This is a genomic window from Pseudomonas sp. 910_23 (assembly GCF_052850795.1).
On record NZ_VXCZ01000021.1, the window covers coordinates 57,672 to 113,563 of the forward strand.

At 60.7% G+C, this 55,892-nt stretch carries 57 protein-coding genes (2 of these 57 cut by a window edge); 22 read left to right on the top strand and 35 right to left on the bottom strand.

The window, feature by feature from the left end:
* The 15 genes from nuoG to FW800_RS22690 form a co-directional block, all read right to left on the bottom strand.
* Positions 1 to 1,319 carry the 5' portion of an NADH-quinone oxidoreductase subunit NuoG gene (nuoG, locus tag FW800_RS22620; RefSeq protein WP_032880616.1) on the bottom strand. Its footprint begins 1,396 nt before the window's first position, so 1,319 of the gene's 2,715 nt are visible here — the first part of the coding sequence; the start codon lies at positions 1,317 to 1,319; its stop codon lies beyond the left edge, outside the window.
* Positions 1,320 to 1,454: 135 nt separating this feature from the next.
* Positions 1,455 to 2,810: an NADH-quinone oxidoreductase subunit NuoF gene (gene nuoF, locus FW800_RS22625; protein WP_005789119.1), complete on the bottom strand. Its 1,356-nt coding sequence runs from the start codon at positions 2,808 to 2,810 to the stop codon at positions 1,455 to 1,457.
* Complete coding sequence (nuoE, locus tag FW800_RS22630; RefSeq protein ID WP_003232080.1) at positions 2,807 to 3,304, bottom strand: NADH-quinone oxidoreductase subunit NuoE; 498 nt, start codon at positions 3,302 to 3,304, stop codon at positions 2,807 to 2,809. The genes nuoF and nuoE overlap by 4 nt, the downstream gene beginning before the upstream one ends.
* A 2-nt stretch (positions 3,305 to 3,306) precedes the next feature.
* The gene (gene nuoC, locus FW800_RS22635) at positions 3,307 to 5,091 is read right to left on the bottom strand and encodes an NADH-quinone oxidoreductase subunit C/D (protein ID WP_005789116.1); all 1,785 of its coding nucleotides are present in this window, start codon (positions 5,089 to 5,091) and stop codon (positions 3,307 to 3,309) included.
* 72 nt (positions 5,092 to 5,163) lie between these two features.
* Entirely contained in the window at positions 5,164 to 5,838 is a 675-nt protein-coding gene (locus FW800_RS22640; RefSeq protein WP_003174719.1) for a NuoB/complex I 20 kDa subunit family protein, read from the bottom strand.
* A gap of 10 nt (positions 5,839 to 5,848) precedes the next feature.
* The gene (locus FW800_RS22645; protein ID WP_003192109.1) at positions 5,849 to 6,262 is read right to left on the bottom strand and encodes an NADH-quinone oxidoreductase subunit A; all 414 of its coding nucleotides are present in this window, start codon (positions 6,260 to 6,262) and stop codon (positions 5,849 to 5,851) included.
* Positions 6,263 to 6,900: 638 nt separating this feature from the next.
* Positions 6,901 to 8,226, bottom strand: a complete 1,326-nt coding sequence (gene aceA, locus FW800_RS22650; protein WP_003174717.1) for an isocitrate lyase — start codon at positions 8,224 to 8,226, stop codon at positions 6,901 to 6,903.
* A 494-nt stretch (positions 8,227 to 8,720) separates the two neighbouring features.
* Positions 8,721 to 9,458, bottom strand: coding sequence for a secretin N-terminal domain-containing protein (locus tag FW800_RS22655; RefSeq protein WP_223018498.1), 738 nt, complete (start codon positions 9,456 to 9,458; stop codon positions 8,721 to 8,723).
* Positions 9,459 to 9,625: 167 nt separating this feature from the next.
* Entirely contained in the window at positions 9,626 to 10,048 is a 423-nt protein-coding gene (locus FW800_RS22660; protein WP_032880619.1) for a GNAT family N-acetyltransferase, read from the bottom strand.
* Positions 10,041 to 11,207 carry a ribosomal protein uL16 3-hydroxylase gene (locus FW800_RS22665; RefSeq protein ID WP_005789108.1) on the bottom strand — a complete coding sequence of 389 codons (1,167 nt, stop codon included), beginning with the start codon at positions 11,205 to 11,207 and terminating at the stop codon, positions 10,041 to 10,043. Before FW800_RS22665 ends, FW800_RS22660 begins: the two co-directional genes overlap by 8 nt.
* 83 nt (positions 11,208 to 11,290) lie before the next feature.
* Entirely contained in the window at positions 11,291 to 12,661 is a 1,371-nt protein-coding gene (purB, locus tag FW800_RS22670; RefSeq protein ID WP_005789106.1) for an adenylosuccinate lyase, read from the bottom strand.
* A gap of 125 nt (positions 12,662 to 12,786) precedes the next feature.
* Positions 12,787 to 13,410: a high frequency lysogenization protein HflD gene (gene hflD, locus FW800_RS22675; RefSeq protein WP_005789104.1), complete on the bottom strand. Its 624-nt coding sequence runs from the start codon at positions 13,408 to 13,410 to the stop codon at positions 12,787 to 12,789.
* Positions 13,407 to 14,531 (bottom strand): tRNA 2-thiouridine(34) synthase MnmA, encoded by a 1,125-nt coding sequence (gene mnmA, locus FW800_RS22680; RefSeq protein WP_103734500.1) that lies wholly within the window; start codon positions 14,529 to 14,531, stop codon positions 13,407 to 13,409. The genes hflD and mnmA overlap by 4 nt, the downstream gene beginning before the upstream one ends.
* 59 nt (positions 14,532 to 14,590) lie before the next feature.
* Positions 14,591 to 15,037, bottom strand: coding sequence for an NUDIX hydrolase (locus tag FW800_RS22685; protein ID WP_446438507.1), 447 nt, complete (start codon positions 15,035 to 15,037; stop codon positions 14,591 to 14,593).
* 204 nt (positions 15,038 to 15,241) lie between these two features.
* Positions 15,242 to 17,467: an NADP-dependent isocitrate dehydrogenase gene (locus FW800_RS22690; protein WP_103734501.1), complete on the bottom strand. Its 2,226-nt coding sequence runs from the start codon at positions 17,465 to 17,467 to the stop codon at positions 15,242 to 15,244.
* A gap of 493 nt (positions 17,468 to 17,960) precedes the next feature.
* Here FW800_RS22690 and icd point away from each other — a divergent pair, with 493 nt between their 5' ends.
* Positions 17,961 to 19,217 (top strand): NADP-dependent isocitrate dehydrogenase, encoded by a 1,257-nt coding sequence (icd, locus tag FW800_RS22695; protein ID WP_005789095.1) that lies wholly within the window; start codon positions 17,961 to 17,963, stop codon positions 19,215 to 19,217.
* Between the two features lie 74 nt (positions 19,218 to 19,291).
* On the opposite strand, the gene cspD is transcribed toward icd, so the two are convergent.
* Entirely contained in the window at positions 19,292 to 19,558 is a 267-nt protein-coding gene (gene cspD, locus FW800_RS22700) for a cold shock domain-containing protein CspD (protein WP_446438529.1), read from the bottom strand.
* A gap of 224 nt (positions 19,559 to 19,782) precedes the next feature.
* On the opposite strand from cspD, the gene clpS reads away from it, so the two are divergent.
* Entirely contained in the window at positions 19,783 to 20,151 is a 369-nt protein-coding gene (gene clpS, locus FW800_RS22705) for an ATP-dependent Clp protease adapter ClpS (protein WP_005789091.1), read from the top strand.
* Positions 20,152 to 20,180: 29 nt separating this feature from the next.
* A complete protein-coding gene (clpA, locus tag FW800_RS22710) occupies positions 20,181 to 22,451 on the top strand; it encodes an ATP-dependent Clp protease ATP-binding subunit ClpA (RefSeq protein ID WP_032880624.1) in 2,271 nt (756 codons plus the stop codon).
* 186 nt (positions 22,452 to 22,637) lie between these two features.
* On the opposite strand, the gene infA is transcribed toward clpA, so the two are convergent.
* The 3 genes from infA to aat form a co-directional block, all read right to left on the bottom strand.
* Positions 22,638 to 22,856 (bottom strand): translation initiation factor IF-1, encoded by a 219-nt coding sequence (infA, locus tag FW800_RS22715; protein ID WP_002553999.1) that lies wholly within the window; start codon positions 22,854 to 22,856, stop codon positions 22,638 to 22,640.
* A gap of 100 nt (positions 22,857 to 22,956) precedes the next feature.
* Positions 22,957 to 23,664, bottom strand: coding sequence for an arginyltransferase (locus tag FW800_RS22720; protein WP_005789087.1), 708 nt, complete (start codon positions 23,662 to 23,664; stop codon positions 22,957 to 22,959).
* A 56-nt stretch (positions 23,665 to 23,720) separates the two neighbouring features.
* Positions 23,721 to 24,401: a leucyl/phenylalanyl-tRNA--protein transferase gene (aat, locus tag FW800_RS22725; RefSeq protein ID WP_005789086.1), complete on the bottom strand. Its 681-nt coding sequence runs from the start codon at positions 24,399 to 24,401 to the stop codon at positions 23,721 to 23,723.
* 499 nt (positions 24,402 to 24,900) lie between these two features.
* Between aat and FW800_RS22730 the strand changes: the two genes are divergently transcribed.
* The 6 genes from FW800_RS22730 to cysG are packed head-to-tail and all read left to right on the top strand — an operon-like array spanning position 24,901 to position 32,404.
* Positions 24,901 to 27,309, top strand: a complete 2,409-nt coding sequence (locus FW800_RS22730) for a DNA translocase FtsK (RefSeq protein ID WP_005789085.1) — start codon at positions 24,901 to 24,903, stop codon at positions 27,307 to 27,309.
* Between the two features lie 56 nt (positions 27,310 to 27,365).
* Positions 27,366 to 27,989: an outer membrane lipoprotein chaperone LolA gene (lolA, locus tag FW800_RS22735; protein WP_003174700.1), complete on the top strand. Its 624-nt coding sequence runs from the start codon at positions 27,366 to 27,368 to the stop codon at positions 27,987 to 27,989.
* Between the two features lie 27 nt (positions 27,990 to 28,016).
* A complete protein-coding gene (locus FW800_RS22740) occupies positions 28,017 to 29,342 on the top strand; it encodes a replication-associated recombination protein A (protein ID WP_217882352.1) in 1,326 nt (441 codons plus the stop codon).
* On the top strand, positions 29,339 to 29,713 hold the full coding sequence (gene crcB / locus FW800_RS22745) for a fluoride efflux transporter CrcB (protein ID WP_003192080.1): 375 nt from the start codon (positions 29,339 to 29,341) through the stop codon (positions 29,711 to 29,713). The genes FW800_RS22740 and crcB overlap by 4 nt, the downstream gene beginning before the upstream one ends.
* 15 nt (positions 29,714 to 29,728) lie before the next feature.
* Positions 29,729 to 31,009 (top strand): serine--tRNA ligase, encoded by a 1,281-nt coding sequence (gene serS / locus FW800_RS22750; protein WP_005789081.1) that lies wholly within the window; start codon positions 29,729 to 29,731, stop codon positions 31,007 to 31,009.
* A complete protein-coding gene (gene cysG / locus FW800_RS22755) occupies positions 31,010 to 32,404 on the top strand; it encodes a siroheme synthase CysG (protein ID WP_446438508.1) in 1,395 nt (464 codons plus the stop codon).
* 114 nt (positions 32,405 to 32,518) lie between these two features.
* On the opposite strand, the gene FW800_RS22760 is transcribed toward cysG, so the two are convergent.
* The 6 genes from FW800_RS22760 to tusD form a co-directional block, all read right to left on the bottom strand.
* The gene (locus FW800_RS22760; RefSeq protein WP_446438509.1) at positions 32,519 to 33,514 is read right to left on the bottom strand and encodes a glutathione S-transferase family protein; all 996 of its coding nucleotides are present in this window, start codon (positions 33,512 to 33,514) and stop codon (positions 32,519 to 32,521) included.
* 88 nt (positions 33,515 to 33,602) lie between these two features.
* Positions 33,603 to 34,604, bottom strand: coding sequence for a glycosyl transferase family protein (locus FW800_RS22765; RefSeq protein ID WP_446438510.1), 1,002 nt, complete (start codon positions 34,602 to 34,604; stop codon positions 33,603 to 33,605).
* On the bottom strand, positions 34,601 to 34,936 hold the full coding sequence (locus tag FW800_RS22770; protein ID WP_005789076.1) for a TusE/DsrC/DsvC family sulfur relay protein: 336 nt from the start codon (positions 34,934 to 34,936) through the stop codon (positions 34,601 to 34,603). Before FW800_RS22770 ends, FW800_RS22765 begins: the two co-directional genes overlap by 4 nt.
* Entirely contained in the window at positions 34,933 to 35,211 is a 279-nt protein-coding gene (gene tusB, locus FW800_RS22775; protein ID WP_005789074.1) for a sulfurtransferase complex subunit TusB, read from the bottom strand. Before tusB ends, FW800_RS22770 begins: the two co-directional genes overlap by 4 nt.
* On the bottom strand, positions 35,211 to 35,561 hold the full coding sequence (tusC, locus tag FW800_RS22780; RefSeq protein ID WP_005789073.1) for a sulfurtransferase complex subunit TusC: 351 nt from the start codon (positions 35,559 to 35,561) through the stop codon (positions 35,211 to 35,213). Before tusC ends, tusB begins: the two co-directional genes overlap by 1 nt.
* Position 35,562: 1 nt before the next feature.
* Entirely contained in the window at positions 35,563 to 35,955 is a 393-nt protein-coding gene (gene tusD, locus FW800_RS22785) for a sulfurtransferase complex subunit TusD (RefSeq protein ID WP_005789072.1), read from the bottom strand.
* A gap of 157 nt (positions 35,956 to 36,112) precedes the next feature.
* Between tusD and FW800_RS22790 the strand changes: the two genes are divergently transcribed.
* Positions 36,113 to 37,288 carry a CaiB/BaiF CoA transferase family protein gene (locus FW800_RS22790; RefSeq protein WP_446438511.1) on the top strand — a complete coding sequence of 392 codons (1,176 nt, stop codon included), beginning with the start codon at positions 36,113 to 36,115 and terminating at the stop codon, positions 37,286 to 37,288.
* Between the two features lie 93 nt (positions 37,289 to 37,381).
* On the opposite strand, the gene FW800_RS22795 is transcribed toward FW800_RS22790, so the two are convergent.
* Positions 37,382 to 37,876 carry a SprT family zinc-dependent metalloprotease gene (locus FW800_RS22795; RefSeq protein ID WP_003192067.1) on the bottom strand — a complete coding sequence of 165 codons (495 nt, stop codon included), beginning with the start codon at positions 37,874 to 37,876 and terminating at the stop codon, positions 37,382 to 37,384.
* Positions 37,877 to 38,004: 128 nt separating this feature from the next.
* On the bottom strand, positions 38,005 to 38,607 hold the full coding sequence (locus FW800_RS22800; RefSeq protein ID WP_005789070.1) for a Yip1 family protein: 603 nt from the start codon (positions 38,605 to 38,607) through the stop codon (positions 38,005 to 38,007).
* Positions 38,608 to 38,956: 349 nt separating this feature from the next.
* Here FW800_RS22800 and ttcA point away from each other — a divergent pair, with 349 nt between their 5' ends.
* On the top strand, positions 38,957 to 39,781 hold the full coding sequence (gene ttcA, locus FW800_RS22805; protein ID WP_005789069.1) for a tRNA 2-thiocytidine(32) synthetase TtcA: 825 nt from the start codon (positions 38,957 to 38,959) through the stop codon (positions 39,779 to 39,781).
* A 67-nt stretch (positions 39,782 to 39,848) separates the two neighbouring features.
* Positions 39,849 to 40,520 carry a DNA-3-methyladenine glycosylase I gene (locus FW800_RS22810; RefSeq protein WP_010209632.1) on the top strand — a complete coding sequence of 224 codons (672 nt, stop codon included), beginning with the start codon at positions 39,849 to 39,851 and terminating at the stop codon, positions 40,518 to 40,520.
* 89 nt (positions 40,521 to 40,609) lie between these two features.
* On the opposite strand, the gene FW800_RS22815 is transcribed toward FW800_RS22810, so the two are convergent.
* From FW800_RS22815 to arsC, 3 genes are read right to left on the bottom strand one after another with little or no spacing between them, the layout of a single operon-like run.
* Positions 40,610 to 41,029 carry a DUF2069 domain-containing protein gene (locus FW800_RS22815; protein ID WP_005789067.1) on the bottom strand — a complete coding sequence of 140 codons (420 nt, stop codon included), beginning with the start codon at positions 41,027 to 41,029 and terminating at the stop codon, positions 40,610 to 40,612.
* Complete coding sequence (gene wrbA, locus FW800_RS22820; RefSeq protein ID WP_032880636.1) at positions 41,013 to 41,627, bottom strand: NAD(P)H:quinone oxidoreductase; 615 nt, start codon at positions 41,625 to 41,627, stop codon at positions 41,013 to 41,015. Before wrbA ends, FW800_RS22815 begins: the two co-directional genes overlap by 17 nt.
* Positions 41,624 to 41,977 carry an arsenate reductase (glutaredoxin) gene (gene arsC, locus FW800_RS22825; RefSeq protein WP_078821654.1) on the bottom strand — a complete coding sequence of 118 codons (354 nt, stop codon included), beginning with the start codon at positions 41,975 to 41,977 and terminating at the stop codon, positions 41,624 to 41,626. Before arsC ends, wrbA begins: the two co-directional genes overlap by 4 nt.
* A 115-nt stretch (positions 41,978 to 42,092) precedes the next feature.
* Between arsC and FW800_RS22830 the strand changes: the two genes are divergently transcribed.
* Positions 42,093 to 42,554 carry a redoxin domain-containing protein gene (locus tag FW800_RS22830; protein WP_446438512.1) on the top strand — a complete coding sequence of 154 codons (462 nt, stop codon included), beginning with the start codon at positions 42,093 to 42,095 and terminating at the stop codon, positions 42,552 to 42,554.
* Positions 42,555 to 42,633: 79 nt separating this feature from the next.
* Here FW800_RS22830 and FW800_RS22835 read toward each other — a convergent pair whose 3' ends face one another.
* The 4 genes from FW800_RS22835 to FW800_RS22850 form a co-directional block, all read right to left on the bottom strand.
* Positions 42,634 to 43,038 carry an META domain-containing protein gene (locus FW800_RS22835; RefSeq protein WP_032880638.1) on the bottom strand — a complete coding sequence of 135 codons (405 nt, stop codon included), beginning with the start codon at positions 43,036 to 43,038 and terminating at the stop codon, positions 42,634 to 42,636.
* Positions 43,035 to 43,475: a hypothetical protein gene (locus tag FW800_RS22840; RefSeq protein ID WP_446438513.1), complete on the bottom strand. Its 441-nt coding sequence runs from the start codon at positions 43,473 to 43,475 to the stop codon at positions 43,035 to 43,037. Before FW800_RS22840 ends, FW800_RS22835 begins: the two co-directional genes overlap by 4 nt.
* Positions 43,476 to 43,546: 71 nt before the next feature.
* Positions 43,547 to 44,536, bottom strand: coding sequence for a 2-hydroxyacid dehydrogenase (locus tag FW800_RS22845; RefSeq protein WP_446438514.1), 990 nt, complete (start codon positions 44,534 to 44,536; stop codon positions 43,547 to 43,549).
* Between the two features lie 97 nt (positions 44,537 to 44,633).
* On the bottom strand, positions 44,634 to 47,387 hold the full coding sequence (locus tag FW800_RS22850; RefSeq protein ID WP_446438515.1) for a response regulator: 2,754 nt from the start codon (positions 47,385 to 47,387) through the stop codon (positions 44,634 to 44,636).
* 205 nt (positions 47,388 to 47,592) lie between these two features.
* Between FW800_RS22850 and FW800_RS22855 the strand changes: the two genes are divergently transcribed.
* Both FW800_RS22855 and FW800_RS22860 read left to right on the top strand, forming a co-directional pair.
* A complete protein-coding gene (locus FW800_RS22855) occupies positions 47,593 to 48,321 on the top strand; it encodes a response regulator transcription factor (protein WP_446438516.1) in 729 nt (242 codons plus the stop codon).
* Positions 48,308 to 49,666, top strand: a complete 1,359-nt coding sequence (locus tag FW800_RS22860; protein ID WP_248132728.1) for a sensor histidine kinase — start codon at positions 48,308 to 48,310, stop codon at positions 49,664 to 49,666. Before FW800_RS22855 ends, FW800_RS22860 begins: the two co-directional genes overlap by 14 nt.
* Positions 49,667 to 49,669: 3 nt before the next feature.
* Here the strand turns inward: FW800_RS22860 and FW800_RS22865 are convergent, their stop codons facing one another.
* Complete coding sequence (locus tag FW800_RS22865) at positions 49,670 to 50,185, bottom strand: DUF2062 domain-containing protein (protein WP_005789057.1); 516 nt, start codon at positions 50,183 to 50,185, stop codon at positions 49,670 to 49,672.
* A 135-nt stretch (positions 50,186 to 50,320) separates the two neighbouring features.
* On the opposite strand from FW800_RS22865, the gene FW800_RS22870 reads away from it, so the two are divergent.
* The 7 genes from FW800_RS22870 to FW800_RS22900 all read left to right on the top strand — a co-directional run.
* Positions 50,321 to 52,552, top strand: a complete 2,232-nt coding sequence (locus FW800_RS22870) for a DNA internalization-related competence protein ComEC/Rec2 (RefSeq protein WP_446438517.1) — start codon at positions 50,321 to 50,323, stop codon at positions 52,550 to 52,552.
* A 109-nt stretch (positions 52,553 to 52,661) separates the two neighbouring features.
* A complete protein-coding gene (locus FW800_RS22875; protein WP_005789055.1) occupies positions 52,662 to 53,297 on the top strand; it encodes a MotA/TolQ/ExbB proton channel family protein in 636 nt (211 codons plus the stop codon).
* Positions 53,294 to 53,722, top strand: coding sequence for an ExbD/TolR family protein (locus tag FW800_RS22880; protein ID WP_032880645.1), 429 nt, complete (start codon positions 53,294 to 53,296; stop codon positions 53,720 to 53,722). The genes FW800_RS22875 and FW800_RS22880 overlap by 4 nt, the downstream gene beginning before the upstream one ends.
* Complete coding sequence (lpxK, locus tag FW800_RS22885; protein WP_446438518.1) at positions 53,722 to 54,732, top strand: tetraacyldisaccharide 4'-kinase; 1,011 nt, start codon at positions 53,722 to 53,724, stop codon at positions 54,730 to 54,732. The genes FW800_RS22880 and lpxK overlap by 1 nt, the downstream gene beginning before the upstream one ends.
* Before the next feature lie 22 nt (positions 54,733 to 54,754).
* Positions 54,755 to 54,940, top strand: a complete 186-nt coding sequence (locus FW800_RS22890; RefSeq protein WP_003174668.1) for a Trm112 family protein — start codon at positions 54,755 to 54,757, stop codon at positions 54,938 to 54,940.
* Positions 54,937 to 55,701, top strand: coding sequence for a 3-deoxy-manno-octulosonate cytidylyltransferase (kdsB, locus tag FW800_RS22895; protein ID WP_446438519.1), 765 nt, complete (start codon positions 54,937 to 54,939; stop codon positions 55,699 to 55,701). Before FW800_RS22890 ends, kdsB begins: the two co-directional genes overlap by 4 nt.
* Positions 55,701 to 55,892, top strand: partial view of a low molecular weight protein-tyrosine-phosphatase gene (locus FW800_RS22900; protein ID WP_078821648.1) — the beginning only. 273 nt of this gene lie beyond the right edge of the window; the window shows 192 of its 465 coding nt (coding positions 1-192); the start codon lies at positions 55,701 to 55,703; its stop codon lies beyond the right edge, outside the window. Before kdsB ends, FW800_RS22900 begins: the two co-directional genes overlap by 1 nt.

A 55,892-nucleotide genomic window follows, 5' to 3' on the forward strand; every position in this document is an offset into this window, starting at 1 on the left:
TCGGCGATGTCGTCGAGCTTGGTTTCAGCCAGCGAGGCGATAAACAGCGGGTTCAGCGCGTGCTGACCGATGTTTTTCACCGCGGCGTCGAGCCACGGCTGTACGCGCATGGCGTCGGCCATTTCTTCGGCCTTGCCTTTGACCGACTGGCGCAGCGACAGGGCAATGCGCGCAGCGGTCTGGGTCAGGTCTTCACCGAGCACGAAGATCGCATCGTGGTCTTCGATGTCGCGCATGTTCGGAACCGGCAGCGGGCTGTCGTTCAGCACTTGCAGGACCAGGCGGATGCGCTCCAGCTCGCCGGCTTCGATACCGCAGTAGAAGTGCTCGGCACCGACCAGCTCGCGCAACGCGAAGTTGCTTTCGAGGCTGGCACGCGGCGAACCGATACCGACGATATTGCGCCCGCGCAGCAGGTCGGCGGCTTTATCCAGCGCCGCGTCCAGGCTCAGCTTGGCGCCATCGGCCAGCAGTGGCTGGCGTGGGCGGTCTTCGCGGTTGACGTAGCCATAGCCGAAACGGCCACGGTCGCACAGGAAGTACTGGTTGACCGACCCGTTGAAGCGGTTTTCGATACGACGCAGCTCGCCGTAGCGCTCGCCCGGGGAGATGTTGCAACCGCTGGAGCAGCCATGGCAGATGCTCGGTGCGAACTGCATGTCCCACTTACGGTTGTAGCGCTCGGAGTGGGTCTTGTCGGTGAACACGCCGGTCGGGCAGACCTCGGTGAGGTTGCCGGAAAACTCGCTCTCAAGCACGCCGTCTTCAACGCGACCGAAGTACACGTTGTCGTGGGCGCCGAAGACGCCCAGGTCGGTGCCGCCGGCGTAGTCTTTATAGAAGCGCACGCAGCGGTAGCAGGCGATGCAGCGGTTCATTTCGTGGGAAATGAACGGGCCGAGGTCCTGGTTCTGGTGGGTACGCTTGGTGAAGCGATAACGGCGCTCGTTGTGGCCGGTCATCACCGTCATGTCTTGCAGGTGGCAGTGACCGCCTTCCTCACAGACCGGGCAGTCGTGGGGGTGGTTGGTCATCAGCCATTCGACAACGCTGGCGCGGAACGCCTTGGATTCTTCATCGTCGATGGAGATCCAGGTGTTGTCGGTGGCTGGGGTCATGCAGGACATGACGATACGACCACGGGTGTCGTTCTCGTCGGTGTATTGCTTGACTGCACACTGGCGACAGGCACCGACGCTACCGAGCGCGGGGTGCCAGCAGAAATACGGGATATCGAGGCCGAGTGACAGACATGCCTGTAACAGGTTGTCTGCCCCATCGACTTCGAGCGCTTTGCCGTCTACGTGGATAGTGGCCATGGTTCAAAGTTCTTCGTTGGCCCGTTGTCAGCGGGCGTGGCTAATGGAATCTTGTTATTCATGTGCATCTACACAGCCTTTACGGCGTCAGCACATGAGCAGGCGAAGGGCACGGACCCTTCGCCTGTTTAAGCGTTACGCGCCGACTACGATCGGCTTCGCCAGAGGCGGGACGGCGGCGCTGGTGGGCGCGATGCCGGCTTCGAACTCCGAGCGGAAGTATTTGATTGCGCTGCCCAAAGGCTCTACGGCGCCCGGTGCGTGAGCACAGAAGGTCTTGCCTGGGCCGAGGAAGCCGACCAGGCCCAGCAGGGTTTCGATATCACCCTCGCGGCCTTCGCCGTTTTCCAGGGCCATCAGCAGCTTGACGCTCCACGGCAGGCCGTCGCGGCATGGGGTGCAGAATCCGCAGGATTCACGGGCAAAGAACTGCTCCATGTTGCGCAGCAGCGAGACCATGTTCACGGTGTTGTCGACCGCCATTGCCAGGCCGGTACCCATCCGGGTGCCCACCTTGCCGATGCCGCCGGCATACATTTGTGCGTCCAGGTGCTCAGGAAGCAGGAAACCGGTGCCGGCGCCGCCTGGCTGCCAGGCTTTCAAGGTGTAGCCGTCGCGCATACCGCCGGCGTAGTCCTCGAACAGCTCGCGTGCGGTCACGCCGAACGGCAGCTCCCACAGACCCGGGTTCTTGACCTTGCCGGAGAAGCCCATGAGCTTGGTGCCCATGTCTTCGCTGCCCTCGCGAGCCAACGATTTGTACCAGTCCACGCCGTCGGCGATGATCGCCGGCACGTTGCACAGGGTCTCGACGTTGTTCACGCAGGTCGGCTTGCCCCACACGCCGACGGCGGCAGGGAAGGGCGGCTTGGAGCGCGGGTTGGCGCGGCGACCTTCGAGGGAGTTGATCAGTGCGGTTTCTTCACCACAGATATAACGCCCGGCGCCGGTGTGCACGAACAGTTCGAAGTCGAAGCCGGAACCGAGGATGTTCTTGCCCAGCAGGCCCGCAGCCTTGGCTTCTGCCACTGCACGGTTGAGGTGCTTGGCGGCGGTGGTGTACTCGCCACGCAGGAAGATGTAGCCACGGTAGGTCTTGAGCGCACGGGCGCTGATCAACATGCCTTCGATCAGCAGATGGGGCAGTTGCTCCATCAGCATGCGGTCTTTCCAGGTGTTGGGCTCCATCTCATCCGCGTTGCACAGCAGGTAGCGGATGTTGATGGATTCGTCTTTGGGCATCAGGCCCCACTTCACACCCGTGGGGAAGCCTGCGCCGCCGCGGCCCTTGAGGCCGGCGTCCTTCACGGTCTGGACGATATCGTCCTGGGCCATATCGGCGAAGGCTTTGCGCGCTGCGGCGTAACCGTTCTTGGCCTGGTATTCGTCAAGCCATACCGGCTCGCCGTCGTCACGCAGGCGCCAGGTCAGCGGGTGGGTCTCGGCCGAACGCTTGATCAGGTTGGCCGGGCCGAAGGAAGTCAGGGTCATGGGTAGCCCTCGAGCAATTGGGTCACGCCAGCAGGCTGTACGTCACCGAATGTGTCGTCGTCGATCATCAACGCCGGCGCCTTGTCGCAGTTGCCCAGGCAGCACACCGGCAGCAGCGTGAAGCGGCCGTCGGCGGTGGTCTGGCCGAGGCCGATGCCGAGCTTGGCCTGGATTTCGCTGACCACGGACTCATGGCCGCCGATGTAGCAGACCATGCTGTCGCACACGCGAATGATGTGACGGCCGACTGGCTGACGGAAGATCTGGCTGTAGAACGTGGCCACCCCTTCAACGTCGCTGGCAGGGATGCCGAGGATCTCGCCGATGGCGTAGAGGGCGCCGTCGGGCACCCAGCCACGTTCCTTCTGAACGATCTTCAGGGCTTCGATCGACGCCGCGCGCGGATCTTCGTAGTGATGCAGCTCGTGCTCGATGGCCGAGCGCTCGGTTTCACTCAAGGTGAAACGGTCTGTCTGGATAAGCGTGCTGTTCATGCTTAGCGGTCCACGTCGGCCATAACGAAATCGATACTACCCAGGTACGCAATCAAGTCCGCGACCATCTCGCCTTTGATCACCGAAGGGATCTGCTGCAAGTGGGCAAAACTTGGGGTACGAATCCGGGTGCGGTAGCTCATGGTGCCGCCATCGCTCGTCAGGTAATAACTGTTGATACCCTTGGTCGCTTCGATCATCTGGAAGGATTCGTTGGCCGGCATGACCGGGCCCCACGAAACTTGCAGGAAGTGCGTGATCAGGGTTTCGATGTGCTGCAGCGTGCGCTCTTTGGGCGGCGGCGTGGTCAGCGGGTGATCCGCCTTGTACGGGCCGGCCGGCATGTTGCGCATGCACTGCTCGATGATCTTCAGGCTCTGGCGCATTTCTTCGACGCGCACGATGCAACGGTCGTAGGCATCGCCATTGGCCGCCAGCGGTACTTCGAACTCGAAGTTCTCGTAGCCGGAGTACGGGCGCGCCTTGCGCAGGTCGAAGTCGCAACCGGTGGAACGCAGGCCGGCACCGGTGACGCCCCATTCCAGGGCCTCTTTGGTGTTGTACTGGGCGACGCCGATGGTACGACCCTTGAGGATGCTGTTGTCCAGCGCGGCTTTCTGGTACTCGTCCAGACGCTTGGGCATCCAGTCGATGAACTCCTTGACCAGGCGCTCCCAGCCGTTCGGCAGGTCGTGGGCCACGCCGCCGATGCGGTACCAGGCCGGGTGCAGGCGGAAACCGGTGATGGCTTCGATGACCTTGTAGGCGCGCTGACGGTCGGTGAAAGTGAAGAACACCGGAGTCATGGCGCCGACGTCCTGGATATAGGTACCCAGGAACAGCAGGTGGCTGGTGATGCGGAAGAACTCGGCCATCATGATGCGGATGGTGTCGACGCGGTCCGGCACTTTAATGCCGGCCAGCTTCTCGACCGAGAGCACGTACGGCAGGTTGTTCATCACGCCGCCGAGGTAGTCGATACGGTCGGTGTACGGGATGAAGCTGTGCCAGGACTGACGCTCGGCCATCTTCTCGGCGCCACGGTGGTGGTAGCCGATGTCCGGGACGCAGTCGACGATTTCTTCGCCGTCCAGTTGCAGGATGATACGGAAGGCACCGTGAGCCGAAGGGTGGTTCGGGCCCAGGTTGAGGAACATGTAGTCCTCGTTGGTGCCGGAGCGTTTCATGCCCCAGTCTTCCGGACGGAAGCGCGCCGCTTCTTCTTCAAGCTGCTGCTTGGCGAGGTTGAGGCTGTACGGGTCGAATTCGGTGGCGCGGGCAGGGAAGTCCTTGCGCAGTGGGTGACCTTCCCAGGTCGGCGGCATCATGATGCGCGTCAGGTGTGGGTGGCCAGGGAAGTCGATGCCGAACATGTCCCAGACTTCACGCTCGTACCAGCTGGCGTTCGGCCAGATACCGGTGACGGTCGGGATGCTCAGGTCGCTCTCGCTCAGGGCGACCTTGATCATCACGTCACTGTTACGTTCCAGCGACATCAAATGGTAGAAGACGGTGAAATCGGCGCCGCTCGGCAGCCCCTGGCGCTTGGTGCGCAGTCGCTCGTCCACGCCATGCAGGTCATAGAGCATGACGTACGGCTTGGGCAGGTTGCGCAGGAAGGTCAGGACTTCGACGAGCCTGGCGCGCGCCACCCACAGCACCGGCATACCGGTGCGTGTGGCCTGGGCGGTGAAGGCGTCAGGGCCAAAACGGTTATTGAGTTCGACAACCACATCCTGGTCGTCTGCCTTATAAGGCGGGATGTACAGAGCACTGCCTGTAGTCATGGTTTTTTATCGCTTTCGGTCAACGTAAAGAATGAAGCCAGGTTTTCGTTCTATAAAAGAAGCGGTGCTGGATCAGACTTCGTCGGGGCTGCGCAGGTTGGTGACTGCGATTCGCTGTTCGCGGCGCTGTTCCTTTTGGGACGGCATCTCGGCGCGGTACACGCCTTGATCACCGACGACCCAGGACAGCGGGCGACGCTCCTTGCCAATCGATTCCTGCAACAGCATCAAGCCTTGCAGGAAAGCTTCGGGGCGGGGCGGGCAGCCAGGCACGTAGACGTCCACGGGCAGGAACTTGTCCACCCCTTGAACGACCGAGTAGATGTCGTACATGCCACCGGAGTTGGCGCACGAACCCATGGAAATAACCCACTTCGGTTCGAGCATTTGCTCATAGAGACGCTGGATGATCGGCGCCATCTTGATGAAGCAGGTACCGGCGATAACCATGAAGTCCGCCTGGCGCGGTGATGCCCGGATAACTTCGGCGCCAAAGCGCGCGATGTCATGGGGCGCCGTGAAGGCGGTGGTCATTTCCACGTAGCAGCACGAAAGGCCGAAGTTGTACGGCCACAGGGAGTTTTTACGCCCCCAGTTGACCGCGCCACTCAGCACGTCTTCCAGCTTGCCCATGTAGATGTTTTTGTGGACTTGGTCTTCTAACGGGTCGGAAACGGTTTCCCGTTCGCCGATGGGGTACTGCTCGTTAGGAGCATCCGGGTCGATCCTGGTGAGATTGTATTGCATTGCCAAAGCCTCATTGTTTCAGCTTCGCCTGCCGCTTGCGACGAGCTTCCGGAGCCCAGTCAAGGGCGCCCACTCGGAACAGGTAGACAAGACCTGCCAACAGAATTGCTATGAAAACGAGAGCTTCGACGAATCCGGTCCAGCCGCTTTCGCGGACGGACACAGACCATGCAAAGAGAAAGAGGGCTTCGATATCGAAGATCACGAAGAGCATCGCGACCAGATAGAATTTGGCTGAGAGCCGCAAGCGGGCGCCACCTGTAGGTAGCATGCCGGACTCGAACGGTTCGTTTTTGCTGCGGCCCCAGGCTTTTGACCCGAGTAGGCTGGAGACGCCAAGCATGAAGGCGCAAAGGCCCACAACACCGAGGAGGAAAATGGCAAAGCCCCAGTTGTGGGCCATGAGTCCTGTCGCGTCGGTCATGCTGGAAATCCTTAACAGAGAGCAAAGGTCTCTGAGCTCGAAAAAGTAACGATGCAGTGACGATATGTCGCACTGCAATCAATCGCGGTGATTTTATGGCTAAACACCGGGCAAGTAAAATTCCCAGGGCGAAATTATTCGGTGGAATAAGCACATAGTGCACCTTCTTGGGGCTGTAGCCCTTGTGCCGTGGGCATTAGCGGGCTTTTCATCAATTATGTTTTGTTTAAGCTGTAACGAAGTTTTCAGGCGCCAAATGATAATGAATATTGTTTGCGTGGGGTTTAAGCGATTGTTTCTCATGTGGCGGGGGAAGTTGCCGTTACTTGCTTGAGTGTCGCTTAGTTGTCGCAACGGTTCTTTTAACCGATTGGATGTGTGCGAATACCGCTCTGGATCAATGTTTTGCGCAAAATTCCTTGTGGGAGGGGGCTTGCTCCCGATAGCTGAGTGTCGGTCAGCATTTCTGTCACTGATCCACCGCTATCGGGAGCAAGCCCCCTCCCACATTCAACTCCTTTGTGTCAGAGAGACTTTTGTGCAGGCAAAAAAACGCCCCGAACCAGTCGGGGCGTGATTGTTGTGCGGCACTGCGGTTAGGTCTTCCTTGGGGCCGCAGTGGCCGTGTACTCAGTGGATCAGTGGAACTGCTCTTCTTCGGTCGAACCGGTCAGCGCGGTCACGGACGAGGTGCCGCCCTGGATCACGGTGGTCATGTCGTCGAAGTAGCCGGTGCCCACTTCCTGCTGGTGCGCCACGAAGGTGTAGCCTTTGGCGGCGTCAGCGAATTCCTGCTCTTGCAGCTTCACGTAGGCAGTCATGTCGTTGCGGGCGTAGTCGTGCGCCAGGTTGAACATGCTGTGCCACATGTTGTGAATGCCGGCCAGGGTGATGAACTGGTGCTTGTAGCCCATGGCCGACAGCTCGCGCTGGAACTTGGCGATGGTCGCGTCGTCCAGGTTCTTCTTCCAGTTGAAGGAAGGCGAGCAGTTGTAGGACAGCAGTTGGTCCGGGTATTCCTTCTTGATCGCTTCGGCGAAGCGACGAGCTTCGTCCAGGTCCGGCTTGGCGGTCTCGCACCAGATCAGGTCGGCGTACGGCGCGTAGGCCAGGCCGCGGGCAATGGCCTGGTCGAGGCCGGCGCGGACTTTATAGAAACCTTCCTGAGTACGCTCGCCAGTCACGAACGGCTGGTCGTACGGGTCGCAGTCCGAAGTCAGCAAGTCAGCGGCGTTGGCATCGGTACGGGCCAGGATGATGGTCGGTGTACCGGCAACGTCAGCGGCCAAACGCGCAGCGGTCAGCTTCTGTACGGCTTCCTGGGTCGGTACCAGTACCTTGCCGCCCATGTGGCCGCATTTCTTCACTGACGCAAGCTGGTCTTCGAAGTGCACGCCGGCAGCGCCAGCCTCGATCATGCTCTTCATCAGTTCGTAGGCGTTGAGTACGCCGCCGAAACCGGCTTCGGCGTCAGCCACGATGGGGGCGAAGTAGTCGATGTAGCCTTCGTCACCCGGGTTCTTGCCGGCTTTCCACTGGATCTGGTCGGCACGACGGAACGAGTTGTTGATGCGCTTGACCACGGTTGGAACCGAGTCCACCGGGTACAGCGACTGGTCGGGGTACATGGATTCAGCGGAGTTGTTGTCCGCTGCCACTTGCCAGCCGGACAGGTAGATCGCCTGGATGCCGGCTTTTACCTGTTGGACTGCCTGGCCGCCAGTGAGGGCGCCCATGCAGTTGACGAAATCTTTGTCGGGACGGAAGGACGGCTTGGCACCTTGGGTGACCAGGTTCCACAGCTTCTCGGCGCCGAGTTTTGCAAAGGTGTGCTCAGGTTGGACCGAGCCACGCAGGCGGACGACGTCAGCAGCGGAATAAGCGCGGGTCACGCCTTTCCAGCGTGGGTTTTCAGCCCAATCTTTTTCAAGGGCTGCAATTTGCTGTTCGCGTGTCAGTGCCATGGGGAAAAACCTCGTCGCATAGGTCTAGGTGGAAAATTCCATTTGCCAGCCACGTAGAAAGTGCGTGGTGATGGCTGCTCGCTGACCAGAAGCTTGGGTGTTCAAGTCAAGTTCGGCGGGGTAGGCGACGGGATGAACGATTGGTTCAAGGCGGAGTTGAGCAGGTAAGGGCAAACTGCAAACGGTCTTCGGGCGTCGTGGGCCTTTGTACGATTCATCAGTGCGTAGCCGGGTTACCTGGTTAGCTTCCGTCCCTCGGGACAACTTCGTTCCAGTCGCAACCTCGTCCAACGTGCCTTGTGGGCGGTACAGACACGAATCGGCTCAGGTGGGTAACTTGGAGCGGCGATCCGAAGGCCCTTGCCAGGGCCCCTGATTAGCGGGAGCGAGGCCATCATGCCCATGCTTTTTTGGATCGTCAAATGTTTTGTAGTGCTTTTTTCAAGGCACTACATCTTTGGTCTAATACGACTCGCCAGTCAGTTTTTGGTGCTTCAGTTCAGGGTATCGACCTTGACCCGCACCGTCAGGTCATCGCGGCCCTGAGTAGAGTAGCTGCGGGTTGTAGAAGATTTGTCGGCCTGGGTTTCGCCATTGATGCCTGCCAGGGTAATCCATTCGCCCAAGCGTCCGCTGACGGTTGTGTCGGTGCTCTGCACGTTCACTACATCAGGACGTTCCTGGCTCATACGGTCACGGTTGGTACTGATAGCCAGGTGTACGGTCTCGCCGGTGACGCTGGCGGTGACGTAAAAGCCCTGGGTGACGTTGCGATACTGGGTCTGGTTCTGCAGGCGGCCATAGCCATCCTGGTGCGTGGTGGTCAGCGGTACGCTCTGGCCGATCTGAATAAGCGCCGGCACGCCTTCGCTGGCCTGGATCTGCTGGATGCCGCCATCGCGGCTGACGGTGCCATAGCTGATGATGCGGGTCTGGCTGTCGCCGCTGTTCTGCTGGTTGGTTTCGTTGGTGTCGACGGTGATCAGCAGGCGTTTGGCCGGCGTGTCCAGTTGGGAGAGCAGGGTACGCAAGCCCTCGATCTTCGCAGGGTCGGCGTTAACGATAAGCTGGTTGCCGTAGGCGCTGACGGTGCCGTCCTTGCCGATGAAGTTCTGCGCCACGGGCAGCAGGTCGGCGCTGGTGCGGTTGCTCAGGTTGACGACCTCGGTGGCAGCCAGGGCCGAAACACTGGCGGTCAGGAGCAGGGCGGTGAGCAGGGTGCGTAGGGACATGTCCGTTATCTCTGCGAGTCATTTGGCTTGATAGTGCCAGTTTGTCGGCCTGGCGGGGCGCAAGTTGAATCGTAGACGGCAAAATGCCCTGGCAGGCAGGGCATTTTGAGGTGTTGCTGATATGGCTATCGGGGGCTTGCTCCCGATATAGGCGACTCGGTCTTGAGTCAGCCCCCGCGCACCATATCCACATGCGGAATCCCGACTTCAAGAAACTCATCGCTGACGATCTTGAAACCCAACCGCTCATAAAACGGCGCCGCATACACCTGCGCACTGAGGAACTGCCGGGTCTGGCCGCGCTTTTCAGCCACTCCAATCACCGCTTCCATCAGCTTGTCGCCCACCTTCAGCCCGCGCCAGTCCTTGAGCACCGACACGCGACCAATCTCGCCGCTGGGCAGCAGGCGTGCGGTACCAATCGGAAAGTCGCCTTCGAATGCGAGGAAATGCATGGCGCCAGCGTCGTCCGCATCCCACTCGAGCTCGGCTGGAACCGATTGCTCGGCGATAAATACCGCTTCACGAATGCGCCGAATCTCGTCGATATCCTTTCGCCAGTCCGCGACACTTACGTGAATCTTATTCATCCGCGAACCCCAGGCTGCCTTGCTTGACCAGTTCGCACAGCAGGTCGCGGCCGTCTTCGTCGGCCAGCCATACGCTGAGGTTTTCGCTGTGCAGTGCGTCGGCCGAGCACACCAGCTTCAGCAGTTCACGCAGCTTGCCGGGCAGGTAACGGCTCTGGCCACTGGCGAACAGCAATACATCGTCGTCGACTTCAGACCAGGCCAGGCGCGCGCTTGGGTTGCGTACCAGAATCGCGCCATCTTGCAGGCTGTTGATGAAGTCTTCTTCGCCCAGCTCTTCACCAGCGACCAGTTCCGGGTAGCGCGGCTCGGTCATGAACTGGCCGAACCAGGTCAGCAACATGCGCTCGTCGCTCATGTGCTCAGCCAGCAGACCCTTGAGGCGATCCAGAGCGTCGACCTGAATCTGGTGTGGGTCGCTGACCGGCTGGGCGTCGGCGTCGGTGTAGCGCTCTTCGTCAGTCAGGTACTGGCTGAGGAAGTCGGTGAAGTGGGTCAGCACTTCGGCGGCGCTCGGGGCGCGGAAACCCACCGAGTAGGTCATGCAATCGTCTTCGGCAATGCCGAAGTGCGCCAGGCGCGGTGGCAGGTAGAGCATGTCGCCTGGCTCCAGCACCCATTCGGCGCTTTCTTCGAATTCGGCGAGGATGCGCAGGTCAGCGTGTTGCAGCAGCGGGCTTTCGGAGCTGCACATCTGGCCGATCTTCCAGTTGCGCTTGCCCTGGGCTTGCAGCAGGAACACATCGTAGTTATCGAAGTGCGGACCGACGCTGCCGCCGGGCGCGGCGAAGCTGATCATCACATCGTCGATACGCCAGCTTGGCAGGAAACGGAAGTGCTCCAGCAGTTCGGCGACTTCCGGCACGAACTGGTCGACCGCCTGCACCAGCAGGGTCCACTCACGCTCTGGCAGGGCGCTGAAGGCATCTTCGGCGAATGGGCCGCGACGCAGTTCCCACGGGCGCTCGCCGTGTTCGATCACCAGGCGCGATTCGACTTCTTCTTCCAGGGCCAGGCCTGCCAGTTCGTCGGCGTCGATCGGGCTTTCGAAGTCAGGGATGGCCTGACGGATCAGCAGGGGTTTCTTCTGCCAGTAGTCGCGCAGGAATTCCCGTGCCGTGATGCCGCCCAGAAGTTGAAGAGGGATATCAGGATTCATGTGTAACCTATTGAAAAAAAGCACTTTTAAGACTGGAATAAAAACGCCCGGCGCGGCCGGGCGTCTCAAGGGTCTTGCGGTAATCAGATGCGCTTGGCTTGCTCTACAGCGTTACCGATGTAGTTGGCCGGGGTCAGCAGTTTCAGCTCGGCCTTGGCGGCAGCTGGCATGTCCAGGCCGTCGATGAAAGTCTGCAGCGCTTCAGAGGTGATCCCCTTGCCGCGTGTCAGTTCTTTGAGTTTTTCGTACGGGTTTTCGATGTTGTAGCGACGCATCACGGTCTGGATCGGCTCGGCCAGGACTTCCCAGCATGCATCCAGGTCAGCGGCGATTTTCTGCTCGTTGAGCTCAAGCTTGCTGATGCCTTTGAGGCTGGCTTCGTACGCGATCACGCTGTGGGCAAAGCCTACACCGAGGTTGCGCAGTACGGTGGAGTCGGTCAGGTCGCGCTGCCAGCGAGAGATCGGCAACTTGCTGGCCAGGTGCTGGAACAGCGCGTTGGCGATGCCGAGGTTGCCTTCGGAGTTCTCGAAGTCGATCGGGTTGACCTTGTGCGGCATGGTCGACGAGCCGATTTCACCGGCAATGGTGCGCTGCTTGAAGTAGCCCAGGGAGATGTAGCCCCAGATATCGCGATCGAAGTCGATCAGGATGGTGTTGAAGCGCGCAATCGCGTCGAACAGCTCGGCAATGTAGTCGTGGGGTTCGATCTGCGTGGTGTAAGGGTTGAAACCCAGGCCCAGTTCGTCTTCGATGAAGGCGCGGGCGTTGGCTTCCCAGTCGATCTCGGGGTAGGCCGACAGGTGGGCGTTGTAGTTGCCCACGGCGCCGTTGATCTTGCCCAGCAATGGCACGGCGGCCACTTGAGCGATCTGGCGCTCCAGGCGGTACACCACGTTGGCCAGCTCTTTGCCCAGGGTGGTCGGCGAAGCCGGCTGGCCGTGGGTGCGCGAGAGCATCGGCACATCAGCGAAACGGATCGCCAGTTCACGGATAGCGTTGGCGGTCTGGCGCATCAACGGCAGCATCACGTCATCACGGCCTTCGCGCAGCATCAGGGCGTGGGACAGGTTGTTGATGTCCTCGCTGGTGCAGGCAAAGTGGATGAATTCGCTGACCTGGGCCAGTTCCGGCAGCTTGGCCGCTTGCTCTTTGAGCAGGTACTCGATGGCTTTGACGTCGTGGTTGGTGGTGCGCTCGATCTCTTTCACACGCTCGGCGTGCTCCAGGGAGAAGTTTTCCGCCAGGGTGTTCAATACAGCGTTGGCCTCGGCGGAAAACGCCGGCACTTCGCCGATGGCAGGGTGAGCGGCCAGGCGCTGGAGCCAGCGCACTTCAACCAGTACACGCGCACGGATCAAACCGTATTCGCTGAAAATAGGGCGCAGGGCCTGGGTTTTGCCGGCGTAGCGGCCGTCAACAGGGGAAACCGCAGTGAGCGAAGAGAGCTGCATGGGGTGTTCTCGGACAGTCGGGCAACGAAATGGGGCGCGTATCATACATGAAAAAATCCGCCGGTCCGTTGCCAACTGACCGGCGTATTACGCGTAACGGCTTGAAAATGGCCTGCTGATGCGACTTATTCGTTGCGCATCAACGGGTAAAGCTCTTTAAGCAATTTGCGTCGGCTGATCACCAGTTGCCAGCGATGTCCGCCCAACTGCCGCCACAACCGCGCCGAACGAATGCCGGCCAGGAGCAGCGCGCGGATCTTCGAGGCGTTATTGGGTTGCTGCAGGTTGCGCATGTCGCCGTGCACCTGGATGCGCTGGCGCAAGGTGCTCAAGGTGTCCTGGTAAAGCGCCCCGCAGGCCGCGATTACGTTCTCGTGGGCCGGGCCGAAGTGCTCAACCTGGGACTGGATTTGCGGCAGGCGCTTGCCGATGGTTTCCAGCAGGTCGTCGCGCTTGGCTAGCTGCCGTTCCAGGCCGAGCATCGACAGGGCGTAGCGCAACGGCTCGCGCTGCAGGGTGCTTGGGTCGCGTTCGAGGGCGCCGATCAGGGCGCGATAACCTTCGCGCAGGCTCAGGTCGTCGCCGCCGTACACGTCCAGGGTATCCTTCGGATCAACCACCAGCAGGCTGCCGAGCATGCACGTCAGGCCGGCCTCGGTCACCTGGCCGGTCTTGGCGATCTTGTCCACCAGGACTGCCGCGAGGAAGACCCCGCCCAGTGCCGTCAATTGCTCCTGGGTCGGGCTCATGCCGGATGGCTCCAGGCTTGCGCAACTTCAATCACGCCGCCGCCCAGGCAGATTTCGCCGTCGTAGAACACCACGGATTGGCCTGGGGTGACCGCACGTTGCGGGTCGTCGAAGGTCGCGCGGTAACCTGTGGCGGTTTTTTCCAGGGTGCACGGCTGGTCGCTCTGGCGATAGCGCACTTTGGCGGTCAGGCGGCGTGGCGTGCTCAGGTCGATCGGGTTGACCCAGTAGATCTCGGAAGCGAGCAGGGCGCCGGAGAACAGCAGCGGATGTTCGTTGCCCTGGCCGACCACAAGCACGTTGTTTTCCAGATCCTTGACCAGCACGTACCAAGGCTCTTCACCTGCGTCTTTCAGGCCGCCGATGCCCAGGCCCTGGCGCTGGCCAATGGTGTGGTACATCAGGCCATGGTGACGGCCGATCACTTCGCCGTCAGTGGTCTTGATCTCGCCCGGCTGCGCCGGCAGGTACTGCTTGAGGAAATCGCTGAAGCGGCGCTCGCCGATAAAGCAGATCCCGGTGGAGTCTTTCTTCTTGGCGGTGGCCAGGCCGTGTTTCTCGGCGATCTTGCGCACTTCGGGCTTTTCCAGTTCGCCGACCGGGAACAGGGTCTTGGCAATCTGTTCACCGCCGACGGCGTGCAGGAAGTAGCTCTGGTCCTTGTTCGGGTCCAGGCCCTTGAGCAATTCGGTGCGGCCATCGATATCGCGACGGCGCACGTAGTGGCCCGTGGCAATCAGGTCGGCGCCAAGCATCATGGCGTAATCGAGGAACGCCTTGAACTTGATTTCGCGGTTGCACAGGATGTCCGGGTTCGGCGTGCGGCCGGCCTTGTATTCGGCCAGGAAGTGCTCGAACACGTTGTCCCAGTACTCGGCGGCGAAGTTGGCAGTGTGCAGCTTGATGCCGATCCTGTCGCACACGGCCTGGGCGTCCGCCAGGTCGTCCATGGCGGTGCAGTATTCGGTTCCATCGTCTTCTTCCCAGTTCTTCATGAACAGGCCTTCCACCTCATAACCCTGCTCCATGAGCAGAACGGCGGAAACGGAAGAATCCACGCCGCCGGACATACCGACGATGACGCGCTTCTTTTGTGTGTCAGAAGGGGCTGGATCACGCATAGGGTTTCAACGGGTGTCTTGAAAAAGGACGCGATTCTATCAGGCCCGAGCCGCTAAGGCTAAAGAGAAGGGCGGATCAATTCGAGACTGTGCCGGTGGCCGGCCAGATAATCATCGATACAGCGGATGATCAGCTCGCTGCGCCAGTCATCGCGCACGGTCATCAACTCGTCACGGGTCAGCCAACGGGCGCGCAGGATGCCTTCGTCGAGTTGATAGTTCGGGTGGTGTTTCAGGGCCTTGGCGATGAAGCAAACCCGTTGATAGGTCACGCCGTTGCTGGGGGCAGTGTAGAGGTAGATGCCGACGATGCCGGTGGCTTCGACATCCCAGCCGGTTTCTTCGAGGGTTTCGCGCACCGCGGCCTCGGTGAGGGTTTCGTTCGGGTCCAGATGGCCGGCGGGCTGGTTGAGCACGGCGCGGCCGCCCTTGAGTTCTTCGACCATCAGGAAGCGGCCGTTGTCTTCAACGATGGTGGCGACGGTGATGTGGGGGAGCCAGGTCATTGCAAACCTCGGTATCGGGAAGGTGACTCGGTCAATGTGGGAGCTGGCTTGCCTGCGATGGCGGTGGGTCAGCTGCACCTGTATGAACTGACAGACTGTAATCGCAGGCAAGCCAGCTCCCACATTTGATTGGGTTTCTTCAATGAAGTCCCTACAAACAGAAACCCCGGCACTGGGCCGGGGCTTCTTTGCATCCTTACAACCTTACTTCAACTTGGCAATCGCCGCATTGAGGGTGTTGCTTGGGCGCATGGCCTTGCTGGTCAGCTCGGGGTTCGGCGCGTAGTAGCCGCCGATGTTCACGGGCTTGCCCTGCACCGCGTTGAGCTCGGCAACGATGGTTGCTTCGTTCTCGGCCAGGGTTTTTGCCAGTTCGCCGAACTGCGCTTGCAGTGCAGCGTCTTCGGTCTGGGCGGCCAGGGCTTGGGCCCAGTACAGCGCCAGGTAGAAGTGGCTGCCGCGGTTGTCGATGTTGCCGACTTTGCGCGATGGCGACTTGTTGTTGTCCAGGAACTGACCGGTAGCCTGGTCCAGGGTCTTGGACAGTACCAAGGCTTTGGGGTTGTTGTAGGTCACACCCAGGTGCTCAAGGGAAGCGGCCAGGGCCAGGAACTCGCCCAGGGAGTCCCAACGCAGGAAGTTTTCTTCCAGCAGCTGCTGAACGTGCTTGGGAGCCGAACCGCCAGCGCCGGTTTCGAACAGGCCGCCGCCGTTCATCAGCGGCACGATCGACAGCATCTTGGCGCTGGTGCCCAGTTCCATGATCGGGAACAGGTCGGTCAGGTAGTCGCGCAGCACGTTGCCGGTCACCGAAATGGTGTCCAGGCCCTTGCGGGTGCGCTCCAGGGTGAACTTCATCGCATCGACCGGGGCCATGATGCGGATGTCCAGGCCTTCGGTGTTGTGGTCTTTCAGGTACGCCTGAACTTTCTCGACCACTACGCCATCGTGAGCGCGCTTGGGGTCCAGCCAGAAAATGGCCGGGGTGTTGCTGGCGCGGGCACGGTTGACGGCGAGCTTGACCCAGTCCTGGATCGGCGCGTCTTTGGTCTGGCACATGCGGAAGATGTCGCCGGCCTCGACTTTCTGTTCCATCAGCAGGTTGCCCTGGCTGTCGGTGACGCGAACAACGCCGTCAGCCTTGATCTGGAAGGTCTTGTCGTGGGAGCCGTACTCTTCGGCTTTCTTGGCCATCAGGCCAACGTTTGGCACGCTGCCCATGGTGGTCGGGTCGAAGGCGCCATTGGCCTTGCAGTCTTCGATGACCGCCTGGTAGATGGTGGCGTAGCAGCGATCCGGGATCACAGCCTTGGTGTCGTGCAACTGGCCGTCGGTGCCCCACATCTTGCCGGAGTCACGGATCATGGCTGGCATCGAGGCGTCGACGATCACGTCGCTCGGCACGTGCAGGTTGGTGATGCCTTTGTCGGAGTTGACCATCGCCAGGGCAGGACGAGCGGCGTAGACGGCCTGGATGTCGGCTTCGATCTGCGCTTGCTGGTCGGCCGGCAGGGCCTTGATGCGGGCATACAGGTCGCCGATGCCGTTGTTCAGGTTGAAGCCGATCTGCTCAAGCACGGTAGCGTGCTTGGCCAAGGCATCTTTATAGAACTCGGCAACGATCTGGCCGAACATGATCGGGTCGGAGACCTTCATCATGGTGGCTTTGAGGTGAACCGACAGCAGCACGCCTTGCTTCTTGGCGTCCTCGATTTCAGCGGCGATGAAGCTGCGCAGGGCTTTCTTGCTCAGTACGGCGGTATCGATGATTTCGCCGGCCTGGACGCTGGTCTTTTCTTTCAGGACGGTGGTGGTGCCGTCCTGAGCAACCAGCGCAATTTTGACAGCATCGGCGGCTTCGATCTGTACGGCTTTTTCGCTGCCGTAGAAGTCACCATTGCTCATGTGGGCAATGTGCGACTTGGAGTCGGCAGCCCAGGCGCCCATCTTGTGCGGGTGCTTGCGTGCGTAGTTCTTGACCGACAGCGGCGCGCGGCGGTCGGAGTTGCCTTCGCGCAGTACCGGGTTCACGGCGCTGCCCTTGACCTTGTCGTAACGTGCACGGGTTTCTTTTTCCGCGTCGGTGGTTACGGTTTCCGGGTAGTCCGGCAGGGCGTAGCCCTGGGCCTGCAGTTCCTTGATCGCGGCTTGCAGTTGCGGGGTCGAGGCACTGATGTTAGGCAGCTTGATGATGTTGGCTTCAGGGGTTACGGCCAGGTCGCCCAGTTCGGCGAGGTGGTCCGGGATAGCCTTGGTGCCCAGTTGCTCGGGGAAGCTTGCGAGGATGCGCCCTGCGAGGGAGATGTCGCGGGTTTCAACGGCAATATCAGCGGAAGCGGTGAAGGCCTCTACGATAGGCAACAGTGAATAGGTGGCGAGGGCTGGAGCTTCGTCGGTGAAGGTGTAGATGATCTTCGAGCGGGTGGGCATATTCGGATTAACTCTCTTCTTTGCTGAAAGCGTGCGCAGAAACTCGAGATGCGCCGGGTGGAGCGCGTTCGTTCAAAGTCATCCATGAGCGAAATGTCGAGGTTTCTTCGCGGTGATGTTGGGTTGCATCAGTCGAGCGTCAAGCGTTTGGACTATTGTAATAGTCCTGCTTTCTGGCTGAAGGCTACTGTCTAGAGCGGTCAACCGTCGTGACTCTTTGGTCAGCGGCGGCATTATACATAGGTCGCTATGCTTACGCAGAGCCTTCATACAAAAGCTGTGTCGTCCATTGGTCTAAAGGTCGCAGGGGTGGGGTTACGCCGAAAGTTGAATGATGTGCTCAAGATTGGCACTTTTCCCTTTGCTTTCAGGCTTGTAGGCGACAATTTATGCTGTTTTCGATGCAAATGAGCATGGCGCGAGGTTTCGGTCGCCATTTATCTGGAGTAGGCTCGAACGCAGCCAGATGTTCAATCCATAGATGGAGTTCAGCATGGGATACAAGAAGATTCAGGTTCCGGCAGTCGGCGACAAAATCACCGTCAATGCAGACCATTCTCTCAATGTTCCTGACCAACCGATCATCCCCTATATCGAAGGTGACGGTATTGGCGTCGACATCAGTCCGGTGATGATCAAGGTGGTCGACGCAGCTGTTGAAAAGGCTTACGGCGGCAAGCGCAAAATCTCGTGGATGGAGGTGTATGCCGGCGAAAAGGCGACCCAGGTCTACGACCAGGACACCTGGTTGCCCCAGGAAACCCTGGACGCGGTCAAGGATTACGTGGTGTCCATCAAGGGCCCGCTGACCACGCCGGTCGGGGGTGGTATTCGCTCGCTGAACGTGGCTCTGCGTCAGCAGCTCGACCTGTATGTGTGCCTGCGCCCGGTACGCTGGTTTGAAGGCGTGCCTAGCCCGGTCAAGAAGCCAGGCGATGTGGACATGACCATCTTCCGTGAGAACTCCGAGGATATTTACGCGGGTATCGAGTGGAAAGCCGGTTCGCCTGAGGCGATCAAGGTGATCAAGTTCCTCAAGGAGGAAATGGGCGTTACCAAGATCCGTTTCGACCAGGATTGCGGGATTGGCGTCAAGCCGGTGTCGAAAGAGGGTACCAAGCGCCTGGCACGCAAGGCCCTGCAGTATGTAGTCGATAACGACCGCGACTCGCTGACCATCGTGCATAAAGGCAACATCATGAAGTTCACCGAAGGTGCCTTCAAGGAGTGGGCCTACGAAGTGGCGGCTGAAGAATTCGGCGCGACGCTGCTCGACGGCGGCCCGTGGATGCAGTTCAAGAACCCCAAGACCGGCAAGAATGTGGTGGTCAAGGATGCGATTGCCGATGCCATGCTCCAGCAGATCCTGCTGCGTCCGGCTGAGTATGATGTGATTGCCACGCTCAACCTCAATGGCGACTACTTGTCCGATGCCTTGGCGGCGGAGGTTGGTGGTATTGGTATCGCGCCGGGAGCCAACCTGTCGGACACCGTGGCGATGTTCGAAGCCACTCACGGTACTGCGCCCAAGTATGCGGGCAAAGACCAGGTCAACCCGGGTTCACTGATTCTGTCGGCAGAAATGATGCTGCGTCATATGGGCTGGGTCGAGGCGGCTGACTTGATCATCAAGGGCACCAATGGTGCGATTTCTGCCAAGACCGTGACCTATGACTTTGAGCGCCTGATGGATGGCGCTACGTTGGTGTCGTCGTCGGGCTTTGGTGATGCGCTGATCAAGCATATGTAAACAGGCAGAAAAAAACCGGCCGCCTTGATGAATTGGGCGGCCGGTTTGCTTTCAGTGCTTTGTTCAGTGGCTGATCAGGCCTGTTCTTTTTTTGACTTTTGATCGGGCGCTGCAACTTTTTCTGCGGCAGACGGGGCGGTGACTAACTTGATATTCACCGCATTCAAGCCCTTTGGGCCCTGTTTAAGATCAAAGGACACCGGTTGACCCGCCTTCAGCGTTTTGTACCCATCCATATCGATCACGGAGAAATGCGCAAAAAGGTCCTCATCCTTGCCGTCCTCGACAATGAAACCGTAACCCTTGGCATTGTTGAACCACTTGACCTTACCACTTAGCATCGCCATATCCCTCTGCACCAGACTCCATCACTGGAGTATCATCCAGTTTATCCGTCCTAACCCGAATAAATAAGGTTGACTGCGCGGACCTTTTTTACCCACTGTGGGCTCTATTGGTTGTAACACCGATTTGCCGATAGTCAAGGCGACCAGTCGGTCAGAGTTGAAATTCTGACAGCTCGCCCCCACCACTGTAATTGAACCACTGACGAACCTTTCTTTCCATGCATGCAAATAGCCAGATTCGACTAACATTCAATCAGGATCGCCCGGATCAGGAACATGACGACGACGGTTCTGCAGGCATTGCTGTTCAGGAGGCCAAGCCTGCTTTACAGGCACCGCCGATGTACAAGGTGGTTTTGTTCAATGATGACTACACACCGATGGATTTCGTCGTCGAAGTGCTCGAGGTGTTTTTTAACCTGAACCGCGAGTTGGCGACCAAGGTAATGCTGGCCGTTCACACAGAAGGACGGGCAGTATGTGGAGTGTTTACCCGCGACATCGCCGAGACAAAGGCCATGCAGGTCAACCAGTACGCCAGGGAAAGCCAGCATCCGCTACTCTGTGAAATCGAGAAGGACGGTTAACGCCGACCACTTGGGTATGAGGTGAAGCTATGTTAAACCGCGAGCTCGAAGTCACCCTCAATCTTGCCTTCAAGGAGGCTCGTTCGAAGCGTCATGAGTTCATGACCGTCGAGCACCTTTTGCTGGCACTTTTGGATAATGAAGCTGCCGCCACCGTTCTGCGTGCGTGCGGCGCCAACCTCGACAAACTCAAGCATGATCTGCAGGAGTTTATCGACTCCACCACGCCACTGATCCCCGTGCATGACGAGGACCGCGAGACCCAGCCAACCCTGGGCTTCCAGCGGGTATTGCAGCGTGCTGTCTTCCACGTACAGAGCTCCGGTAAGCGTGAGGTCACAGGCGCAAACGTGCTGGTGGCAATTTTCAGCGAACAGGAAAGCCAGGCCGTGTTTCTGCTCAAGCAGCAGAGCGTTGCCCGTATTGATGTCGTCAATTACATCGCCCACGGTATCTCCAAGGTGCCCGGGCACGGCGATCATTCCGAGGGTGAGCAGGATATGCAGGACGACGAGGGCGGTGAGTCTTCTTCTTCAAGCAACCCGCTGGATGCCTATGCCAGCAATCTCAATGAGATGGCGCGACAGGGGCGGATCGATCCGCTGGTCGGGCGTGAGAGCGAGGTCGAGCGTGTAGCGCAGATTCTCGCGCGGCGTCGCAAGAACAACCCGTTGCTGGTGGGTGAGGCGGGCGTGGGTAAAACCGCGATTGCCGAAGGCCTGGCCAAGCGCATTGTCGACAACCAGGTGCCGGACCTGCTGGCCAACAGCGTCGTCTACTCCCTTGACCTGGGCGCATTGCTCGCCGGGACCAAGTACCGTGGCGATTTCGAGAAGCGCTTCAAGGCGCTGCTCGGCGAGCTGAAAAAACGCCCGCAGGCGATCCTGTTCATCGACGAGATCCACACCATCATTGGTGCCGGTGCGGCCTCCGGTGGGGTGATGGATGCCTCCAACCTGCTTAAGCCATTGCTGTCTTCGGGTGATATCCGCTGCATCGGCTCAACCACCTTCCAGGAGTTTCGCGGCATTTTCGAAAAAGACCGTGCCCTGGCGCGTCGCTTCCAGAAAGTCGACGTGTCCGAGCCTTCGGTTGAAGACACCATTGGCATCCTGCGCGGGCTCAAGGGGCGTTTTGAAGCGCACCACGGCATCGAGTACACCGATGAGGCCCTGCGTGCGGCGGCCGAGCTGGCGTCGCGCTACATCAATGACCGGCACATGCCGGACAAGGCCATCGACGTGATCGACGAGGCGGGCGCCTACCAGCGCCTGCAGCCGGTCGAGAAGCGTGTGAAGCGTATCGATGTGCCTCAGGTCGAGGACATCGTGGCGAAGATCGCGCGGATTCCGCCAAAGCACGTCACCAGTTCCGACAAGGAGCTGCTGCGTAACCTGGAGCGCGATCTCAAGCTCACTGTGTTCGGTCAGGATGCGGCGATCGACTCGCTGTCCACTGCGATCAAGTTGTCCCGTGCGGGCCTCAAGTCGCCGGACAAGCCGGTCGGTTCGTTCCTGTTCGCAGGGCCTACCGGTGTCGGCAAGACCGAGGCGGCGCGGCAGTTGGCCAAGGCCATGGGTATCGAGCTGGTCCGTTTCGACATGTCCGAGTACATGGAGCGTCACACCGTGTCGCGCCTGATCGGTGCGCCGCCGGGCTATGTCGGTTTCGATCAGGGCGGCTTGTTGACCGAGGCGATCACCAAGCAGCCGCATTGCGTACTGCTGCTCGATGAAATCGAAAAGGCTCACCCGGAAGTCTTCAACCTGCTGTTGCAGGTCATGGACCACGGGACGCTGACCGATAACAACGGGCGCAAGGCGGACTTCCGTAATGTGATCGTGATCATGACCACGAACGCTGGTGCCGAAACTGCTGCGCGAGCGTCAATCGGCTTCACGCATCAGGATCACTCTTCCGATGCAATGGAAGTGATCAAGAAGAGCTTCACGCCGGAGTTCCGCAACCGTCTGGACACCATTATCCAATTTGGTCGCCTCAGCCATGAGGTTATCAAGAGCGTGGTGGACAAGTTCCTCACCGAGCTTCAGGCGCAGTTGGAAGACAAGCGCGTGCAGCTGGATGTGACGGAAGCGGCTCGCAGTTGGATCGCAGAGGGCGGCTACGATGCGGCAATGGGCGCTCGCCCAATGGCGCGTCTGATCCAGGACAAGATCAAGCGGCCGCTGGCCGAAGAGATCCTGTTCGGAGAACTCTCCGATCATGGCGGCGTGGTGCATATCGACCTGAAGGACGGCGAGCTGACCTTCGAGTTCGAGACCACGGCAGAAATGGCCTGATCGCTGTGCAGCAACACAAAAAGGCGCCGAAAGGCGCCTTTTTGCTGACTTGAAATGCAATTCTCAGAACAATCGAGATCCAATGTGGGAGGGAGCAAGCCCCCTCCCACAGGGATTTGTGTTGTTGGGGCAAATGGCGCACACACAAAAACGCCCGGCATAACCGGGCGTTTTGTATTGACTAGCTTAGCGAGCGCGGTAAGTGATGCGCCCTTTGCTCAAGTCATAGGGCGTCAGCTCGACGCGCACTTTGTCACCGGTAAGAATACGAATGTAGTTCTTGCGCATCTTGCCGGAGATATGCGCGGTTACGACGTGCCCATTTTCCAACTCCACACGAAACATGGTGTTGGGCAGGGTGTCGACGACAGTGCCTTCCATTTCGAAGCTGTCTTCTTTCGACATGCAGTAAAGCCCTCGGTATCCAGTGAATGGCCCGGTGCAACTGCGCCAGGCAAAAGCGGCGTGCATTGTGCCCGAAAAAGAGGGTTCAAGCCAAGGGGTTCTAGTTAAGTGTGACCCATCTTTGATTAATCAGCAGCTCAATGGGCCGATATTGGGTCTTGTAGTTCATCTTTTTGCAGTTCTTGATCCAGTATCCGAGGTACACCGCTTCCAGTTCCAGGCGCAGCGCTTCACCTATTTGCCAGAGGATCGCAAAGCGCCCGAGGCTGCGGCGTTCCTCTTCGGGTTCATAGAAGGTGTACACCGCCGACAGGCCGTTGGGCAGCAGGTCGGTCACCGCCACGGCCAGCAGCCGTCCATCGAGGCGGAACTCGTAGAAGCGCGAGAACGGCAGGTCACGTACCAGGAAGGTGGAAAACTGATCACGGCTGGGCGGGAACATGTCGCCATCGGCATGGCGTTGCTCGATGTAGCGCTGATAAAGGTCGAAATACTCTTCGCTGTACTGCGGCTTGACCGCGTTTACCGTCAGGTCGGCGTTGCGTTTGAGGATGCGTTTCTGATTGCGATCGGGCAAAAATTGCGCGGCAGGGATGCGCGCCGGCACACACGCGTTGCAATTCTGGCAGTGAGGTCGGTACAGATGATCGCCGCTGCGCCGAAACCCCATCTCCGAGAGGTCGGCGTACACGTGCACGTCCATCGGCTGGCTGGGATCGAGGAACAGCGTGGTGGCCTGCTCATCGGGCAGATAGCTGCAAGAGTGGGCTTGAGTGGCATAGAACTTCAAGCGCGCCAGCTCGGTCATGATCAACCCTCGGGATAAGCTTTGGAATAAGTGTAAGCCAGGTAGGCGAAAGTCGCCTACGAAACCCACGGCCCAGAGCTGGGTTGGTCCAAATGCTTGCGCAGCAAGTCAGCGAAGTCGCTGCGCGGTATGGCACGGGCGCCCAGGCTGTGCAGGTGGTCATTGGGCATCTGGCAGTCGATCAGCACGAAGCCCCACGCCTGCAATTGACGGGTCAATGTGGCGAAACCGAATTTCGAGGCGTTGTCGGCGCGGCTGAACATGGATTCGCCAAAAAACAGCTGGCCCATCGCCAGGCCATACAGGCCACCTACCAGTTCGCCCTGGTCCCATACTTCCACGGAGTGGGCGTAGCCGCGCTTGTGCAGCGCCAGGTAGGCGTTCTGGATGCCCTCGGTGATCCAGGTGCCGTCCGCGTAGGCGCGCGGTGCAGCACAGGCCTGGATGACAGCGGCGAAATCCTGGTCGAACGTTACGGTATAACGCTGTTGGCGCAGCAGTTTGCCGAGGCTGCGGGACACATGCAGTTCGTCGGGGAAGATCACCGTGCGTGGGTCGGGTGACCACCAGAGGATAGGCTGGCCTTCGGAGAACCACGGAAAGCAGCCATGGCGATAGGCCTGGATCAGGCGTTCGGCCGACAGGTCGCCACCGGCGGCGAGCAGGCCATTGGGTTCGCGCATGGCCTTGGCCAGGGGCGGGAAAGTCAGGTTGTCGCGTTGTAACCAGGTCAGCATGGCATCCAGGCTTACGGAAGGGGAGGGGAGTGGCAGACAAGGCATCTGCCGCATAAGCGTTGATTATTGTCGACCCGGCGCCAAGGGGCCAGCCCGATTAACCCGTGAGGCCGGATTAGCATGAGCGGGTGTTTCTGCAACTCTGCGCATAAGGCGCGGTCGTAATCGGGGCTGGCACATGCCAGCCATTTGCCAAGTTTGCCTGGATTGCCAGATACAGCTCATAAGCCTTTGTCAGCAAAGGCAATGCATGCTCAAATTGAACAGGCTTTGACACTTCGATTGCCAAGGCTGCCAGGTGGAGGGCAAGTGTGTGGCATCGCGCACGCAAACCCGTACAATGCGCCCATTGTGGCGTTATCGCCATTTCACCTATCCGTGACCTGGTGTTAAAAGTAGATTCAGCAACATACGTTCATTTTTCAGCTGCTCGGGATAGGGCAGTCATGTGTAGTCATTCAACAGATGGACGCGCTAAAGGCGCAGGAAAAGACCCGTTTTGAAGAAATCCGCCGCAGCACCTAAAGCAGCAGTCGTACCGGCCTGGCGCCAGCACCTGCATTACCGACTCAAGGAAGGCGCACTGATTGCCATCGGTGCCCTGTGCCTGTTCCTGATGATGGCCTTGCTCACCTATGGCAAGGACGATCCAGGCTGGAGCCATAACAGCAAGATCGACGACGTGCAGAATTTCGGTGGGCCGGTAGGGTCCTACAGCGCCGATATCCTGTTCATGATCCTGGGTTATTTCGCGTACATTTTCCCGCTGCTGCTGGCGATCAAGACCTGGCAGATCTTCCGCCAGCGTCACGAGCCGTGGCAGTGGAGCGGCTGGCTGTTCTCCTGGCGCCTGATCGGCCTGGTGTTCCTGGTGCTGTCCGGCGCGGCGCTGGCGCATATTCACTTCCATGCACCCACCGGCCTGCCGGCGGGTGCGGGCGGGGCGCTGGGCGAAAGCCTCGGTGACCTGGCGCGCCGCACGCTGAATATCCAGGGCAGCACCTTGATGTTCATCGCGCTGTTCCTGTTCGGCCTCACGGTCTTTACCGACCTGTCATGGTTCAAGGTGATGGACGTGACCGGCAAGATCACCCTTGATCTGTTCGAATTGTTCCAAGGCGCCGCCAACCGCTGGTGGGCTGCCCGTGTGGAGCGCAAGCAGATGGTTGCGCAGCTTCGCGAGGTGGACACTCGTGTCAACGAGGTGGTGGCCCCAAGCACCCCGGACCGGCGCGAGCAGGCCAAGGTCAAGGAGCGCTTGATCGAGCGTGAGCAAGCCCTGAGCAAGCACATGTCGGACCGCGAGAAGCAGGTGCCGCCGGTGATCGCGCCGGCACCGCCCAAGGCGCCGGAACCCAGCCATCGTGTGCAGAAAGAGAAACAGGCTCCGTTGTTCATCGACAGCGCCGTGGAAGGCACCTTGCCGCCGATCTCGATTCTTGACCCGGCAGAAAAGAAACAGCTCAATTATTCCCCCGAATCCCTGGCGGCCGTCGGCCATCTGCTGGAAATCAAGCTCAAGGAGTTCGGCGTCGAAGTGTCGGTGGATTCGATCCATCCCGGCCCGGTGATTACCCGTTACGAAATCCAGCCGGCCGCCGGTGTCAAAGTCAGCCGCATTTCCAACCTGGCCAAAGACTTGGCCCGTTCCCTGGCCGTGACCAGCGTGCGCGTGGTGGAAGTGATCCCGGGCAAGACCACCGTGGGTATCGAGATTCCCAACGAAGACCGCCAGATCGTGCGTTTCTCCGAAGTGCTGTCGACCCCCGAGTACGACAATTTCAAATCGCCGGTCACCCTGGCCCTCGGCCATGACATCGGCGGCAAGCCGGTGATCACCGACCTGGCGAAAATGCCTCACCTGCTGGTAGCCGGTACCACCGGTTCCGGTAAGTCGGTGGGTGTGAACGCAATGATCCTGTCGATCCTGTTCAAGTCCGGGCCGGATGACGCCAAGCTGATCATGATCGACCCGAAGATGTTGGAACTGTCGATCTACGAAGGCATTCCGCACCTGTTGTGCCCGGTGGTTACCGACATGAAGGACGCCGCCAACGCCCTGCGTTGGAGCGTTGCCGAGATGGAGCGCCGCTACAAGCTGATGGCCAAGATGGGCGTACGTAACCTGTCGGGCTTCAACGCCAAGGTCAAGGAAGCCCAGGACGCCGGCGAACCGCTGACCGACCCGCTGTACAAACGCGAAAACATTCATGACGAGGCCCCGCTGCTGACCAAGCTGCCGACCATCGTGGTGGTGGTCGACGAATTCGCCGACATGATGATGATCGTCGGCAAGAAGGTCGAAGAACTGATCGCGCGTATTGCCCAGAAGGCACGTGCCGCCGGGATTCACCTGATCCTCGCGACTCAGCGCCCGTCGGTGGATGTGATCACCGGCCTGATCAAGGCCAACATCCCGACACGCATGGCGTTCCAGGTATCGAGCAAGATCGACTCACGGACCATCATCGACCAGGGTGGCGCCGAGCAACTGCTGGGCCACGGTGACATGCTCTACATGCCGCCGGGCACCAGCCTGCCGATTCGCGTTCACGGTGCCTTTGTGTCCGATGACGAAGTACACCGCGTGGTCGAAGCCTGGAAACTGCGCGGCGCCCCGGAATACAACGATGACATCCTCGCAGGCGTCGAAGAGGCCGGCAGCGGTTTTGACGGTGGCAGCGGCGGTGGCGACGATGATGCCGAAACCGACGCGCTGTACGATGAGGCCGTGGCCTTCGTGCTGGAAAGCCGTCGCGCCTCTATCTCCGCAGTGCAACGCAAGTTGAAAATCGGCTACAACCGCGCTGCCCGCATGATCGAAGCCATGGAACACGCCGGCGTTGTCACTGCAATGAACACCAACGGCTCGCGTGAAATCATCGCCCCCGGGCAGATGCGCGACTGACCCCGGTGCCGCGTGGTAATACGCGGCACCGCCCTGACTACTCAATGAGGACTCCCATGCGCTTTATCCGCATGCTGTTGTTGCCGGCACTGGCCCTGACCGCTGTTTCGGCTCACGCTGACCCGGCTTCCGTCGCCAGCCTGAAGAACCTGTTGGACAAATCCCAGACCCTGACCGCGCGCTTCTCCCAACTGACCCTGGATGCCGGTGGCACCCAGTTGCAGGAAACCGCCGGTGAGATGGCCGTGCAGCGCCCTGGGTTGTTCTACTGGCATACCGAAGGCAAGGCTGAGCAGACCATCGTTTCCGATGGCCAGAAGGTCACCCTGTGGGACCCGGACCTGGAACAGGCGACCATCAAGAAGCTCGATCCACGCCTGAACCAGACACCCGCACTGCTGCTGTCGGGTGACGTGTCGAAAATCAACGACAGCTTCGACATCACTTCCAAACAGACCAGCAACGTGATCGAGTTCACCCTCAAGCCAAAATCCAAGGACACGCTGTTTGACACGCTGTCCCTGTCGTTCGGCAACGGTGTGATCAATAACATGCGCCTGGTCGACAGCGTTGGCCAGCGCACCGATATCCTGTTTTCCGGGGTCAAGGCCAACCAGCCGGTGCCCGCGTCCAAGTTCAAGTTCGACATCCCCAAGGGTGCCGACGTGATCCAGGAATAACCTGCCGAGAGGTTTCAAGCGCTGCCCATGGATCTGTTTCGAAGTGACCCGATTGCCCAGCCCCTGGCCGCACGCTTGCGTTCGACCAACCTGGATGAGTACGTCGGTCAGGAACACCTGCTCGCTCGCGGCAAGCCCTTGCGCGAAGCGCTGGAGCAGGGCGCGCTGCACTCGATGATTTTCTGGGGCCCGCCGGGCGTGGGCAAGACCACCCTGGCGCGGCTGCTGGCGAAAGTCTCGGATGCCCACTTTGAAACGGTCTCGGCGGTGCTTGCCGGGGTCAAGGAAATCCGCCAGGCGGTGGAAGTCGCCAAGCAGCAGGCCGGGCAGTACGGCAAGCGCACCATCCTGTTTGTCGACGAAGTGCATCGCTTCAACAAGTCACAGCAGGATGCGTTCCTGCCGTATGTTGAAGACGGCACCTTGATCTTTATCGGCGCCACCACTGAAAACCCTTCGTTTGAGCTCAACAACGCCTTGTTGTCGCGAGCGCGTGTCTACGTGCTCAAAAGCCTGGACGAGGCGGCGATGCAGAAACTGCTGCAGCGGGCCTTGAATGAAGACAAGGGCCTGGGCAAGCGCCATCTGAGCGTCAGTGAAGAAGGCTTCAAGATCCTGCTCACCGCCGCAGATGGCGATGGCAGGCGTTTTCTCAACCTGCTGGAAAACGCTTCGGACCTGGCTGAAGACGGCGGCGAAATTGGCGTCGATCTGCTGCAAAGCCTGCTGGGTGATACGCGCCGGCGCTTCGACAAGGGCGGTGAAGCTTTCTACGACCAGATTTCCGCGCTGCACAAGTCCGTGCGCGGCTCCAACCCGGACGGTGCGCTGTACTGGTTCGCACGCATGATCGACGGCGGTTGCGATCCGTTGTACCTGGCCCGTCGCGTGGTGCGCATGGCCAGCGAAGACATCGGCAATGCCGACCCGCGAGCCCTGAGCCTGTGCCTGGCCGCCTGGGAGGTGCAGGAGCGCCTCGGCAGCCCGGAAGGCGAGTTGGCGGTGGCCCAGGCCATCACCTACCTGGCCTGCGCACCGAAAAGCAACGCGGTGTACATGGGCTTCAAGTCGGCGCTGCGAGCGGCGGCTGAACATGGTTCGCTGGAAGTGCCGATGCACTTGCGCAACGCGCCGACCAAACTGATGAAACAACTGGGCTACGGCGATGAATACCGTTATGCCCATGATGAGCCGGATGCCTACGCGGCCGGCGAAGACTACTTCCCTGATGAGCTGGAGCCGCAGCCGTTCTATCAGCCAGTGCCCCGTGGCCTGGAGTTGAAGATTGGTGAAAAGCTCAATCACCTTGCTACCCTCGACCGTTTAAGCCCCCGCCAGCGGAGAAAATCATGATTCCCTTGGTCGTCGCTGTCTCGGCTGGTGGCATCGCCGGTACACTGCTGCGCTTTGCCACCGGCAATTGGATCAACGCCAATTGGCCGAAACACTTCTATACGGCGACGCTCGCCGTTAATATCGTGGGCTGCCTGCTGATCGGCGTGTTATACGGCCTGTTTTTGTTACGCCCGGAAGTGCCTGTTGAGGTGCGTGCCGGATTGATGGTTGGCTTTCTCGGCGGCCTGACGACCTTTTCATCCTTTTCACTGGATACCGTGCGCCTGCTGGAAAGCGGGCAAGTGCCGCTGGCGATTGGCTATGCGGCCATCAGCGTATTCGGCGGGCTGCTCGCCACCTGGGCCGGCCTGTCCTTGACCAAACTTTGATAACGAGAGACCGACATGCTCGATTCCAAACTGTTACGTAGCAACCTTCAGGACGTAGCGGACCGCCTGGCATCCCGTGGCTTTGCCTTGGATGTTGCGCGCATCGAAGCGCTGGAAGAACAGCGCAAGACCGTCCAGACCCGCACCGAAGCACTGCAGGCTGAGCGTAATGCGCGTTCCAAGTCCATTGGCCAGGCCAAACAGCGCGGCGAAGACATCGCACCGCTGATGGCGGATGTCGAGCGTATGGGCACTGAGCTGTCCAACGGCAAAACCGAGCTGGAAGGCATCCAGACCGAGCTGGACTCGATCCTGCTGGGCATTCCGAACCTGCCCCACGAATCCGTGCCGGTAGGCGAAGACGAAGACGGCAACGTTGAAGTACGCCGCTGGGGTACGCCCAAAGCCTTCGATTTCGAGATCAAGGACCATGTGGCCCTGGGCGAATTGACCGGTGGCCTGGATTTCGAGACCGCGGCAAAAATGTCCGGTGCCCGTTTCGCTTTGCTGCGTGGCCCGATCGCCCGTATGCACCGTGCGCTGGCGCAGTTCATGATCAACCTGCACACCGGTGAGCATGGCTACGAAGAAGCCTACACCCCGTACCTGGTCCAAGCGCCGGCGCTGATGGGTACCAGCCAGTTGCCGAAATTCGAAGAAGACCTGTTCAAGATCACTCGCGACGGCGAAGCCGATCTGTACCTGATCCCGACCGCCGAGGTGTCGCTGACCAATATCGTCGCCGGCGAAATCCTCGATGCCAAGCAACTGCCGTTGAAGCTGGTTGCCCACAGCCCGTGCTTTCGCAGTGAAGCCGGCGCATCGGGTCGCGATACGCGCGGCATGATCCGCCAACACCAGTTCGACAAGGTCGAGATGGTGCAGGTGGTCGAGCCGTCGACTTCCATGGAAGCCCTGGAAGGCCTGACCGCCAATGCCGAACGCGTTCTGCAACTGTTGGAGCTGCCGTACCGCGTACTGGCGCTGTGCACCGGCGACATGGGCTTCAGCGCTGTGAAGACCTACGATTTGGAAGTGTGGGTACCGAGCCAAGACAAGTACCGCGAAATTTCGTCGTGCTCCAACTGCGGTGATTTCCAGGCCCGTCGTATGCAGGCGCGTTTCCGCAACCCGGAAACCGGCAAGCCGGAGTTGGTGCACACCCTTAACGGTTCTGGCCTGGCCGTAGGCCGTACCTTGGTGGCCGTGCTGGAAAACTACCAGCAGGCTGACGGTTCGATCCGTGTACCTGAGGTGCTCAAGCCGTACATGGGCGGCGTTGAGGTCATCGCCTAAATGGAATTTCTGCCGCTGTTTCATAACCTGCGCGGCAGTCGAGTGTTGGTCGTCGGTGGCGGGGAGATTGCCTTGCGCAAATCCCGGCTGCTGGCCGACGCCGGTGCGTTGCTGCGGGTGGTTGCTCCCCAGATCGAAGACCAGTTGTGTGAACTGGTACTGGGCAGTGGCGGGGAACTGATTTTGCGCGGTTATCAGGAGGCTGACCTGGAGGGTTGCACCCTGATCATCGCGGCAACGGACGACGAGCCGCTGAACGCGCAAGTGTCCAGTGAGGCCAAGCGCCGTTGCGTGCCGGTCAACGTTGTAGACGCGCCGGCCCTGTGCAGCGTGATCTTCCCGGCGATTGTCGACCGTTCGCCGTTGGTGATTGCGGTGTCCAGCGGCGGCGACGCGCCAGTGCTGGCGCGCTTGATCCGCGCCAAGCTGGAAACCTGGATTCCGTCCACCTACGGCCAATTAGCCGGTTTGGCCGCGCGTTTTCGCGCCCAGGTCAAAGGTTTGTACCCGGATGTGCAGCAGCGCCGGGCGTTCTGGGAAGAGGTGTTCCAGGGGCCGATTGCCGACCGTCAACTGGCCGGGCAGGGCGATGAAGCTGAGCGCCTGTTGATCGAAAAGGTCAATGGCGCGCCGCCTTATGCACCCGGCGAGGTGTACCTGGTGGGTGCAGGCCCGGGTGACCCGGACTTGCTCACCTTTCGTGCCTTGCGCCTGATGCAGCAGGCCGACGTGGTGCTGTACGACCGTCTGGTGGCGCCGGCGATCCTGGAACTGTGCCGTCGTGATGCCGAGCGGGTTTACGTCGGCAAGCGGCGTGCCGACCACGCTGTGCCCCAGGATAAGATCAACCAGCAACTGGTCGACCTGGCCAAGCAAGGCAAGCGCGTGCTGCGCCTCAAGGGCGGCGATCCGTTCATTTTTGGGCGCGGTGGCGAAGAAATCGAGGAGTTGGCGGCCCATGGCATCCCGTTCCAGGTGGTGCCAGGGATCACGGCGGCCAGTGGTTGTGCCGCGTATGCCGGGATTCCGCTGACGCACCGTGACTATGCGCAATCGGTGCGCTTCATCACCGGGCACCTGAAGAACAATACGTCGGATCTGCCCTGGCAGGACCTTGTCGGGCCGTCGCAGACCCTGGTGTTCTACATGGGCTTGATTGGCTTGCCGATCATTTGTGAGCAGTTGATCAAGCACGGGCGCTCGGCGGACACACCGGCGGCTTTGATCCAGCAGGGCACCACTTCCAACCAGCGTGTGTTTACCGGCACCCTGGCGGACCTGCCGCGCATGGTGGCGGAGCATGAAGTACATGCGCCGACGCTGGTGATCGTGGGTGAGGTGGTGGTGTTGCGCGAGAAGCTCAAATGGTTCGAAAGGGCTCAGTCTCAGGTCTGAGCCTTAAAAGCATCGGGAGCAAGCCCCCTCCCACATTTTGGTTTGTGAACACAGTCAAAATGTGGGAGGGGGCTTGCTCCCGATGAGGCCATCAAATACAACCGATAATCCAGATCAGCTAAAGACACCTTTACCTGAAAGTCGCGCCCGATCATGGCTGTTGTCAAACTCTTGCAACGGCCCCTTCGGCACAATCCCCGTCGGGTTGATCGTGCGATGGCTGGCATAGTAATGCCCCTTGATATGGGCAAAGTCCACCGTCTCGGCCACGCCCGGCCACTGATACATCTCCCTTAGCCAATTCGACAAATTCGCATAATCGGCAATCCGCCGCAGGTTGCACTTGAAGTGGCTGTAATACACCGCGTCAAAGCGAATCAACGTAGTGAACAGCCGCACATCCGCCTCGGTCAGGTACTCACCGGCCAGATAACGATGCTGGCCCAGGTGTTGTTCCAAATGATCCAGCTCGGCAAACACATCATCAAACGCACGTTCATACGCCTGCTGTGACGTGGCAAAACCTGCGCGGTATACGCCGTTGTTCACGGCCGGGTAGATACGTTCGTTCAGGGCGTCGATGGTCGGGCGAAGGGTGTCGGGATAAAAATCCAGGGTATTGCCGGTCAGCCCGTTGAACGCGTTGTTGAACATGCGGATGATTTCTGCCGATTCATTGCTGACGATGCGCTTGAGTTTTTTGTCCCACAGCACCGGCACGGTGACGCGCCCGGTGTAGTCGGCCGTATCGGCGGTGTAGCGCTGGTGCATGAAGGCCAGATCGTCCAGTTTGTCACCGCTGGAGCCGTGGGCCTTGTCGAAGGTCCAGCCGTTTTCCAGCATCAACCAGCTGACCACTGACACGTCGATCAGGCTTTCCAGGCCTTTGAGCTTGCGCAGGATCAAGGTGCGGTGCGCCCAGGGGCAGGCCAGGGATACATAGAGGTGATAGCGGCCAGCCTCAGCCTTGAAGCCACCTTCGCCACTCGGGCCGGGCGCGCCATCGGCGGTCACCCAGTTGCGGCGTTGTGCCTGCTCCCGTTGGAAAGCGCCATCTGCGCTACTTTCATACCACTGGTCTTTCCACTGTCCTTCAATCAGCAAACCCATGACTGGCTCCTTGGCTGTTAAACGTTGGAGTCCAGTCTAAAGGGATGAGTTCGAACTAAAAGCGCAAAGACCGGGGGTGAATGATCGACTAAATCGATTTATCCCGTGCATCCCAGTATTGCTGGGCCAGTTCGAAGGCCTGTTGCCGCGCGTGGCCGAGACCGCGCAACGCCAGGGCCATGGTGGCGATCAGCGCCAGTTGCGGGTAGCTGTCCTCGACTTCGCCACGCCACAACGCTTTCAACTGTTCAGGCTCAAGCGTCGCCGGTTTGACGTGACGCTGGGCGGAGAGCGCGGGCCACTCTTCGTCCCAACTCTGGCCGCCGGTGGTGCCATACAGGTGACTGAGGGTGTCGGGGTTGATTTCGATCTCGCCGCCGTCGCCCTTGACCACGATCACATTGTCCCCGAGCAGGCCGCTGGCATCGCGGTGTACGCCCTGGTAGCCCGGGTGGAAAATGCTTTGCAGGCCGCAGCGCGCATTCAGCGGGTTAAGCAGCCGCGCCAGGGAATGAATGGGCGAGCGCAGGCCGAGGGTGTTGCGCAGGTCGATCATGCGTTGCAATTGCGGCGCCCAGTCGCCCAGCGGGATAAAGGCCAGGTTGCCCTGCTCGAAGGCGCTTCCCACCTGCTGCCAATTGCGGCACAGCGGGATCTGCAGCGTCTGCAGCAGTTGCTCGGTGTACAGCCGGCCCGCCGTGTGGGCACCGCCGCCGTGCATCAGAATGCGCACACCGTTTTGCGCCAGGCATTTGGCCGCCAGCAGAAACCACGGCAGATGGCGCTTTTTGCCGGCGTAGGTCGGCCAGTCGATATCCACGTTCAACGCCGGTGCATCCAGGCGTTCACGTACCGCTTCGGTGAAACCGGCCAGTTCTTCCGGGCTCTCTTCCTTGTGACGCAGCAGCATCAAAAAGGCGCCGAGCTGGGTGTCCTCGACCTTTTCGTCGAGCAACATGCCCATGGCTTGCCGCGCTTCTTCGCGGGTGAGGTTGCGCGCGCCGCGCTTGCCTTTGCCGAGGATGCGCACGAACTGGGCAAAAGGGTGCTCTTCGGGCGTGTTGAGGGTCAAGGGGGCGAAGTCGGTCATAAGCAATTCGTCGGCCTGGGCAGGCCCGCCAGCTTGGCGGCGAGTTTGGCGGGAGTGCCGTTGAACAGTTTGTTTAGACGCAGGCTGTTGCCCTTTTCCGGGCCCAGTTTCAAGGCGGTGTACTTGATCAGCGGGCGTGTGGCAGGGGACAGCTGGAATTCGGTATAGAACTGGCGCAGCAGCTTGAGGATTTCCCAGTGATCCGCAGTCAGCTCCAGGGCTTCGGCAGCGGCCAGGGCGTGCGCCACCTCATCGGACCAGTCATTGAGGTCGACGAGGTAACCGTCCTTGTCCAGTTCGAGGCTGCGTGTGCCGACGGTCAGGGTGTTCATAGCCAGGTGTTGACCTTGTCGTAGTCGATCGACAGTTGCACGAAACCTGGATAATCCACGCTGTCAGCCCAGTCGGGAAGCGGCAGGTTGCGCGCCTGCATGTCTTCGGCCAGTACAAAGACCTTCACGCCTTTGCTTTGCAGGGCGGGCGTGTGCAGCGCGTAGGCACCGTCGCCACACAGCAGGATTGCGTCCTGAGCGCCGCAGATGCGCAGGCAGCTGTCGAGGCGGCTGTCGGTAAAGGGAGAGTGAGACACCACATGTAGAGTCGACATCAGAGGGTAATCACCTGGTCGTAACGATCAATCAGCTCGCAAATGGCTTGGCTGTGCAGCGTCTGCGCATTGGCGGGCGGCAGCAACCCGCGTGCGGACAGGCTGTGGCCGCAGGCGAACACGTCATCAATGCCGAACAGGCCCAATGCCTGCAGGTTGGCGCTCAGGTCTTTTTGTTGCACGGCCTTGGCGGCCTGATGCGGCGCCAGCTGGAACACACCGTCATCCAGAAACAGCAGACCAATGGGCAGATCAAACGCGCCACCAGCCAGCACGATATCCAGTGCTTCCCGCGCACTTGGCCCGGACCACGGCGGCTGTCGGCTGATCACCAATAAGGATTTGGACATCTCACGGCCCTCCAAAACAGATCAGGCGGTCGGCATCCTGGATCGCGTCATGCAACTGCCCAAGGCCCGATAACGCCCATGGCGCCTGCAGATTGACCGCGCTGCGTTGATAGCGTGCGGCCTCCTCGGCGTTCAGCACACCACGGCGCAAGGCGGCGGCGATACATACCACGCCGTCGAGCTGATGCTGGCTGACAAACTCGCGCCATTGGCGCGCAATGTCTGGCTCGTCCTGGGGCGCTACGATGTTATTGGACGCGCTGTACACGCCATCCTGATAAAAAAACAGCCGCACAATCTCATGCCCGCCCGCCAGCGCTGCCTGTGCGAACAGCAGGGCGCGGCGCGAGGAGGGCGCGTGGGCGGCGCTATACAGTGCAATCGCGAACTTCATGGGAGACTCTGCCAACAAACGTCGGCCAATGATAAAGCCGCCGCCGCGAAAAAGCCCGCCGTGATCAAAACGGTCACTGTCGCTGATCGTTCTGACGATTGCCGGTAGCCGTCAGGCTGCCTAGTCTGTGGGTGATCGCAACCCGAATGGAGTCTCTATGTCTGGTCCCTTGGCGTCCCTTAAAGTGCTGGATTTTTCCACCTTGCTGCCCGGCCCGTTTGCCTCGTTGATGCTGGCGGATATGGGCGCCGAGGTGCTGCGTATCGAATCGCCCACGCGCATGGACCTGTTGCGGGTGTTGCCGCCCCATGACCGCGGTACCTCGGCCAGCCACGCGTATCTGAACCGCAACAAGCGCAGCCTGGCCCTGGACCTCAAGCAGGCCGAGGCGGTGGAGATCGTGTGTGAGCTGGTCAAGGGCCATGACATCCTGCTCGAACAGTTTCGCCCTGGGGTCATGGAGCGCCTGGGGCTGGGTTATGAGGCGCTGAAGGCGATCAATCCCGGGTTGATTTATGTGTCGATTACCGGCTACGGCCAGACCGGCCCTTACAAGGACCGCGCCGGGCACGATATCAATTACCTGGCGTTGGCCGGTGTGGCCAGTCACACCGGGCGGCGGGACAGCGGGCCGTTGCCGCTGGGCGTGCAACTGGCGGACGTGGCAGGTGGTTCGCTGCATGCGGTGGTGGGCTTGCTGGCGGCGGTGATTGCCAGGCAGCAGAACGGAGTGGGGCAATACCTGGATGTGAGCATGACCGATTGTTCGTTCAGCCTGAACGCCATGGCCGGGGCTGGCTATCTGGCCTGCGGGCTGGAGCCGGAGTGGGAGAATCATGTACTCAATGGTGGCAGTTTTTACGATTACTATCGCACTCGCGATGGGCGCTGGATGTCGGTGGGGAGTTTGGAGCCGGCCTTTATGCAGCAATTGTGTGAGGCGCTCGGAAGGCCGGAGCTGGCGGCCCACAGCGTGAAGCCTGAACAGCAGGGGGCCTTGAAGCAGGCATTGCAGGTGGAATTCGAGAAGCGCAGTTTTGAGGAACTGTGCGAGTTGTTCGCCGGGGTTGATGCGTGTGTTGAGCCGGTGTTGAGCCTGGCGGAGGCTGTTGAACATCCGCAGTTGAAGGCTCGGGCATTGGTCAGCCAGGTGCCCCGGGGGGATGGCTCGACACAAGCGCAATTGGCCTGCCCGCTGAAGTTCTCAGAAGGGTTGCCGGCGCCCAGGCATATTGGGGTGGCGGTGGGGGCGCATAGTGACGAGGTGTTGGTGGAGTTGGGGATCAGTGCTCAGCGGATAGATGAATTGCGTCAGGCCAAGGTTGTAGGTTGACTGAGCCGACGCTTTCGCAGGCAAGCCAGCTCCCACATTTTGATTGCGTTCACAGATCCAGATGTGGGAGCTGGCTTGCCTGCGAAGAGGCCCTCATTCCACCCGAGTTTCCCCGGTGAACACCAGAGTCTGCCGACACCGCCGACACAAATACCGCCGCCCCTGGTTCACCAGGCCATGGCGCTGCGGCGAGAACGGGAAGTCACTGTCCGCGCACGGGCAGCGGTAGATATAACGGGTCACCTGGCGGCGCTTGACCTCATAGGTATGGCAGCGGTCCGGCGGCAATTCGTAAACCCCACGCATGATCAACTGCCATTCCTCGCCATGGGGCTGTATACGCTCGCCAAACAACTGGTGGGCAATCAGGTGCGCCACTTCGTGGGCCACGGTTTGCTTGAGAAAATGCTGGCTGTTTTCACGGTACAACTGAGGGTTGAAGCGCAGCAGGTTCTCGTGCAAATGCGCGACACCGGCTTTCTGGCCCCGCAGCTTGAGGCTGACCTGGGGGCGTTTGAAGCTTCGTTTGAAAAAGGATTCGGCTTGCAGGAAACAATCTTCGACGCGGGTATTGAGTTGCTCGGGCATGCTGTACAAATCTCCAGAGACGCCCAGTATGCCGCAAAGCAGGGTGTTTCCGAATCTGTCAGGCGCCGAATGGTCATGCATAACGCACAAAGCCACCTTGCGGTGGCCTTGCCTGCGGGTTGAGTTGCCTAGTTGGTGTAGATGGGCCCTACGCCCAGGCCCCACACAATCACGGTAAACGCCATGATCGCCACCAGTACCACCAGGCCCACGGCCAATACCGAACTGGAAAACAGGAAGCCTTCGTCCGGGTCGATACTCATGAAGGTCGGCAGCCCCACATACAGCAGGTACACCGTGTAGCAAATGGCCGCGGTGCCGACCACCATGCCCAGCCACATATGCGGGTAGAGTGCCGCCAGCCCGCCGACAAACAGTGGCGTTGCGGTATAGGTGGCGAAGGCCACGCAGCGTGCCATGCTGGGGCTGGCGTCGTAGGTGCGGGCCATCCAGTGAATGAACGCGCCCATCACCGCCACGCCGCCAAGCATGGCCGCGTACGACATGAGCGTCATCCACAGCGCGCTTTCCTGGGTCAACATCACCGGCGCCCGGTTGCCGATGACCCAGCCGACCTGGGTGGTGCCGATAAAGGCGGACACGGCGGGGATCGCCGCGAGAATCAGGGTGTGAGTGAGGTACATGTGGCCGATACTTTCTTCTTTATCGCCACGGATTTCCCGCCATTCCTGGTCGGGATGGGTAAAAAGCCCCACGACGTGATGGATCATGCCAGTCACTCCTGTCGTTATTACCATCGCCCCCCATCGGAGCGCCCACCGGCCAGATGGCCTGAAAGGTCTGGATATGTGTGCGACCTCAAGTCGCAGTATAGGAAGTGATGACCGGAATAACTGTAGGGCCTTTAGAGCAAATTGCGCTGTAAACAGGGCGCTTAATCGCGGTGGGGTCTGTCAAATGTGGGAGGGGGCTTGCTCCCGATAGCGGTGTGCCAGGCACTACAAGTGCTGGCTGATACACCGCTATCGGGAGCAAGCCCCCTCTCACATTGAATGTAGGTACTCGACATCGCTAAAATACCCGGCTTTTCGTCACACACCTTCAGCGGATCCAAGCGCCATGGGCACTCTTACGGTCAACCAGAACAAACTGCAAAAACGCCTGCGTCGCCTGGCCGGTGAAGCGGTCGCCGATTTCAACATGATCGAGGACGGCGACAAGGTCATGGTCTGCCTCTCTGGTGGCAAAGACAGCTACACCATGCTCGACGTACTGCTGCACCTGCAAAAGGTCGCGCCGATCCAGTTCGAGATCGTCGCCGTCAACATGGACCAGAAACAGCCAGGCTTTCCCGAGCACGTGCTGCCGGCCTACCTGAAAGAACTGGGCATCGAGTACCACATCGTCGAGAAAGACACCTACTCGGTGGTCAAGGAGCTGATCCCGGAAGGCAAGACCACCTGCTCGCTGTGCTCGCGCCTGCGCCGTGGCACGCTCTACACCTTTGCCGACGAGATCGGCGCGACCAAGATGGCCCTGGGGCATCACCGCGATGACATCGTCGAGACCTTCTTCCTGAATATGTTCTTCAATGGCTCGCTCAAGGCCATGCCGCCCAAGCTGCGCGCCGATGACGGGCGCAATGTGGTAATCCGCCCGCTGGCGTATTGCAACGAGAAGGACATCCAAGCGTACTCCGACTTCAAGCAATTCCCGATCATCCCCTGCAACCTGTGCGGCTCCCAGGAAAACCTGCAGCGCCAGGTGGTCAAGGACATGCTGCTGGACTGGGAGCGCAAGACCCCCGGGCGTACCGAGAGCATCTTCCGCAGCCTGCAAAATGTGATCCCGTCTCAACTGGCTGATCGCAACCTGTTCGATTTCACCAGCTTGAAAATCGATGAGACGGCTGCTTCGCGTTTCGTCAATGTAGTGAACCTCTAAGCCTCGTCGAGGCTCTAGTAAACGGCGCTTGCGGGCGCCGTTTTCAATTCAACTGCCAGGAGAGGGCATGCGCGATTACAAGTGGCTGCACGAATATTGTCTGAACCGCTTCGGTTCGGCGGCCGAGCTGGAAGCCCATCTGCCTGTGCCCAAGACCCCGGCGCAATTGCGCAAGATCAGTGATGACCGCTACTTGTCGACCCTGGCGCTGCGGGTCTTCCGTGCGGGCTTGAAGCACAGTGTGGTCGACGCGAAATGGCCGGCGTTTGAACAGGTGTTTTTCGGCTTCGATCCGGAAAAAGTCGTGCTGATGGGCGCCGAGCACTTGGAACGCCTGATGCAGGACACCCGCATCATCCGCCACCTGGGCAAGCTCAAGAGTGTGCCGCGCAATGCGCAGATGATCCTGGACATCGAGCAGGAAAAGGGCAGCTTCGGTGCGTTTGTCGCCGATTGGCCGGTAACCGATATCGTCGGGCTATGGAAATACCTGAGCAAGCATGGCCACCAACTGGGCGGGCTGTCGGCACCGCGTTTCCTGCGCATGGTGGGCAAGGATACGTTTGTGCCGAGCTATGACGTGGTGGCGGCGTTGAATGCGCAGAAGATCGTCGACAAGGCGCCGACCAGCCTGCGGGATTTGGCCACAGTACAGGGCGCCTTCAACCAGTGGCATGCCGAGAGTGGGCGGCCGATGTGCCAGTTGTCGATGATGTTGGCGTACACCGTCAACCATTGAGACCCAGGTGATGCCTTCGCGAGCAAGCCCACATTTTGACCGCGCCGCCTATCAAAATGTGGGAGCTGGCTTGCCTGCGATAGCGGACTTCAGGCCGATACAGGTTCTGCAGCCAACTGCCGATTCAACTGATGCCGCCAACGCACATACAACAGCGCCGTGCAAAACACCGCCAGGCTCGCCAGCATCTCCAACACCCCGAACCACTGGCGGTTCGGGTCGTACGCCGCCAGCGCGCCCTTGATGAAATACAGATTCACCACAAAGCACATCCACGAATGCCCGCGCGCACTGCCGATCATCATCCCTGGCGCCAGTACCAGCAGCGGCACCAGTTCGATCAGCAGGATCACCCATGGGCGCGCCCCGTGAAGGTCGGCAATCAACAGGTAATACACGCACAACAGGCCCACCAGGGCAAAAAACGCCAGCAGGCTCAGTGCGCGTGCAATGTTTACCCGCGGTTCCAGCCACGCCTGGGGCGGCAGGACTTTAGGCTTCCTGGCCACGGCCGTGCTCCAGCAGCGTGGCGGTCTTGGCCAGGCGCAGGCCCAGGGCCCGGCACAGGGTGATTTCATGTTGATCGAGCATCCGCTTGCCGTCAGGCCCGGAATGGTGGCTGGCGCCGTATGGCGTGCCGCCGCCCTGGGTATCGAGCAGTGCCTGTTCGCTGTAAGGCAGGCCAGTGATCAACATGCCGTGGTGCAGCAGCGGCAGCAACATCGACATCAGCGTGGTTTCCTGGCCGCCATGCAAGCTGGCGGTAGAGGTGAACACGCCGGCGGGCTTGCCGACCAGGGCACCGGTGAGCCACAGGTTGCTGGTGCCGTCGAGGAAGTACTTGAGCGGTGCAGCCATGTTGCCAAAGCGTGTCGGGCTGCCCAGGGCCAGGCCTGAGCAGTGCTTCAGATCATCCAGGCTGGCATACAGCGCGCCTTCCTCGGGAATGCTCGGCGCCACCGCTTCGCACTCGGTAGAAATCGCCGGCACCGTGCGCAGACGTGCTTCCATGCCGCCTTGTTCGATCCCCCGGGCAATCTGCCGGGCCATTTCGCTTACCGAGCCGTTGCGGCTGTAATACAGCACCAGCACATAGGGCGTGGTCACGGCAGAATCTCCAATACGTTCTCGGGTGGGCGGCCAATGATGGCTTTGTCGGCAGTTGCCAGGATCGGGCGTTCCATCAGCTTGGGGTGCCCGGCGATAGCGGCGATCAATTGCGCTTCGCTCAAGTTGGCATCGGCCAGGTTGAGGGTTTTGTATTCCTCTTCGCCGGTGCGCAGCAGTTGGCGCGCGCTGATCCCGAGTTTTTTGAGCAGGGCCTGGATTTGCGCGGCGTCCAGCGGGGTTTCCAGGTAGCGCACCACGGTCGGGTTGAGGCCGCGAGCTTCAAGCAGTTCGAGCGCACCGCGGGATTTCGAGCAGCGCGGGTTGTGATAAAGCGTCAGATCGGTCATGTGCGGGTCGCATCTTGCGTAAGGTGGCGGGTATTCTACCTGCGCTGGCGCCTGTCCTTAAACCGTAAGAGGCGATAGGTCGCAGCCAACGTTCATTTTTGCGAAGGAATACCCCATGACAAGGCGACTGATCGGTGCATTGGCGATCATCACAACCCTGCTGCTCAGCGGCTGCGGTAACGATTACGGCGTTGACCAATATGGCCAGAAAGTGGCGGCCGAACGCCTGGACAAACAGTGGCTGGTGGTCAATTACTGGGCCGAATGGTGTGGCCCGTGCCGCACGGAAATCCCCGAGCTCAATGCCTTGGCCGAGCAACTGAAAGGGCAGGGTGTGGAAGTATTCGGGGTTAACTTCGACAACGTGCAGGGTGAGGAACTGAAGGCCGCCAGCGACAAGCTGGGGATCAAGTTCACGGTCCTGGCCCAGAACCCGGACGGGATCTTCGAGATTCCACGCAGCGAGGCGTTGCCGGTGACCTACATCATCGACGACAAGGGCAAGGTGCGTGAGCAGTTGATGGGTGAGCAGACCGCAGAAGGGGTGCAGGCCAAGCTCAAGGCCCTGCGCGGTTAAAGCAACACCTCAGAGAAAGTGTGAGAGGGGGCTTGCTCCCTCCCACATTGAGATCCCATCAATCCAAAGATTGGGGATATCAGCCCTCTTCAAGCCATAAACGAATCGGCTTGCCCTCGGCCGGCCAGAACCGCGTCTGTTCGATCGGCGAGATGTCCCAGCGCTGCACGCCTTGCAGGGCCTGGAAGAAGCGGTGCTCCTGCTCCATCAACGCCTCGGCGCACATTTTGCGGGTGCTGCCGATAGGTCCGAAGCTGAGCTTGTCACCCTCGACGGTATACGGTGCAAACCAGTGATTGCAGCCGCCGTTGCCGTAGGCGCGGCCATCAGCGCCAAGGGTGACGGTCAGGTGCGCGTAGTCCATCAGCGGGCGCTCACCGATCCACTCCACCACGTAGCTGTGGTCGCGTTCGAGCTTCGGGCCGTCGGCAGCACAACCCGTCAGAGCCGCGCCGATTGCGGCGAGCAGCAGCGGGCCCTTCATTGTGCGGCCTGCTGGCATTTCGGGCAGCGGTGCTTGTCGCCTTCACTGGCCCAGCCGAGTTCTTTGATGCGTGCGTTGGCGGCCGGTTGCAGCGGCTCTTTGGTCAGCTTGGTTTCCACCGAAAATTCAAACTCCAGCACGGTGTCGCAGCTGTCGCAATTGACCTTCCAGGTATGAATCTCCAGCTCACCGAACTTCGGCCCCTGGGCCATGGCGACCCATTGGCCGGCCGGGCGGATGGAGTAGCGTGCGTCACCTTCGACGGTCAGGCGCATCGACAGGGTTTTACTGCCGCGCAGGGTGACGATCAGCACGTCGCCATGCTTGATCGAACCACCGTTGCCGGTGACCTGGTAACGGCCCGGCACAAGGGCGCGGCATTCGATCAGGGTGTGTTGCGGGCTCAGCAAGCTGAAGCGGAAATCGTGTTCGGCCATGGATCCTCCAAATAGGCGCGGCATCCTATCACGGGTGCCGGCCCATCATGAGCCTGGTATGTGACCGCTGATCAACCCTCGACCAGGTTCTGTGGCCGACCATCGGCCCACGCCACAATGTTGGCCAGCGTCGTACCGGCGATCGCCGCCAGGGCTTCACGAGTGAGAAATGCCTGGTGCGCAGTGATGATCACGTTGGGGAAGGTCAGCAGACGCGCGAGTACGTCGTCTTGCAGGGGCAGGTCCGAGCGGTCCTCGAAAAACAGCTGGGCTTCTTCTTCATAAACGTCCAGCCCCAGGTAGCCCAATTGGCCCTCCTTGAGGGCTTCGATCAGCGCGGGCGTATCGACCAAGCCACCGCGGCCGGTGTTGATCAGCATTGCACCGGGCTGCATGTGCGCCAGGGAACGGGCGTTGATCAGGTGTTTGCTGTCGGCAGTCAACGGGCAGTGCAGGCTGACGATCTGCGCCTCGGCCAGCAATTCGGGCAGGCTGACGTAGCGAGCGCCCAAGGCCTGGACGTGTGGGTTGGGGAAGGGGTCATAAGCCAGTAATTGGCAGCCGAAGCCGGCCATGATCTTGGCGAAGGTCGCGCCGATCTGCCCGGTGCCGACCACGCCGACGGTTTTGCCGACCAGATCGAAACCGGTGAGCCCATGCAGGCTGAAGTCGCCATCACGGGTACGGTTATAGGCACGGTGCAGGCGGCGGTTGAGAGCCAGGATCAGCGCCACGGCGTGTTCGGCCACGGCGTGGGGCGAATAGGCGGGCACGCGCACGATGCTCAGGCCCAGGCGTTTGGCGGCGACCAAGTCAACATGGTTGTAGCCGGCCGAACGCAGGGCAATCAGGCGTGTACCGCCCTTGGCCAGTTGCTCCAGCACCGGGGCGCTGAGGTCGTCATTGATAAAGGCGCAGACCACCTCATGGTGTTCGGCCAGGGCTACGGTGTCGAGGTTGAGGCGGGCGGGTTGGAATTGCAGCTCCAGGGCCGAGGGGAGCGGTTCACCGATAAAACTGTCACGGTCGTAGGTCTGGCTGCTGAAAAGAATGACGCGCATCAAGAAGGCTCCCTGCAATTTACACGATGGAAATGCTGACTAGATGTGGGAGGGGGCTTGCTCCCACATTTTGATTGGTGTTGTCCATAAAATTGCGTCAGGCGCTGACTCTGGCTTCACTGGCCAGCCGCGCAATCGCCATGTCCAGTTCATCCAGCGCGGCCATGGCCTTGGCATCGTCCTGCTTGAGCAGGGTTTCAGCGCGTTGGCACGCCGCGCGCAATTGCGGCACGCCACAGTAGCGCGTGGCGCCGTGCAAACGGTGCACGCGTTCGATCAGGGCGTGATTGTCATTGGCTTCGCGGGCGACGGTAATCGCCAGGCGGTCGGCTTCCAGGGAGGCCAGCAGCATGGCGAGCATGTCGGCGGCCAGGTCGGCCTTGTTGGCGGCCAGGCGCAGGCCCTCCTCGTGGTCGAGCACCAGCAGTTGCGCACCTTGCGCCAGGCCGTCGTTGACGCGTTCCGGGCCCTGGTTACGCAGGGCCAGGCCGGTCCACTTCAACACCACCTGGGCCAGTTGCCGCTCGCTGATGGGCTTGGTCAGGTAGTCGTCCATGCCGCTCTGCAGCAGGGCGCGTTTTTCATTGGCCATGGCGTGTGCCGTGAGGGCCACCACCGGCAGCGGCGTGCCGTGGCGCTCGCTTTCCCACTGGCGGATCGCCTCAGTGCTTTGGCGGCCGTCCATGCCGGGCATTTGTACATCCATCAATACCAGATCGAAGGTTTCCTGCTTCACCGCATCAATGGCCGCGTAACCGCTCTCCACCGCCTGCACCTTGGCGCCCATGTCTTCCAGCAGGGTTTGTACCAGCAACAGGTTCGCCGGGTTGTCGTCCACGCACAGCACACGCGGCGCACGGCTGGACAGCGGCTCACCCGGCTCGCTGCGTGAAGGGCGGGGGCTGATCAGGTCGGCCAGGGAGCGGCGCAGCTTGCGTGTACAGGCCGGCTTGGCCTGCAATTGGCTGTTGGGGTTGGGTACCGATTGGTTGAACAGCATCTGTTCGGTGGTCGGGCACAGCACCAGCACTTTGCAACCCAGGTGTTCAAGGTCCCACAAGTGCTGGTTGAGACGCTCGGGCGGAATGTCATTGGCCGTCACGCCGAGCACCGCCAGGCTGATGGCCTGCTCGGTCTGGTGCGCACTGGTGATGCCGTTGGTCAGGCTTTCCAGGGTATTGAAGGGTGTGACTTCCAGGCCGCAGTCTTCCAGTTGGTGTTGCAGGGCCTGGCGCGCCAGCTCGTGGTTTTCCAGTACGGCCACGCGGCGACCCAGCAGCGGCGGGGCGGGCAGGTCTTCGACGTCGTCGCGGGTCTTGGGCAGGTTCAGGCTGATCCAGAATTCCGAGCCTTCACCCGGCGTGCTGTCGACGCCGATTTCACCGCCCATCTGCTCGATCAAACGCTTGGAAATCACCAGGCCCAGGCCGGTGCCGCCAGGTTGGCGCGACAGCGAGTTGTCGGCCTGGCTGAACGCCTGGAACAGCGCGCGCACATCCTGGTTGGACAGGCCTATGCCGGTGTCTTGCACGCTGATGCGCAATTGCACGCTGTCCTCCTGTTCGTCCTCGACCATCGCCCGGGCGACGATGGTGCCTTCGCGGGTGAACTTGATCGCGTTGCTGATCAGGTTGGTCAGGATCTGCTTGAGCCGCAGCGGGTCGCCCACCAACGCCAGCGGCGTATCGCGGTACACCAGGCTCACCAGTTCAAGCTGCTTGGCATGGGCGGCGGGGGCGAGGATGGTCAGGGTGTCTTGCAGCAAGTCCCGCAGGTTGAAGGGCACGCTGTCGAGCACCAGCTTGCCGGCCTCGATCTTTGAGAAGTCGAGGATTTCGTTGATGATGCCCAGCAGGTTATCGGCGGATTTTTCAATAGTGCCCAGGTAATCCAGCTGGCGCGGCGACAGCTCGCTTTTTTGCAGCAGATGAGTAAAACCGAGGATGCCGTTGAGCGGCGTGCGGATCTCATGGCTCATATTGGCCAGGAACTCGGACTTGATGCGACTGGCCTCCAGGGCCTCCTTGCGCGCCAGGTCCAGCTCGATGTTCTGGATCTCGATGGTCTCCAGGTTCTGGCGTACGTCCTCGGTGGCCTGGTCGATGCTGTGTTGCAGTTCTTCCTGGGCGTTCTGCAGGGTTTCGGCCATGCGGTTGATGCCCGATGCGAGCTGGTCCAGTTCCTGGCTGCCCAGGGGCGGCAGGCGTGTTTCCAGGTTGCCGTCCTTGAGCTGGGCCACGGCTTGCTTGATCTGGCCAATCGGCGAATTGATGGTGCGGCTGATCCGCAGGGCGAGCGCTGCGGTGAACATCAGGCCGATGGCGATCAACAACAGGCTGGCGAACAGGCTGCGGTAGCCGCGCAGCAACATGCCATTGTGGGACAGCTCTACTTCGACCCAGCCCAGCAGGCGGTCTGCCTCATCCGGGATCACGTCGCCGGCGAGGTTGCGATGACGGCCGAATACCGGCAGCAGATAGCGGGTGGCATCGTTGCCGGTGCGCTGCAACAGGCGCGAACTGTTGCCGGTGGGTGGTGGGTTGAGCATGGTCGGGCCGGCGTGGGCCAGGGACGCACGGTCTGGCGCCAGGAACGACACGGCGCGCACGTCCGGTTGCTCCAGGGACTGGGTGGCGATGCGCTCCAGCAGCTCGGCGTTCTTGTGGCCCAGGGCCGGCGCTACCAATGGCGCCAATTGCTCGGCAATCATTTCGCCGCGCTGCAACAACTGGCTCTGCAACTCCGAGAGTTGCATCCAGGTGAAATAGCCTCCCAACAACAGAGCCATCAGGCTGGTCGGTAATAAGGTCAGCAACAGTACGCGGCCTTTTATCCCCATTCTTCTAAGCACGCCACTCTCCTGCTACCACGTTGTTATCCATTATCCACACAGGCATCCGGCCCGCGCCACCTGCGCAGTGTAGCCATTTGCACGGTCTGGAATCTTGCAAATTAATGACATGCGGCAATCTTCGGGCCATTCGGCGCCGGGTGGCGATTGCCTGTGAACGTTTAATCTTGAATAATCAGTGATTGAGAATGACTTGCAGACGCTAATGACTCCCGCAGCAGTTGGCCTACCCACAATCCTGACCATCGAAGATGACCCTGTGCTGGGTGCCTACGTGCATGAGCAACTTGGCCGCAGTGGTTTTCAGGTGACGTGGTGCCGCAACGGCCAGCAGGGCCTGCAAATGGCTTGCGAGCAGGCGTTCGACCTGGTGTTGATGGACATCCTGCTGCCGGGGCTCGACGGCTTGTCGATCCTCACTCATTTGCGCAAGAGCCATGCCATGCCGGTGATCCTGATGTCGGCCCTGGGCGCTGAAGCCGATCGCATCAGCGGTTTTCGCCTGGGGGCGGACGACTACCTGCCCAAACCGTTCAGCATGGTTGAGTTGCGTGTGCGCATTGAAGCCATCTTGCGTCGAGTGGCCCTGGATCGCCGTCCCGAGCCGCCGCGCCCAGTGTTGCGCGAGGATGCCCGGGTGTTGCAGTTTGACGATGAGCGCTGTGATGTGGCCTGCCAGCAACACTGGGCCGGGTTGACGCGCAGCGAATACCGGCTGCTGGAAACCCTGCAGCGCAATGTTGAAGAAGTGCTCAGCAAAGCCTTCCTGTATCAACACGTGCTGCAGCGCGGTTATGCACCCCATGACCGCAGCCTCGACATGCACGTCAGTCAGATTCGCCGCAAACTCAAGGCCATCGGCTACGCCGAGCGTGAAGTGCGTACAGTGTGGGGCAAAGGCTATGTGCTGAGCGGTCATGATGAAGGGCTTTGAGCGGCTGCCTGGCAAACACTCGTTGTTCTGGAAGCTGGCCTGCCTGTTGATCGCCTTCTGTTTGCTGATGATTTGGCTCAGTTGGTCGTGGGGCCGCTACATGGAGCAGCAGAGTGCTTACCTGTCCGACAAGTCGCGGGAGATCCTCAGCGGTTACGCCGCAGGTGCCGAACTGGCGTGGAGTACACAAGGCCGCGCCGGCGTGGATGCCTGGTTGCAACTGATGGCCAAGCGTGAAACCACTTGGGTGGGTGTGATCGGCAACGATTTGCAATCCCTGGGCAGCAAGCCGCTCAGCGACAAGGAAAGCCAGCGCCTGACCTTCTTGCGCGGGTTGGATTGGCCGGTCAGCCGACATGTCATCGGATTGCCGTGGATGAAGGTACCGTTTCCGGTTGATCCTGGGATGGGGTCGCTGGTGATCGAGTTGCCGCAGCGCTTTATGCCGGGGCGTTATCAACTGTTCTGGCGGGTGGTGACCAATGGCGTCATCCCGGGGCTGTTTACCTTGTTGCTGTGCATCGGCCTCTATCGGCTGCTGATCATGCCCCTCAATCAATTGCGCGAGCAGGCCAATGCCTGGCGTGCAGATCAGTTGAATACGCGTATGTCCCGGGATGCCACCAGTCGTCAGGATGAGCTCGGGGAGCTGGGGCGCGCCTTTGACCATATGTCTGAACGCTTGCAGGGCACGGTGCGCTTGCAACAGCAGTTGCTGCGTGACATGTCCCATGAATTGCGCACGCCTTTGAGTCGCCTGCGGGTGGCCTGCGACAGCGAGCAAGACCCGGCCAGGCTGCGTGAGCGCCTGGGTCGGGAAATCGACGCCATGCAGCGCCTGGTGGAAGACAGCCTGCAACTGGCCTGGCTCGACAGCGAAACAGCGCCGCTGCCCCAGGAAGACATTCAGCTCCAGGCGCTGTGGGACATGTTGCGGGAAAACGCCTGTTTCGAAAGCCACTGGCCGGCGTCGCGCTTGCCGTGCTTATTACCGCCGGACAGTTGGGTGCGCGGCAACCTGAATGCACTGGCCCAGGCCCTGGAGAATATCCTGCGCAACGCCATACGCCACTCGCCAGCCGAGGGTACCGTGCTACTCGACGGCTGCCGCGAAGGAGACTATTGGCATATCTGGCTACAGGACCAGGGCGGCGGTATTGATGAGCAGGATTTGGAAACTATCTTCGCGCCCTTTACCCGGTTGGACGGCTCGCGGCCCGGCGACGGCGGGTTCGGTCTGGGCTTGAGCATTGCCCGCAACGCCGTGCAGCGTCAGGGCGGGCGCTTATGGGCGCAGAACTGCGGGCCGGGTTTGCGCGTACATATACGCTTGCCGGCCCGTTAACCGTCAACGGCGACGCAGCTTGCGTTTCTTCCACTGGTGCGCGACCCACCAGCGCCAGTAGGCCATGGTCAAGCAATAAGCCAGCGCCCCCAGCACCAGCCCCAGTACCACCGAACCCAGCAGAAACGGTTGCCAGAGCGTGCTCAACTGGCCGCTGATCCATTCCCATGTCAAATCGTCAGGTAGGCTGCGTGGCGGCACATTCATCAGCCAGGCGCCGGTCAGGTAGGTACAGACGAATACCACCGGCATGGTGACCGGATTGGTCAGCCACACCAGGCTGACCGCGATCGGCATATTGCCGCGCACGGTGATCGCCAGGATCGCCGCAAGCAGCATCTGCAACGGAATCGGTATAAACGCCGCGAATAAACCCACCGCCATGGCGCGAGCCACCGAATGCCGGTTCAGGTGCCAGAGGTTCGGATCATGCAGCAGGGTGCCAAGAAACTGTAATGACTTGTGTTCCCTGATGCTGCTGGGATCGGGCATGTACCGTTTGAATAAGCGCCGGGGCATAAGGGGTCCAGGTCAATTTGAAGGGCAAGTATGCCCGGATTCTATAAACAGAAAATTCAGACTTTGTGACAAAACATCATAGGCGCTATCGGTCAGCCGGCTAAGACTGAATGGATCACTGGAAAAGGATGATTCATGAAAACAGGGATGTTCGCGCTGGCGCTGGCGCTGGGGTTGCTGGTGTTGCGCTGGTTACCCGCATTGCCGTCTGGCGCCGGGTTGCTGGCCATGCTGATACTGGCCTTGATGCTGCTGCCTTTTCGCACCTATCCCGTGGCGTTTTTTCTGGTCGGCCTGAGTTGGGCCTGCATCAGCGCACAGTGGGCGCTGGATGATCGATTGCAACCGGCGCTGGACGGGCAGACGCGCTGGGTACAAGGGCGTGTCATCGGCTTGCCGCAGCAGACCGGCACGGGCGTGCGATTCGAGTTGGCCGACAGTCGGGCGCGCAATGCACGGCTGCCCAAACGTATTCGGGTGTCCTGGCACGGCGGGCCGACCGTAAACAGCGGCGAGTACTGGCGTCTGGCACTGACGCTCAAGCGGCCCGCCGGCCTGCTCAATTTTCATGGCTTTGACCACGAAGCCTGGCTGCTGGCCCAGCGTATCGGCGCCAGCGCGACGGTCAAGGATGGTGAGCGCCTGGCGCCGGCGCGCAATGCCTGGCGCGATGCCGTTCGCCAGCGCCTGATGGCCGTTGAAGCGCACGGCCGCGAGGCGGGCCTGGCGGCGTTGGTGCTGGGCGACGGTTCCGGGCTTGCACCTGAGGATTGGCAGGTGTTGCAGAACACCGGCACGGTGCATCTGCTGGTGATTTCCGGACAGCACATTGGCTTGTTGGCGGGGTTGATCTACGGCTTGATCGCGATGTTGGCGCGCTATGGCTGCTGGCCGCGAGGCTGGCCATGGCTGCCATGGGCGTGCGGCTTGGCGTTTGCCGGGGCGTTGGGCTATGGCCTGCTGGCAGGGTTCGGCGTGCCGGTGCAGCGGGCTTGTGTGATGGTGGGCCTGGTGCTGCTGTGGCGTTTGCGTTTTCGCCATTTGGGAGTGTGGTGGCCGTTGTTGCTGGCATTGAATGGCGTGTTGCTCATCGAGCCCTTGGCCAGTCTACAGCCGGGGTTCTGGTTGTCGTTTGCGGCGGTCGCGGTGTTGGTGTGGGCATTCAGCGGGCGCCTGGGGCCGTGGAGCGTCTGGCAAATCTGGACCCGTCCACAGTGGTTGATCGCAATTGGCTTGTTTCCGGTCCTGCTGGTGTTGGGGTTGCCCATCAGCCTCAGTGCCCCAGCGGCCAATCTGTTCGCCGTGCCCTGGATCAGCCTGGTAGTACTGCCTTTGGCGCTGCTGGGCACGGCGCTGCTGTGGGTGCCGTTGGTCGGCGAGGGCGTGTTGTGGCTGGCCGGTGGCGCACTGGACGGTTTGTTCAAGGGCCTGGCGCTGCTGGCTGCACAACTGCCGGCCTGGGTACCGGCTGAGGTGTCTTTGAGGTATTGGCTGGTGAGCCTGGCGGGCGCAGTGATTGTGTTGTTGCCCAAGGGGCTGCCATTCCGAGTGCTGGGTTGGCCCATGCTATTGGTGGCAGTGTTTCCACCCAGAGATGGGGTGCCCCATGGCCAGGTGGAGGTGTTGCAACTGGATGTCGGCCAGGGCCAGGCACTGATCCTGCGTACCCGCCATCACACCTTGCTATACGATGCCGGGCCGCGCTCGGGGCCTGCCGATCTGGGCGCGCGCGTGGTCTTGCCGTCGTTGCAGAAGCTCGGGGTAGGGCAGTTGGACATGATGCTGCTCAGTCATGCCGATGCCGATCATGCCGGCGGTGCCGCGGCGGTGGCCCGTGGCCTGCCCGTCAAGCGTGTGGTGGGCGGTGAAACCGAAGGGCTGCCAGCGTTTCTCGCTACGCAACCCTGCAGGAGTGGTGAACATTGGAAGTGGGACGGCGTGGCATTCGAACTGTGGCAATGGCCTGGTGCTATCGAGGGCAATCCGAAATCCTGTGTATTGCAGGTCCAGGCCAACGGCGAACGCCTGCTGCTCACCGGTGATATCGATCGCGCCGCCGAGCAAGCATTTCTGGCCTCGCCGCTGGCGGTTCCGACCGACTGGCTGCAAGCCCCGCACCATGGCAGCCGCAGTTCTTCGTCCTGGGCTTTCCTGCAGCGGCTGGCGCCAACCGCGGTGCTGATTTCCCGGGGGCGCGGCAACGCGTTCGGCCATCCGCATCCGCAGGTGCTGAAGCGCTATCAGGCGCTGGGTAGCCGGGTATATGACAGTGCCGAGCAAGGCGCTGTACGGCTGCGCCTGGGGGCATTCACGCCACCAACGGTTGCGCGCAGTCAACGTCGTTTCTGGCGCGAACCGTTACCGTAACCCAGCGTTACCAAAGACTCAGGGTCGCGACAGGCGGGCCTGTTGCCGACGAACCCCGCTGCCGAACCTATATGGTAAAGTGGCGCACTTTTTCGAGGGGACATTCACTGTGTGGGAATTGGTCAAATCCGGCGGCTGGATGATGTTGCCGATCATTCTGAGCTCCATCGCCGCACTCGGCATCGTCGCCGAACGCCTGTGGACCCTGCGCGCCAGTCGCGTGACCCCTGAACACCTGCTGGGGCAGGTCTGGGGCTGGATCAAGAACAAACAGCTCGACAAGCAAAAACTCAAGGAGCTGCGCGCCAATTCGCCGCTGGGTGAAATCCTCGCCGCCGGCCTGGCCAACTCCAAGCATGGTCGCGAGATCATGAAAGAGTGCATCGAAGAAGCGGCTGCCCGGGTTATCCATGAACTGGAGCGCTACATCAATGCCCTCGGCACCATTGCCGCCATGGCACCGCTGCTCGGTTTGCTCGGCACGGTGCTGGGCATGATCGATATCTTCAGCTCGTTCATGGGCTCGGGCATGACCACCAATGCGGCGGTATTGGCCGGAGGGATTTCCAAGGCATTGATCACCACCGCCGCCGGCCTGATGGTGGGGATTCCTTCGGTGTTCTTCCACCGCTTCCTGCAGCGTCGCATCGACGAACTGGTGGTTGGCATGGAACAGGAGGCCATCAAACTGGTGGAAGTGGTGCAGGGCGATCGTGACGTAGACCTGGTCGAGGGCAAAGCGTGAAATTTCGCCGCAAGCAACGGGAAAATGTCGATATCAACCTCGCGTCATTGATCGACGTGGTGTTCATCCTGCTGCTGTTCTTTGTCGTGACCACCACCTTCACCCGGGAAACCCAGCTGCGTGTCGACTTGCCCGAGGCGGTGAGCGGTTCACCTGCCGAAGACCAGCAGGTCAAGCAACTGGATATCGCCATCAGTGCAGACGGCGTATTTTCAGTGAATAACCAATTGCTGCAGAAAAACGACCTCGCCAGCCTGATGGAGGCCTTGCAGAAGGAGTCCGGCGGCGATACCCAGCTACCGCTGTCGATCAGTGCTGATGGCAAGACCCAGCACCAAGCGGTGATCACCGCCATGGACGCGGCCGGCAAGCTCGGCTTCAGCCATTTGCGCATGACCACCGTCGAGGCGGCGAGCCCGCCCTGATGGCCATGTCCGATCGTTTGCTCAAGGCCTGGTACGAGGGCCATCCGGCATTGGTGCTGTTGCGGCCGCTGGAGTCACTGTATCGCCGCGTGGTGCAACGCAAGCGTGCGCGCTTCGTGGCAGGCGAGGGCGAGATTTATCAATCGCCGGTGCCGGTGGTGGTGGTCGGCAATATCACCGTGGGAGGCACCGGCAAGACGCCGCTGATCCTGTGGTTGATCGAGCATTGCCGTCGTAGCGGTTTGCGCGTGGGCGTGGTCAGCCGTGGCTACGGTGCCAAGCCGCCGCAGTTGCCGTGGCGGGTCGAGGCCAGCCACAGTGCCGAGGTGGCCGGCGACGAGCCCTTGCTGATCGTGCAGCGCAGCGGCGTAGCGCTGATGATCGACCCCGATCGCAGCCGCGCGGTAAAGGCCCTCTTGGCCAGTGAACCCCTGGACCTGATCCTCTCCGACGACGGCCTGCAGCATTACCGCCTGGCCCGCGATCTCGAACTGGTACTGATCGACGCTGCCCGTGGCCTCGGCAATCGTCGCTGCCTGCCGGCCGGGCCGTTGCGCGAGCCGGTGGAGCGCCTGCAAAGTGTGGATGCGTTGCTCTATAACGGTGCCGGTTCGGACCGTAAGGATGGTTTTGCCTTCCGGCTGCAGCCCACCGCGCTGATCAACCTGCACAGCGGCGAGCGCCAGCCCGTCACGCACTTTGCGCCGGGCCAACAGGTGCATGCGGTCGCCGGTATCGGCAATCCGCAACGTTTCTTCAATACCCTTGAAACGCTACACTGGCAGCCGCTGCCCCATGCTTTTGCCGACCACGCGCCCTACAGCGCCGAGGTCTTGAATTTTACCCCGTCATTGCCGCTGGTCATGACCGAAAAGGACGCGGTGAAGTGCCGCGCCTTTGCCCAGCCCGACTGGTGGTACCTTGCGGTGGATGCGGTGCCGTCGCCGGCGTTTGTCGCCTGGTTCGACACGCAGCTGATGCGTCTGCTGCCCAACCGTCTATTGCCTTAACGCTTCTTTCCAGGAATCACTCATGGACACCAAACTGCTCGACATCCTCGCTTGCCCGATCTGCAAAGGCCCGCTCAAGCTCAGCGCCGACAAAACCGAGCTGATCAGCAAAGGTGCCGGCCTGGCTTACCCGATACGTGATGGCATCCCGGTGATGCTTGAAAGCGAAGCCCGTACCCTGACCACCGATGAGCGCCTGGATAAATGACCACCGCCTTTACCGTCGTCATTCCCTCGCGCTATGCCTCGACGCGTCTGCCGGGCAAACCGCTGCAAATGATCGGCACCAAGCCGATGATCCAGCTGGTGTGGGAGCAAGCGTGCAAGAGCAGCGCCGAGCGGGTAGTGGTGGCCACCGATGACCCGCGTATCATCGAGGCGTGCAAAGGGTTCGGTGCCGAAGCCGTCCTGACCCGCGAAGACCATAACTCCGGCACTGATCGTCTGGCCGAGGTGGCGACCAAGCTTGGCCTGGCGCCCGACGCCATCGTGGTCAACGTGCAAGGTGACGAGCCATTGATACCGCCGGGTGTCATCGACCAGGTCGCCGCCAACCTCGCGGCCCATGGCGAGGCGCGTATGGCGACCCTGGCCGAACCGATCGAAGACATCGAGACGCTGTTCAACCCGAACGTGGTGAAAGTGGTCAGCGACATCAACGGCCTGGCACTGACCTTCAGTCGGTCTACCTTGCCCTGGGCGCGGGATGCCTTTGCCAAGAGTCGCGACGTGTTGCCGGAAGGCGTGCCGTATCGCCGCCATATCGGCATCTACGCCTACCGCGCCGGTTTCCTGCATGATTTTGTCAGCTGGGGCCCATGCCGGCTGGAAAACACCGAATCCCTGGAGCAACTGCGCGCCCTGTGGCACGGCGTGCGCATCCATGTGGGCGATGCGTTGGAAGCGCCGCCGGCGGGTGTCGACACTCAGGAAGACCTCGAACGCGTCCGTCGCCTGCTGGGCGCCTGATGGAAGTTCTGTTTGTATGCCTGGGCAATATCTGCCGCTCGCCAACCGCTGAAGGCGTCCTGCGCCATAAATTGCGCGAGGCGGGCTTGGCCGGCCAGATCGAGGTGGCGTCTGCCGGCACCGGGGAATGGCATATCGGCAACCCGCCGGACCAGCGCAGCCAGCGTGCGGCACTGGGGCGTGGCTACGAC

Coding starts and splice junctions, on each gene's coding strand:
- nuoF (WP_005789119.1), bottom strand. CDS start 2,810: ATGACCCTGACTTCCTTCGGCCCGGCCAACCTGATCAAGCGTTCGGCC.
- nuoE (WP_003232080.1), bottom strand. CDS start 3,304: ATGAACAGCACGCTTATCCAGACAGACCGTTTCACCTTGAGTGAAACC.
- nuoC (WP_005789116.1), bottom strand. CDS start 5,091: ATGACTACAGGCAGTGCTCTGTACATCCCGCCTTATAAGGCAGACGAC.
- FW800_RS22640 (WP_003174719.1), bottom strand. CDS start 5,838: ATGCAATACAATCTCACCAGGATCGACCCGGATGCTCCTAACGAGCAG.
- FW800_RS22645 (WP_003192109.1), bottom strand. CDS start 6,262: ATGACCGACGCGACAGGACTCATGGCCCACAACTGGGGCTTTGCCATT.
- aceA (WP_003174717.1), bottom strand. CDS start 8,226: ATGGCACTGACACGCGAACAGCAAATTGCAGCCCTTGAAAAAGATTGG.
- FW800_RS22655 (WP_223018498.1), bottom strand. CDS start 9,458: ATGTCCCTACGCACCCTGCTCACCGCCCTGCTCCTGACCGCCAGTGTT.
- FW800_RS22660 (WP_032880619.1), bottom strand. CDS start 10,048: ATGAATAAGATTCACGTAAGTGTCGCGGACTGGCGAAAGGATATCGAC.
- FW800_RS22665 (WP_005789108.1), bottom strand. CDS start 11,207: ATGAATCCTGATATCCCTCTTCAACTTCTGGGCGGCATCACGGCACGG.
- purB (WP_005789106.1), bottom strand. CDS start 12,661: ATGCAGCTCTCTTCGCTCACTGCGGTTTCCCCTGTTGACGGCCGCTAC.
- hflD (WP_005789104.1), bottom strand. CDS start 13,410: ATGAGCCCGACCCAGGAGCAATTGACGGCACTGGGCGGGGTCTTCCTC.
- mnmA (WP_103734500.1), bottom strand. CDS start 14,531: ATGCGTGATCCAGCCCCTTCTGACACACAAAAGAAGCGCGTCATCGTC.
- FW800_RS22685 (WP_446438507.1), bottom strand. CDS start 15,037: ATGACCTGGCTCCCCCACATCACCGTCGCCACCATCGTTGAAGACAAC.
- FW800_RS22690 (WP_103734501.1), bottom strand. CDS start 17,467: ATGCCCACCCGCTCGAAGATCATCTACACCTTCACCGACGAAGCTCCA.
- icd (WP_005789095.1), top strand. CDS start 17,961: ATGGGATACAAGAAGATTCAGGTTCCGGCAGTCGGCGACAAAATCACC.
- cspD (WP_446438529.1), bottom strand. CDS start 19,558: ATGCTAAGTGGTAAGGTCAAGTGGTTCAACAATGCCAAGGGTTACGGT.
- clpS (WP_005789091.1), top strand. CDS start 19,783: ATGCATGCAAATAGCCAGATTCGACTAACATTCAATCAGGATCGCCCG.
- clpA (WP_032880624.1), top strand. CDS start 20,181: ATGTTAAACCGCGAGCTCGAAGTCACCCTCAATCTTGCCTTCAAGGAG.
- infA (WP_002553999.1), bottom strand. CDS start 22,856: ATGTCGAAAGAAGACAGCTTCGAAATGGAAGGCACTGTCGTCGACACC.
- FW800_RS22720 (WP_005789087.1), bottom strand. CDS start 23,664: ATGACCGAGCTGGCGCGCTTGAAGTTCTATGCCACTCAAGCCCACTCT.
- aat (WP_005789086.1), bottom strand. CDS start 24,401: ATGCTGACCTGGTTACAACGCGACAACCTGACTTTCCCGCCCCTGGCC.
- lolA (WP_003174700.1), top strand. CDS start 27,366: ATGCGCTTTATCCGCATGCTGTTGTTGCCGGCACTGGCCCTGACCGCT.
- FW800_RS22740 (WP_217882352.1), top strand. CDS start 28,017: ATGGATCTGTTTCGAAGTGACCCGATTGCCCAGCCCCTGGCCGCACGC.
- crcB (WP_003192080.1), top strand. CDS start 29,339: ATGATTCCCTTGGTCGTCGCTGTCTCGGCTGGTGGCATCGCCGGTACA.
- serS (WP_005789081.1), top strand. CDS start 29,729: ATGCTCGATTCCAAACTGTTACGTAGCAACCTTCAGGACGTAGCGGAC.
- cysG (WP_446438508.1), top strand. CDS start 31,010: ATGGAATTTCTGCCGCTGTTTCATAACCTGCGCGGCAGTCGAGTGTTG.
- FW800_RS22760 (WP_446438509.1), bottom strand. CDS start 33,514: ATGGGTTTGCTGATTGAAGGACAGTGGAAAGACCAGTGGTATGAAAGT.
- FW800_RS22765 (WP_446438510.1), bottom strand. CDS start 34,604: ATGACCGACTTCGCCCCCTTGACCCTCAACACGCCCGAAGAGCACCCT.
- FW800_RS22770 (WP_005789076.1), bottom strand. CDS start 34,936: ATGAACACCCTGACCGTCGGCACACGCAGCCTCGAACTGGACAAGGAC.
- tusB (WP_005789074.1), bottom strand. CDS start 35,211: ATGTCGACTCTACATGTGGTGTCTCACTCTCCCTTTACCGACAGCCGC.
- tusC (WP_005789073.1), bottom strand. CDS start 35,561: ATGTCCAAATCCTTATTGGTGATCAGCCGACAGCCGCCGTGGTCCGGG.
- tusD (WP_005789072.1), bottom strand. CDS start 35,955: ATGAAGTTCGCGATTGCACTGTATAGCGCCGCCCACGCGCCCTCCTCG.
- FW800_RS22790 (WP_446438511.1), top strand. CDS start 36,113: ATGTCTGGTCCCTTGGCGTCCCTTAAAGTGCTGGATTTTTCCACCTTG.
- FW800_RS22795 (WP_003192067.1), bottom strand. CDS start 37,876: ATGCCCGAGCAACTCAATACCCGCGTCGAAGATTGTTTCCTGCAAGCC.
- FW800_RS22800 (WP_005789070.1), bottom strand. CDS start 38,607: ATGATCCATCACGTCGTGGGGCTTTTTACCCATCCCGACCAGGAATGG.
- ttcA (WP_005789069.1), top strand. CDS start 38,957: ATGGGCACTCTTACGGTCAACCAGAACAAACTGCAAAAACGCCTGCGT.
- FW800_RS22810 (WP_010209632.1), top strand. CDS start 39,849: ATGCGCGATTACAAGTGGCTGCACGAATATTGTCTGAACCGCTTCGGT.
- arsC (WP_078821654.1), bottom strand. CDS start 41,977: ATGACCGATCTGACGCTTTATCACAACCCGCGCTGCTCGAAATCCCGC.
- FW800_RS22830 (WP_446438512.1), top strand. CDS start 42,093: ATGACAAGGCGACTGATCGGTGCATTGGCGATCATCACAACCCTGCTG.
- FW800_RS22835 (WP_032880638.1), bottom strand. CDS start 43,038: ATGAAGGGCCCGCTGCTGCTCGCCGCAATCGGCGCGGCTCTGACGGGT.
- FW800_RS22840 (WP_446438513.1), bottom strand. CDS start 43,475: ATGGCCGAACACGATTTCCGCTTCAGCTTGCTGAGCCCGCAACACACC.
- FW800_RS22845 (WP_446438514.1), bottom strand. CDS start 44,536: ATGCGCGTCATTCTTTTCAGCAGCCAGACCTACGACCGTGACAGTTTT.
- FW800_RS22855 (WP_446438516.1), top strand. CDS start 47,593: ATGACTCCCGCAGCAGTTGGCCTACCCACAATCCTGACCATCGAAGAT.
- FW800_RS22860 (WP_248132728.1), top strand. CDS start 48,308: ATGAAGGGCTTTGAGCGGCTGCCTGGCAAACACTCGTTGTTCTGGAAG.
- FW800_RS22865 (WP_005789057.1), bottom strand. CDS start 50,185: ATGCCCCGGCGCTTATTCAAACGGTACATGCCCGATCCCAGCAGCATC.
- FW800_RS22870 (WP_446438517.1), top strand. CDS start 50,321: ATGAAAACAGGGATGTTCGCGCTGGCGCTGGCGCTGGGGTTGCTGGTG.
- lpxK (WP_446438518.1), top strand. CDS start 53,722: ATGGCCATGTCCGATCGTTTGCTCAAGGCCTGGTACGAGGGCCATCCG.
- FW800_RS22890 (WP_003174668.1), top strand. CDS start 54,755: ATGGACACCAAACTGCTCGACATCCTCGCTTGCCCGATCTGCAAAGGC.
- kdsB (WP_446438519.1), top strand. CDS start 54,937: ATGACCACCGCCTTTACCGTCGTCATTCCCTCGCGCTATGCCTCGACG.